Origin of the sequence: Bdellovibrio sp. BCCA (assembly GCF_037996825.1) — a bacterium.
Lineage (GTDB): Bacteria > Bdellovibrionota > Bdellovibrionia > Bdellovibrionales > Bdellovibrionaceae > Bdellovibrio.
The window spans coordinates 3,208,206-3,265,876 of sequence record NZ_JBBNAC010000001.1 but is presented as its reverse complement, the minus strand read 5'-3'; the positions used below and the strand labels follow the sequence as shown (position 1 = coordinate 3,265,876).

Sequence of the window (57,671 nt, the reverse complement as noted above, 5' to 3'; positions counted from 1 at the left end):
ACGGCAACGGGCGTCGCTTCGGTACGCTTGATCACGCAGTATGGAAATACGGGGCGGATTTTACTGGCGGCGCCGTTGCGCAATGATGACCTCGTCGATCTGGGTATTGTGAACTTCAACGGCACCGGTTTAACTCGTTTAAATCCTATTTCTGGTCAGTGGGCTTTGGATGTCGCAAGACCTATTATTAGTGTCGAAAAATATGCTCGCGCTTTGTATACACGCTCCTCTGTGGCGCGTGTACAGCTCAGAGAATTGCATTCCGTCAAAACTGATGGAACGGGCGATATTGTCTTGTTTGGACCAAGCCCGGAAAATCCCGTGGGCGGTGTAACTACTTACGCTTTGACTCCAAATCAGGATACTGTGATTGCGATTGGTGATATTGAAGCGAAAGACAATGAATTTAATCTTTATGCCATCAATGTTCAAACCGGTGTAAAAATAAAATTGAATGGCTCTATGGTGGACGGTGGTGACGTTCGTGATTTCATCATCAGTCCTGACGGAACACAGGTTGTTTTTCGCGCTGATAAAGAATCGGATGAGGCCATTTCCCTTTTTGCCGTGAAAGTTGACGGCACGGGATTGCGCCGTCTGGGACCAGCCATGTCCTCTGGAAAAACTGTGCTGCCCGGTTATACGGTTAGCAGCAACAGCAAGTGGGTGCTTTTCCGCGATAATCAAAGTTTTGTGTCTGGTTCCAATGCTGGAAGTTCGGTGGTCTCTTTGGAAACCGGCGAACATATTAGCTTCGCTCCCTCAACAACAGGATTCATTGAAGCCGGCCTTTTTAGTCCGAACGGTCGTTATGTCGCCTATCGCGTTGATCGCACGACCGTAGGTTGCTACGCGATGGAGATTTATGATCTGGAGACGCGCAGTGAACTAGAAGTTTCTCCCGCCTGCCCGAATGCAAATACAGATGTATTCAGCTATTCATGGGCGCCTGATTCATCCAAACTTGCCTTTGGCATGGCTACATCGGCTAGTATCGTAGATCTTTACGTCGTGAATACGAATGGTTCGAATCGCTTGAAATTGACGAATGCCGCAGTCGTACGCAACGGTTTGTATCAAACCTTTAGAGAAAACAGCCTCATCATAACTAACAATCAGAAAATTATTTTTCCGGCGGACTTTTCAGGTGTAAGCCCGGCTTCGGCCGCCGATATGAAATATGATTTGTACAGTGTTAAGATAGATGGATCTGAAGCTCCGATAAAATTGAATTCTATATCTCCGTCATCTATTGTTCGTGATTATCCTTTGATTTCCGTGAGCCCCTCAGGCGACCGGGTGGTGTTTGTTGCTGATTTGGAGATTGATGGAAAATATGACATGTATTTAGCGGCGACAGACGGTAGCTCTTCAAGAAGACTAAATCCTCCGATAGCGAGCCCTCAGAATGACGTGCTCTTTACTTCTCAGAGTTATGTCTTAGACTGGTCACGCAACACAGCCGCGATGTTAGCCGACGTGAATATTGACTTCGTTAACGAGCTTCACGTGGCTTCGTTAAGCTTGACACCAAGTGCTCCACAGTACTTATCCTTACCGACGGTCTTATCTGGGGACGTCGGAACTGTTCAGGCCTCTGAAAACAAATCGAAAATTTTATTCCGCTCTAACCCCGTTGTAGATTCTCAGATGCATTTGTACGTTGCGGAAGCCGATGGTTCAAATGTACGACGAGTGACAAAAGATTATCCTGCAGGTGGCGGAGTGATGCGCAGTTGGATAATTTCTGCTGACGGCAGCAAGGTTGTTTATATCTCTGATCAGGATGTAGCAGGACAAGAAGAGCTTTACGTCGTAAACACATCAGGTGGATCGCCAGTGAAGGTAAGTGGCACAATCAATGCCGTCGGCGGCAATGTCACAGCATTTAAATATATCGAAGCCACGAATCAAATCGTGTATTTGGGTGATCTTACTACGGACTCGGTGATAGACGTTTACGTTGTAAATGCCGATGGGACGGGCAATACCAAACTTTCTCCGGCTTATGCACATGCCGTGAATATTCAAAGTTGGGATGTGGCATTGGATGGAAGCTTTGTCGCTCTTCGCTGGGATTATCGTGTCGATGAAAAAGTTGAGATCGATAAAATTTCAACAGCGGGTGGTGCCCCGGTTGCGGTTAATGCTCCTATTGGCGGAAGCTTTGATCTTGCGGGCTTTAAAATTTCTTCCGATTCACAGTGGATTTGTTATTGGGGTACAATGGCGGCGACAGGCAGACTTGATGCGAGGGTCGCGAATGCCGTAACTCCCGCGACAAATTATCTTATTACAAACGGGGTGAACTCAACACAAGGAGCTTCGGGATGTGATTTCACGCCTGATTCAGCCTACGTTCTGCTCACTGGTGACTGGTATACTGACGGAAAAACAGCGATGAAGTCATTTAATATCGCGACGCAGACCTTGTACTCTTTGAACTCCTCACTGCCTGTGACTTCTCATACTTCAACTTATTTCAGTCTTGTTGAAGGCGCAAATAAACGAGTTATCACGTTAAGCGAATCGTCTCCGGAAGTTTATGAACTCTATAGTATGAATTACGATGGAACTGATTTGAGAAAAATCAGTGCGACTCCTTATGCCGGAGGCCAGGTTAATGCCAATAACGGAACGGCTGTTCAAATTATGGATGATGCGGATAGGACCATCGTTTATTCAGGTCTTATTGAGACTTTGGGAAAATGGGATTTGTTTGCGGTGAAATGGGATGGAACGCAAAAAAGAAAGCTAGTCACTTTGAATGCGAATGCCGACATTTACGATTTTACGGTTTTCCCTGGCCTTAACCGGATTTTTTATCGTGCTGACAATGAACGAGACGGTATTTTAACTCTTTATTCAGTTAACGCTGATGGGACGGGAATTAAAAATCATACCCCAGGGATTTCAGGGAATACAGGTGCGTGGGCGGGTCGGGCCGCCTCAAACACTCACGTATTCTTCACTAGCGATGCTTACGGCAGTCAGACTTTGGATCTTTTCATAGATCCTCTTTAAAGCAAAAAAGCCCGATATTTGATCGGGCTTTTTTCATTCTGCATTTTATCTTTTTTACGGAAGTGGAGCAGGAGCCGCTGTAGTGCGGAACTCTCCGTTCGTGTCCGTATAAAGGCGTAGATCGAAGGATCTGTTGTGGATGATGTTTTGGATGTACATCAATGAACGGTAGAGTTTTTCTTCACTGAATTGACCGTAGCTATAAACCACAGGCTCAATGCCTTTTGCCGAAAGAACCATTTCATAACGCAAAAGGTTCGGGCGTTGATCTTCAGAAATAAATGACATCAAGAAACCAATGCCTCTCTCTTTCCAGATTGGAATCTGTTGAAGATCCTCGAAAGCATCGAAGCGCTCTTGCACAGATTTTTTCGCATCAATGACCACCGTAAGATGGCTTGCCACACGACGGATATCGCCTGTGAATGCAGACACCCAATTAAAAATATAATCTTTTGGAGAATTGCCGCCTACAAATGGACGAGAGCGGGGGCGGCCTTTAAGCTCGATGTATTGCTTAAAGCGCGCAGCCAAAGCTTCTTCACCCATGTAAGGCAACGTTTTCAATGCTTCAGGATTGAAGAACACTTCTTGTTTGAAGTAGCCATTTACTTTTTTGCCAGGAGAAGACTCCCAAGAGTTCCAGTTGATATTGCTGTATTGTTTTTCGCCAATGGTTTCTCGAACCAGACGTTGAATTTCGTCTAAGTCACGGCCGGAAACATCTTTCATTTTCATTTCTGCACTGGAAGTCAAAGTCACGAAACGACCCGGGTTCCAGTTTTGATCTGCAGTGAAAAGAAGATTCGAAGTCATCAAAGTTTCTTCGCCGAAAAGACCGAACAAGATTTTCGTTTTTTTGTAACGAGAAAGAGTGTCTAGTAAGAAGTATTGTTCTTTATCTTGTTTGTCGTAGCTAAGAACTTTGTTTTCGCCATAAGCTTTTCCAGCTTCGAATTTCCAAAGATTCAAACCGAACTTAATGCGGGCGTCTTTATTGACACCTTCGGAAGATCCTTTAAATACGCGGTCGATACGGCGGTCTTGTGGAGGAAGAAGACCATCTTGAAGAGCGATTTTTTCAATATCCGTTAAGTCCGTCAAAAGTTCTTGAGTCAAATCTTTGCGAGACACGGTAGGGTTTGCCACTTTGATGTCTTTCAATTGAACTTTGTGAAGCATCAACGTGTCGTAAGCTTGTGCCGCTTCCGGATCATTCAAATTAAAGACGTAATCAAGCATGATGACATCGTTCTTACCTAAACCCGTGCCTGCATCGAGGGGAGTCAGGCTCAACCATCTTTCAATTTTATTGTCGAGAAGGCTGATGCCAAAAATTTCAAGATCTTCAGATAAATCGACACCGGCGTTGGCGCCGACACCTTTGCCGCGAACAGCGATCAGCTTCACGCGCATTTTATTGTCATCCATACGGAATAAATGCACCATGAATTCGCCCGACATATAAGCGTGAGTGGAAGCCCCTGCTGTGAAATCACCTTTCAAAAGATCATGGCTCAGCGAAAGAACAAAAGCCATGCGGCCTTGGAATGCGACGAAGTCACCAGGTTCAAGTCTTTCAATCGCTTTTTTTGCTGTGAACGGAAGATTTCTTGGTGTGTAAGGAAGAGCCACCAAGGAAGCTTTTTGGCTCTTGAATTGACGAGCGAAAATGATCTCTGAATTTTTCTCTAAGTTAATACCTACCGGAGTGTCGAGATCGTCAATGAAATCACCCGGATTTAAAGCGAATTTCAAAGTGTATTTATCAATACGCGTGTAATAGCCATCAACGTAAGAAGGTTCTGATTCAATACGATAACGTAAAGAAGTAGAAAGACCATCAAGAATATCTGCATTGACAAGGTTGATGCCCGCGCCGATTTCTTGTTTAGCGACCTCTTTTTGAATTCGCTCCCAGACATTAGCGGGTTTAAGAACCTCCCAACCAGCTTGTGCTGAAGAAGTGGCAAGGAACGAAAGACCTGAAGCCATGGCCAGGCCCAGAAGTTGTTTTTTGAGCATCATAAGCTCTCCCTCTTGGATTTAAGCGTCCCATGAAAGTGCAAGCTCAATACCGGATTTAATACCCTTCAAATCCGATACGTTCATAGTTCATAGGTGGCGCACATTAAGTCAGATATCGATCTCTTTTACAACCCTGTATTTATTATGGATGGAGAGTTACCGGTAATTGCCATTGAGCTCCAGAAAGTTATTGTCCCGACCGGGACAGGGTGCTGTGATATTTACATGAAAATCAAATTTATCATCGATGGAAAAGAGATCGAAGTTCCGGGAGAATCGGGCAGAACTTTGCTCGACATGGCTTTGATTGCTCAAATAAATCCACCGTACTCTTGTTTAGAGGGAAGTTGTGGGACTTGTGAAGCTGTGATCGAAGAAGGCAAAACAAGTGAAGACAAACCCGATACGCGAGTCGTTCGCACATGCCAGGCACTACCATGGTCCGAGTATGTTGTTGTGAACTACGACAAAGGCCCGACCAAATAATATGTGTTTGATTCGTGTTTACAAACAGGTCATTCTGTTTCCATGTCGCTGACGATTAAATTTTGGGGCGTCCGGGGATCGTTACCATCTGCTCCACCACCTACTGATTGGACTTATCACATCGAAGGAGTGTTAAGGAATTTTTTTGCTATGGGTTATCGTGATCCATCGCAAGTCTCTAGGTACATCCAAAATATTGAAACGCCACTTTTAGGTGGTTATGGTGCAGCGACAACGTGTGTGGAAGTCCAAAGTCAGAAATCTCAATTGATCATTGACGGCGGCAGCGGCATTCGCAATCTCAGTGAAAAAATTATGACGGGCACAACTGGCAGATCGAAAGGCCCGTTTCATATTTTCATGACTCATTTTCATTGGGACCATGTTATCGGTTTACCTTTTTTTACTCCGCATTTTATCCCCGGTTGTGAAGTTCATTACTACGCCGTGCAACCTGAATTGGAAAAACTGATTCGCGGTATTTTTTGTCGTCCGTATTTCCCGGTTCCGTTTGAGGCGTTGAAAGCGAAAATTGTTTTCCATGTCCTTGAGCCACGAAAGCCTTATCAGCTCGATGATTTTACAATCACGCCGTACAAATTAGATCATCCAGATCCTTGTTGGGGTCTTAAGGTGGAATCTGGTGGAAAAACATATTCACACTGCGTAGATACCGAAGGAACTCGCATCACTCGCGAAGAGCTGGGCGAGGACCTTCCCCTTTATCAAAACATTGATTTGATGTATTTCGATGCGCAATACACCTTGCCGGAGTTGGCTGAAAAGGCGAACTGGGGTCACAGTGCTGCCCAAGTCGGATTAGATATCGCCCTTCGTGAAGGTATTAAGAAAATTCTTTTTGCTCATCACGATCCAGGGGCGCGTATTGAACATGTGTTAGAGCTTAAACGGCAGACTCGCGAATACTATGAGTCTCGCGAGATACAGAACAGCGGCCAGCAGTCGGCCGTTGCGTGGGACTTTGCCCACGAAGGCCTTGAAATTAAACTTTAAAATCCACTGGGAACTTTGGCTTCGTCAAAGATCAGTTCAACCTGACTTGGATCGTTTTCTCTAAACGCGTTCAGTCCTTCCAAAGTTTTTTGATCGAGCAAAACTTTTTTCGTGTTTTCCGGCCATGCAAAATCATCGGCAGGGAAACGGATTCCAATTTTTTTCATGAACTGAGTCCATACAGGAACAGCGCCATTGGAACCGGTCAATTTATGCGGAAGATTGTTGTCATAACCAACCCACACCACGGTCGTAAGATAAGGTGTGAATCCAGAGAACCAAGCGTCTCTGTTATCACTGGTGGTTCCGGTTTTTCCGGCGGCGGGATTAAAAAATCCATTCAATGTGATGGAGCGAGCTGTTCCGGAAAGGACAGTTTGTTTCATCATGCTCACAAGGCTTGCCGTGGCCGCCGCATCAACGGCTTGTTCAGGAGAAGGTTGGTGAATGAAAACTTCCTGTCCATCGGAATTCAAGGCTCTGCGAATGAAAGACATGTTTTGTTTCTTCCCCATGTTTGCGAAAGTCATATAGCTTTGCAAAACTTCGCGCGGGTACATTTCAAAAGCTCCTAAGGTCATAGCGGGAAAGGATTTAAGTTCCGAAGTCACACCTGCCGCGTGAGTAATATCAATGACATTTCCTAAACCGACTTTAATTCCCAAAGATGCCGTCGCGGCATTGAGAGAATTTTTCAAAGCATAGAACATGGGAACTGTGCCGAAATATTTTTTTCCGTAGTTATCCGGTGACCACGCTTGGCCCTCGTATTTGTAAGTGAACTTTTCATCGTTCAAAAGTGTGATCGGCGTATAAGGCGCGCCTTCGTCGGTGTCATTGATAAGCGCCGTAAGATAAACGAACGGTTTCATGATTGAACCAATTTGGCGGTGTCCATCAATGGCGCGATTGAACTGTGTCATTCGGTAGTTGCGACCGCCGACCACAACACTCACGAGGCCTGTTTTGTTGTTGCCTACGAGAATACTGCCTTCAAGGCTATTGCCTTTTGCTTTGAGGCCGCTGATGTATTTATTATTTTTCTCAAGTTGATCCAAATGATTTCGTAAAGATTCTTGGGCGACTTCCTGGGCTTCCAAATCAAGAGCCGTATAAATTTTTAATCCATCTGGATTTAATCCCTGACTTTGCAACTGCTTGCGAACGGCATCGAGATAATAAGGCGCTGTTTCCGACGCCAAAGTGCGAGGTTCACTAGGGAGTGGTGTTTTGTCGGCTTCTTCCGCTTGAGCTTGCGTGATGTACTCAAACTCTTTCATTTTTTCCAAAACCAAGTGGCGGCGTCTTTCTGCATTCACTGGTTTTTTAAACGGGTTGAAAAGTCCGGGGCTGTTGACAATGGCTGCAAGCAAAGAGCATTCGCTCAAGTTCAGGTCCATCAACTCTTTTCCGAAATAGTAGCGGGCTGCTGAACCGTAACCGCGCACTTGAAAGGCGCCGTTTTGTCCCATGTAAATAACGTTCAGATAGGTTTCAAGGATTTCGTCTTTGCTGAAACGGGACTCCAAAAGAATCGACATAATGAATTCGTTGAACTTGCGTTTCAAAGTTCTTTCGCTCGTTAAGAAATAGTTTTTTACGAGCTGTTGAGTGATGGTGCTGCCACCTTGAGCTTTTCTACCCGTTGTGATGTTTTTTACCAGGGCCCGGAAGATCCCTTTGATGCTGACTCCACCGTGTTCTAAAAACTGAGCATCTTCGATGGACATGATGGCGTTTGAGCACATCGGAGGAACATCACTTAAAGTCACCGTTTTCTGCATCAAAGGTTCGTTGCCGATATATTGTGCAAGAAGAGGTGCTTCGGCGAGGGCTTCGGGAACTTCAACAAACGGTGCGCCTTTAAAAATTTGTGAAACAAGCTGATCTTTTTGAACAACGACAACCTGGATGGAGCTATCCACATCGCGGGTCGGAGTTTCCATCGTCACCCAACCGATACATCCGTCTTGATTTTCATTGAGTCCCACTTGCAAACGGGACGCGCACTGTTCGCGATTGGCTATAAAATAATCACCGGGTAAAAGTCGTTGGTCGTAGTCGCGGCGTCGATAGTTCTGACGCAGAAGTTGCTTTTCGATATCACTGATTTTGATCACGCTATGAGAATAAAAAGTTGGCGGAGCTGCGTAGAATTCCGTCGGAACGATGAACTTTTTAGATTCCAACTTGGCAGTGAGTTCTTTTTCAAGAGCGAAGTAAGAATATCCGGCAATCCCAAGCCCGCAGATGATTACAAGCGTCACAAGGATTGTAAAAGCAATTAAAATGGTCTTTAATCGTGGTCGCAACATACATAAAGAGTAGTACGAAACTCTCTCTGAAGCAAATAAGCTGCTTTTATTTTTCAAAGCTTGTTTGGATGAAAGGATTGGTTGTGGCTAAGAAGAAAGCTTCTGCTAAAAAAGCCAATGTGAAAAAGGTCGCTAAAAAGACCGTCTCAAAAAAAACTCCTAAAAAAGTAACAAAAAAATCCGCGGCACCTGCGAAAGCAAAAAAGGCCGTTGCTAAAAAAGCGTCTGCGAAGAAAACGGCAGTTAAAAAAACTGTGACTAAGAAGTCTGCCGTAAAAAAAGCAGTGTCGAAAAAAGCTCCAGCGAAAAAAATGACGGCGGCAAAACCTGCGGCATCTCATTTGATGAAAGCGGCGGTTCCTGCGAAAAAATTGGATCTCAGTGGTTTTGTAACTCCGTTGGATGATCGTATTTTGGTGCAAGTATCTGGTGCGGAAAAAATGACTCCAGGTGGTTTGTACATTCCTGATACGGTCGCGGACACTTCGGGAAATCTGGAAGGATATGTCGTGGCTGTCGGCCGCGGTCATATGGGCAAAAAAGGCCACGTTCGTCCTATGGACGTTCAAGTCGGCGACCGCGTTGTTTTCTCTGAATACGCGGGTTCAAAAATTAAAATTCAAAATGAAGACCTGATCATCCTTCGTGAAGGGGATGTGATGGGTGTCGTTGCAAAATAAAGGAATGAAAATGCTGAAAAAAAATCTTTTGAAAGCTTTAGGTCTTTCTGTGGCTCTTTTGTCCACAACTGCCAATGCCATGAGTTTGGATTGGAATGGTGGTTACCGCTTTGAATGGACCGAAGTGGATCGTCCTTCTTTGGCAACACCCACGCAAAGAAAAGCTTATGGTTTGAACTACCTTTACTTGAGTCCAAAAATCATCGCGGCTGATGGGGTGAATATCATCTCTCGCTTTGATGTGCTAAACAGCAGCGCTTATCCGAACTCTCAAGTCGGTGAAATCTGGGGCATGAATACAAATACCAATCCGGGCAACGCTGAAAACCAGGGTTCTACAGATATCAAAGTCAGCCAGTTGTACTTGAACGTAAATCAAGAGTACGGCGCTTTGATTGTAGGTCGCGCTCCCTTTGAATTCGGTTTGGGCATGACTTACAGCGCGGGTAAGGGCGCATTTGATCACTGGTATGACACTCGCGATATGGTGGCGTACAAAGTTGTGATCGGTGACTGGTTCATCATGCCGGTTCTTTCTCGCAAACAATCCAGTGGGTTCGGTCAAGGTGGCACAATCACAACTCAAGGTTTCCAACTTCAATATGAAAGTGAAGAAAATAAATCTTTGATCGGCGTTTACCAAGAAAACGTCAAAGGTGTGAAAGAAGTTTTGGGTTACGATGCAAATCAAATCGCTGCTTTTGGCGGTGATGGCGTGAACTCAAGTCTGAACATGCAAAGAACAAACTTTGTTTTGGGTCGTGGTTTTGATTCTTTCGGATTCAAACTTGAAGCCGGTTTCCAATCTGGTGAAACAGGTGTGACAAAGGGAACTCAAGATGTCAGCGTGAATGGCTACGGTATCGCAGCCGAGCTTTACATCCCTCGTGCAGAGTCAAAATGGGACTGGAAATTGAAACTGGGCATGGCAACAGGTGATGATCCATCTTCAACGGACTTCGGTGGTTATGCGTTCAACCGTAACTATGATGCGGGAATGCTTCTTTTCAATCATCGTTTGGGGCAAAGAGATTTCTTGAACACAGACGTTTACAAAAACACGACAACTTTGAATGTTGGAAATTCTGCGGATGATGAATCCATCAGCAATGCGATGTACATCGCTCCGTCAGTTGGTTATGCATGGAATGATCGTGTAGATGTTCGCAACACACTCGTTTACGGACAATTATTGAATACAGTAAAAAACTCTGTTGATTCTGCAAAAGATCTGGGCCTAGAATGGGATATCGAAGTGATTTACAAGCCGAGTGAAAGAATTCAGTGGGTGAATCAGGTCGGTCTTCTCTTCCCTGGCGAGGCTTGGAAAAATGGCAACGACGGGTTGGGGAACGGTTTCACATTTGGATTTGCATCTAAAGCCGCCATCAGCTTTTGATTACGACGTGATTGCAACTTGTACGACAGCTTGATGACTACTTGATTACATTTTGTTTGGTGGTGAGCAGGGCCCGGGGGGCGAAAGTCCCCCGGGATTTTTTTTATTTGCTGTCTGTCTTTTGCAAAAGGGCACACTTGCTACATCTCTATGGACAATAACTCCGGGCCTTATATCATTTGATTTGGGAGGAGTTATGAAAAAGATTTTTTTAATTCTCTCAACCGTTCTGATGACCGGCCTTTCAGCTCAAGCCGACGTACCTTGGAAAGAAGTGGCCTTTGCCACAGTGTCTGCCGAACAACCTACTTATCGAAATATCGGCGTAACTAACAATCGACAAGATTTTTCAGAAGTGCGGGTCTTGGTTCAGAGTACGGGCGTAAGAATACAAAGAGCTGAAGTCGTCACAGACGAAAGAATGTCTTTACCGGTTTGGCACCTTGAAGGTGATTACAGTTTGAATGCCGAAGTCACCGACACCTTTGAAAAATCAAAAATCATCGCCGTCAGAATGTACGTAACAACACTACAGCCCGGTGAGCCTGTGCAGATTCGCATTTTTATGCGCTAGGAGGGAAGATCGTGAATTGGGCGGCCATACTTATTCCAATCATCAGCGGAGTTATCGGTGGAAATGTCGCGGGCTCTTCATTTAAAAAATTCAGTCTAGGAGCAACAGGAAACTCTTTTGTGGGTCTTTTGGGAGGGGCTGCAGGTGCTATCGTTTTGGGAATGTTAGGCGGAGACGGAGCTGACTCGATTCCACTCACAAGTCAGGCGGGCACACTCAATATGAGTGCTCTTATTGCAGCCATCGCCAGCGGCGGCATCGGCGGTGGCGTTTTGATGTCGGTTGTTGGTGTTTTAAAACAAAAGGTTTTAAAAAAAAGGAAAACGGGCTCGTCGTGAACCCGTTGGAGGATTGAGGTCAGTCGTCTTATTATTGACGTGGGAAGCGATTTTGGATTTCGGTTCTCATTCTTAGAGACTCTGCAGATGCAGGTCCGATTGTCCCAAAACTCACTCCGTTATTTTGCGCTGGAATTCCGATTTGTGGCATTGTTGTTGTTCCTGCTGGAACTTGAACTGGTACCAAGATCGTTTGTCCTGTCGCATTTAAAGTTGCGCCTGTTCTTGAAGAAATACCACCTGGAGTTGTCGGAACGACTACTGTTCCTGCGTTGCGACCTGGATTTGCCAAGCGACCGCTGATGTCGAAAGCTGGAGTTGCCGTGATGCCATTGAGAAGATCGCCTTTACCTGTCACAGCTTCCATTAATCTCGCGTTGAAATCAGAAAGATATTTCGCGTACTGATTTCTAAGATCAATAGAGATATTGTCATTGCTGTAAGCATCGTAGATCGCATTCTGAGTTTTTGAATTCATCACGTCGTACATGTAGTTAAGCTCTTGTCCTACAGCTTGTCTTTCAGCAACCAGGTATGGATATTCACTTGGATCTTTTGAGTTCACTTCTCTTGTAAAGGCATTTCTGTATTGAGCTGCTTCGTATTTAAGAATGTCAGACTGTGCACTCAAAAGTGCTCTGCGCACAGATTCATATTTGCCAGGGACATCGCGAATCAAATCTGCAATGACATCACCGGCATTTTTAATCGTTGTTTCAGAGTCGTCGAAGGATTCATCTGATTCCAAGCGCCATAGCGAATCTTGACCTACGTAAGCTCTGCGAGTTCGAGATGCCGATTTACGAGCTTCAGAAATCTGTTTAAGAAGACGAGCTTGGATTTCAGTTTTATAGAAATCAAGAGCTTCGCCTGCTTCAACGTCTTTAGAAACTTTTTTGTCCGAAAGCACTTTGAGATATTTATCTTTAATACAAGTGAGTTCTGCATCTTTATCTGTACGGCGGCTGCAAGCTTTTACAATGCCATCAAGAGGACTCTTCTTAATTTTCTCTTCTCCCTCTTGTCCTTCTGTTGTTGATTCAGCAGTAGTCGCAACAGCAGGCTTCTCAGCTTTGAGTTGCTTTTCCATTGCTTTCATTAGTTCAACATTCAAAGCGTCGATATCTTCTTTGTTTTTAACACTAAGTGAAATCGAGTCGAAACCGCAAGTTTCGCATACTTTTCCTTCAGTCATTTTCTTTGGAACGATGGCAAGGACTTTGTCTTCACCGTTATCGATGTACTTCACAGGAACAACGCCTTTAGCAGTATAGATTTTGCCTTGAACAACGCCTTCAGCGACTGTTGAAGCAAACTCTGCTGATGCGATTCCATCTTGAGAGTGATTGTTAAAAGATACATTGAAACCAAGAACAGCGAGCAGTGCTCCTGTCATGACCCATTTCTTATGTGGGTGAGTGAAAGTTTTCATAAGTCCTCCTATTGTTTAGGGCACATCCAGACCCTTTTTCCTACCTTGATGTAAAGCGAGGGCCGGGCCAAAAAAGCCAACTCATGCCAGGGGAGTTAAGTCATCGAAATGCCTAAGAGTTCTCATGTTGAGAAGAGCTGCGAGAGAAGGTGTGCTTGTCAAACTTCTGGTGTCCCACTCTGAGAAGGTTGAAAAGACACCTGATCTCAATAACTTAGAGCTGTCGATCGGGACTTTTTAAAAACCCCGCAAAAGAGCCCCTTTGCGGCACTAAAAAGGCACCTTGCCTAAGCGGAATCTTTCATTCATAACCAGCTCGTGAAGTTTCATTTCCCTCGAAGCCCTAAGCCAGAACATATCGCAGAGTCTGATTGGAATAATTGGACTTGGCAGCTTCGCCATTCTCTTAAATCACAAACGGATTTCGAAAAACATTTTGAGTTGTCTCAAGATGAAAAGGCGGCGTTTGCGGAAGGGAAAGAACTTTTTAATATTCGTACGACACCGTACTACGCAAGTCTTGCAGGGGAGCCGGGCGATTCCATTCGTCAGATTCTGATGCCTCATCGTTTTGAAATCGAAGACGGTGCGCAACAAATGCTCGATCCTTTAGGAGAAAGAAAAAACAATCCCGCACCTCGCGTGATTCATCGCTATTCCGATCGCGTGTTGTTTTTGATTACGGATATTTGCAGTGTCTATTGCCGTTTCTGCACGCGCAAACATTTTACGGGACAAGAGCAAGCGTTCATTCGCAATGAAGAGTATGAACAAGCATTAGCTTACATTCGCTCTCATCCCGGTATTCGTGAAGTGATTTTGTCCGGCGGGGATCCACTCACTGTGAGTGACGCACAACTGGATCGCGTGCTCGGCGATCTTCGTCGCATTGAGCATGTTGAAATCATTCGTATCGGAACACGTATGCCCGTGGTGTGCCCTATGCGTGTGACGGATGATCTTGTGAAGATTCTGAAAAAGCACAAGCCTGTGTTTTTGATGTCGCACTTTAATCATCCTCGTGAGTTGACGGCGGAAGCTGTCGAGGCTCTTGAAAGATTTGTCGATAACGGTGTGCCTGTGATGAATCAAATGGTTCTTTTAAACGGAATCAACAATCATCCAGCGATCATTCAAGCTCTCAGTCGTCGTCTGTTGTTCTTGCGTGTGAAGCCTTATTACATGTTCCAGTGCGATCCTTCGCTTGGCACAGATCACTTGCGCACGTCCGTCGAGGACTCATTGGAGATTCAAAAAGAATTGTGGGGTCATCTCTCGGGCCTTGCGATGCCGAATTTGGCTGTAGATATTCCCGATGGCGGAGGAAAAACTTATCTTGTGCCAAATTTCCAAGTAGGACAAGAAGGTCTCACGCGTCGTTATGTTGGTTGGGATGGAGTGCATGCGGAATACGTCAGTCCAGCTCCTGAAAAAATCAGAAAACCCGATGCTTCGATGTATGAAGCAGAATGGGCTTCATTGAAAGATTCTAAGAATTTCTCTATTTAGTTCTCACGCTGAGACACAGAAATGAATCACTCTTACACAAGACTCGCCTTTTAAAACAAGCATCCATTTAATTTCACTCGAAAAATTTATTCGATAGTCTCGTGAAGTTCGATCCTCAATTCCCGAAAAGTTGGCCAGGTTATTACGGGGACAGTTATGGGAATGAGAGTTACGACAAATATCGCGGCACTCAATGCGCAACGAAATCTGGTAGGATCGCAACGCGCGATCAACGATTCGATGGCAAAGCTTGCTTCCGGAAGTCGTATTAATAAAGCGGCGGACGACGCTGCGGGTTTGGCGATTTCTGAAAGATTGAAAGCGCAGATTCGTTCTGCAAGCCAAGCGCAAAGAAATGCCAATGATGGTATCTCAATGATTCAAACTGCCGAAGGTGGATTGAATGAAATTGGAAATATCATTGTTCGATTGCGTGAGTTAGGGATTCAAGCCGCTTCAGACACTGTCGGTGAAAAAGAGCGCGGTATGCTCAATAAAGAAGTTTTGCAGCTTAAAGATGAAATGCAGAGGATTGCTAAATCCACTACGTGGGGTACGACAAAACTTTTAGATGGATCGGCGCCTGCATTTGATTTTCAAGTAGGCATTGGTAACGATCCGTTTGCAGATCGTATCACGTTTGATGCCGGAAAAAACGCGGCAACATTGGATGCCTTGGGACTTGAAGGCATTGATTTTTCTTCCAAAGAAGGTGCTCAAGAAGCTTTGACGAAACTCGACACAGCCCAAACAGCAGTGAGCGGGACAAGAGCTTACATGGGTGCCTTACAAAACCGTTTGACGTCCACCGCAGACAACTTAGGTGTGACTCAAGAAAACTTGTCAGCAGCAAACAGTCGTATTCGTGATACGGATGTGGCAGCGGCTTCAAGTGAAATGGTTCGAAACAATATTTTATTGCAGGCCGGGACTTCAGTTCTTGCGCAGGCAAACCAAGCCAATCAATTAGCTTTAAAACTGATTGGCTAGATTCTTCCGTTAGGGGATGGTCTTTGACCATCCTCTTTTTTATTTCGTGGGCTTTAGTTCCACAGTCAGATAAGCATAATCGTTTTCTACGCCTTGACTGAAAGACATCTTTTCAAGGTTCGACAAGTTTCTAAACTGAATCCAAGAGCTGGTTGACGAAAAAGCTTTGGACATATGTTGATCGCGATCAATCACCCAATACAAAACTTCAAAAGCAGAGCGGTCAGCCGCCTTGCTCTGATACTGACGAACTAAGAAGTGCACGCGGAACTGGCGAAGCATCTTTGTGCCTTTACCGCACCAGACATCCCAGTCGGACAACTCAGGCTGATCAAAAACATGTGTGCACTTAAGTTCAAAGGTTCCGTCATTGGATTGATAAGTGAAAGTGACGTCATCTTCTTTGATTTCTTTTGCGTTCACAAAAGAAAAACCCGCAGGAGCGGCGAAGCTAAAACTAGGAAGTAAAAACAAAGCAGCAAGGATGATTCTTTGAAGTGTAGTCATATAAAAACACTAACAAGTTCACCCGTAAGGCGGCAATCTTACGCGACTCTAACAAGACTAAGAGCACGTCCGGTTCTTTGGTGTTTTAAAATGAAAAAAGCCCGAACTATGTCGGGCTTTTTTCATCAGACAGTTCAACTTTAAAAAAATTAGAAGTTGAAAGTGTAAACAGCAGAAGTGAATGCTGCGCTTGCAGCAGATTTGCTGTCAAACCAGTTCCATACTTCTAGGCGCTCGATACCGATTGCACCACCAACGTTGCCCAATTTCATTTGAGCGCCGTATCTGAAGCTTGGTCCTACCGCAGTTACGTCATCTTGACCTTCCATTTTGATCATAGAGATGCCGATGCCTGGAGCGATGTATGCATTTACGTTAGATGCATCAACAAGCTTGATCAAAGAGTGACCACCGAAAGTCAAAACCTGTGGTACAGCGGCATCTTTTTTCTCAGTTTGAAGGAATACATAACCACCAAAAGCACCTTGTTCATTGCTGAATTCCATTCTGCCACCGATATTCAAAGCAGAGCTTGTCATACCAAGACTGATGCTTGCAGCTTTGTTGCCGTAAGAAGCTACGTATCTAGTAGCAGCTGGTCTTTGGGCAAATGAAACAGAAGAAGCCAATAAACATGCACATACGATAAACTTTTTCACAAAACCTCCTAAGGTAGCCGAACAAGGTTTGTCGTGAAGCAGTTTTTTTGCAACACAAAAATACATTTGGTGCTCAATATCAAAATATTAAATGCGTTCTAAGCGTGCGTATTTCACCACGAACTTCTTAACAGTGTTGTCGGTGAACATAACGCTGACTTTGAAGTTCTCGCCAGTTCCTTCAGTTGCGTAAACAGTGCCTGCGCCAAACGTGGGATGTCTTACGCGCATGCCTTTTGCGAATGGAGCGGCCTGGTTTGCGCCTTCATTTTCATAGTCAGGGAAATCCTGGCTGTCATCGAAGGCTTCTCTGCGCGCTTTATTGCGATCAGATCCCGTTGATCCCCAGCGAGGGCTTGAGAAAGCACTGTCTTCATCGTAAGAACTCGAACCATAGCGAGAAACAAAGCGCGGTCCCTCAGCGGCCGTTTTAAAGTCGATATACTCTTGCGGAATTTCTTTGATAAAACGCGATGGAGGATTGAACTGCTCTTGCCCCCATACGCGACGCATCTTGGCGTAGGTGAGCCACAGCTTCTGACGAGCGCGAGTCATACCGACATACGCCAAACGGCGTTCTTCTTCCACGTCTTCTTCGCCGTCGTTATCCAGGCTGCGAGCGCTTGGGAATAAGTTTTCTTCAAGACCCACAACGAAGACATACGGATACTCCAAACCTTTGGAGATATGCAGAGTCATCATCGTCACAGAATTTTGCTCTTGATCTAAAGAATCCACATCACTCACCAAGGCCATCTCTTCAAGGAAACTTGTGAGAGTCGCTTCGTCACCGCGCTCTTTTGCAAATTGAGCAATGGCGTTGTCGAGTTCTTCTAAGTTTTCGATACGAGCTTGTGATTCTGGAGACTCATCTTTTTTTAGAGCAGTTAGATATTCAGAACGATCTAAAACGATGTGATAGAAATCAACAAGCTTGAAAGTCGTGGCATTTGTTTGCAACTCGTCCATCAGTTCTAGGAAGCGACGGATTTTTCCCGTTGTGCCCGCGTTGAATAAGCGTTCGTCGCAAGCCTTTTGCGCGGCAATGTACATGCTCAGGCCATGGTGAGCCGCATACTCTTCGATTTTTTCAATCGTCGTTTTGCCGATCCCGCGTGCAGGAACGTTGATAATACGCTTAAGCGCAATATCGTCCGCCGGATTGATCGCAAGCTTCATGTACGAAAGCATGTCTTTGATTTCCATGCGCTCATAGAAGCGAACACCGCCGACCAAACGATACGGAATCGCCATTGTGCGAAGCTGTTCTTCGAGTACACGTGATTGCGCATTCGTGCGATAAAAAATGGCGTAGTCGTTGTAAGAGCCTTCGCCCTCGTTCATCATCGACTGAATGGTCTTAGCAACAAAGCGCGCTTCGTCGTATTCGTTTTTCTCTTCACGAACGTGAATCAAGTCACCGGCATCATTGGAAGTGAAAAGAGTTTTATCTTTTCTTTCTGTATTGTTTTTAATAACAGCCGTTGCAGCATTCACAATGTTTGCTGAAGAGCGATAGTTTTCTTCGAGCTTCACGACTTTCGCTTCACGGAAGTCTTTTTCAAAATCCAAAATGTTTTTGATATCTGCACCACGCCAGCTATAGATCGACTGATCTTCATCGCCGACAACACATAGGTTGCGATGAGCGTCTGCAAGCATTCTTACGATCAAGTATTGAATGTGGTTGGTGTCTTGATACTCATCCACCATGATGAACTTAAATTTCTCCTGATACATTTTAAGAACGTCAGGGTACATTCGGAAAAGTTCATAAGTCTTCATCAAGAGATCATCGAAATCCAAACTGTTGGCTTTCTTCATCTCTTTTTCGTAGGCCTTATAGACCTCCACCGTTTTTGCATCCATCAAACGGCGGGAATTTTTCTCTAAACCTTCCGGAGTCAGTCCCAACATTTTAGCTTGGCTGATACGGCTTTGGAAATTCTTAGGCGGGTACATCTTGTCGTTGATGTCCAAGGCCACCATGACTTTTTTAATTTGGCTTAAAGTGTCCGAAGAATCGTAGATTCCAAAGAAGGGTTTATAGTCCAAAAGCGTGATGTGCTGACGCAAAACACGCACGCAAAAACTATGGAAAGTGTTAATCCAAAGCTGAGAGTGAATGCGCGCACCCATGTCAGCCATGATCTTGTAAATACGGTGCTCCATCTCTTTGGCGGCCTTGTTCGTAAAGGTCACGCAAAGGATTTCATCCGGAGCGGCGACTCCTTGGCCGATGATGTTGGCCATGCGGTGAGTGAGCACTCGGGTCTTCCCAGAGCCCGCGCCCGCCAAAATCAACAGAGGACCCTCAAGAGTCTCCACCGCGTCTTTTTGCGAGGGGTTTAGATTTTTGGTAACAAAATCAAGTACATCCATGGGGGCTCGTCCGATCCTGGTTGGCTTTGTTCAGTGTCGAAACTTTAGTGAGACTGACAAAGTTTGTCTATCCTCAAGTTTTCATTGAGATTTTTGCCCTTTTTCACTATAACTATAACGCAATAAGTCAATGAGCGAGAGGGACCCTCCGTTTATAGTGCTTAGAGAGGATTTTGTGAAGCGCGTTTTTAGCCGGATCACAGCGGCAATTCTCATAACGACGACACTTGGAGCTTGCGCTCCTTCGCCTAATTCGGCGCAGGAAAGTGGCGACGTTCGTGTTTTGGCGCCAATGAACAATTCGCAAAGCAGTTACTCTTTGGGCGTCATTGAGCTTAAAGGCATCGAAGATCTGCAAACTGTGGCCGGTCGCTTTGTGAAGTTTTTCTTAAGTCCTCGTATCGTGAACAATCGCTTGGATGGTCATGCTCCGAATGCTCGTTTTATCAAAAACAAAAACGGCGAATATATTCCTGCTAACGAAATCACCCAGCAATTGGTGACAGTGTACGCGCACATGCAAAAACTGGCAGAGCTTGACGAAGAGTTAGGGGCCGGTGGTGTGAACAAATGGCCGCGTGATATTGGTGTGGCTGTGAAAGTTAAAGGCGGCGTTCGTAATAATGCATTTTATGATGGTGTGACGGATTCGATGTTGTTTGTGCCATACACACAAAACGGTCTTCCGATTGCGATCAACGGTGGAATTCTTGCGCACGAACATTTCCACTCTCTGTTTTACAAATTGGTTCTTCCTGAATCGCCTTACAAAGGCAGCGTTCACAATCGTGATGAGTTTTTAAAAATCACAGACGTGAACGAAGATCTGTCGACTCGTCAAAGATTAGATATCTTACCGATCGCTCGTCCTGGTCGTGAAATGGATGAAGACACTCTTCATTTTTACTACCACGTAGCAATGACACGCGGGTTGAACGAAGGATTAGCGGACTTCTGGGGCTGGATGTACACAGGCAATCCTGACTTCATCGCTCAATCTTTACCAAGTGAAAAATCAACGCGCTCTTTGAAGGTTGCGGACGAAACTTCTGTGAACTCGCTTCCAAGCCGTGAGTCTTTGTTGCGGTCTCTTAAACTGTTCTACTCATCTGGCGATAACAAAAAAATGAAAGATTACTCTGTGGGTTTTGCCTATTCTTTGGCGACACAGTTTTCTCGTTTCATGAAGCGTCTTACAGACATCTATGCCAAAGATCGCAAAATAGAACCTTTGCAAGCACGTAAAGACCTAGCGAAGATCCTTGTTAAAACTCTTCCTAAGATCAAAGAAGATTTTAAAGTCTTAAGTGATGAGTATTATACTTCTGAAAAATTTGTGAACGCCTTGGTCGAGAATTTTGGAACACTCACTGAAAACGAATGTTCATTCTTGGCCCAGGTTCTTACGAATTCTCAAGAGCTGACGACTGAAACTTTCTCTTGTAAAAACGGCAAAATCGAAAAACAAGCCGTAGAGAAAACTCCGGCGCAAGGTGAGGAGCAATGAGGGCTTGGCTGTTCATTGTTGTCTTTACATTTGCGGGTTTTGCAAATGCCCAAGTTTCTCGCGCGAAGATGCCCTCTTTGAATGAAGATCCCAATATTTTAAAAGTTTTTTTATTAAATCCTGAAATGCGTTTCGAGCGCGGTGATTCTCAGGAACTCGTGGATCGCAAGCCCTTAAACTTCGCTCTGGCTTTGCAGATGCGTAAGTTCAGTGTTCTCACAGAATATGCGCGCTTTGAAGAAAATACGGGAAATACAACTTCTTCCATCGGCCGAACTCACACGGACTTAGTAGTGTGGGGCCGCTATCATTTCTTTAACGGCACAAATCCAAACCGCAGCGTGGATTCCACTCTTTATGCTGGCGGTGGTGTAGGTCTTTACGAAGAAGAAATCGTCACAACATTGATGGGAAGTTCTCGCACAGATAAAAGCAATCCGAAATTTATGTCGGGTGTTTCTGTTGGCGGAGAACTCGCATTGAATGTTAACAAAGATTTTGGATTCGTCGGTGGTCTTGAGGGTCGCGCTTTGTTTGCTTCGGATTTTGATCCGAATCCTGTGTGGAGCGCCGTTCTGCGTTTAGGATTTCAATTGGCACTTTAGTAGACTCTTGTCTTGTGTCATCAAAGTACATATTTAATCTCACAGTGGTTCCGATAAAATTGGGGCCATGAAAACATTTAAATACATCCTTCTTTTCATCAGTTTTTCCATTTCACTCGCAGAAGCCCGAACCTGGCAGAAAATCACAATACCCGGCGCGGTCTGCGGTAATGGACAGAGTTACAGCGTCTTTTTAGATCGAAAAGACGCTGACAAACTACTCGTGGAATTCATGGGAGGAGGTGCTTGTTGGTCGGAAGGAACTTGTTACGGGAAAAGTCCGCTTACAAGTCTTGAGCCTCTCGAAGAAGCGCCTACTTCCGTTTTAGCGAATGACGGCATCGCCAACAATCCGTGGAATCAGCACACGGCATTGTTTTTACCTTATTGCACCGGAGACGTGCATGCCGGCCAACACGTGGCTTCCTATCAAGCTTCGGTTTTACTTTATCACGACGGTTATAACAATGTGGTTCTGACATTTCAATATTTGCAGCAGCAGAATATTCTCAACTTTAAAAACGCCAAGGACGTGACCGTATGGGGTTATTCTGCCGGAGCGTTAGGAGCGTTTCTTCACGGTGTCACCTTAGAGCCTTATTTATCTTCTTCGGCACATAAGACTTTGATTGCGGATTCGCCGGGTCTGCACTTTGGGAAAAATTTTTGGCTTAAGTTCACACCTGCTTTGAATCACGATTATAAAGCCAATTTTCGCAAGATTGATTTTCCTTTTGAAGAAGACGATGGATTCTTGGCGCCACACATGGGGCCTGTTTTCTTAAGATACAGCACCTGGAGCGTCGGCATTTTACAGTCGACCAAGGATCTTGTGATGTCCATTGTCTTTGGCAATATCTCTCCTGATGCCCATCGTGAGTTGGTATTAGGACCTCAAGGAATTGCTGCGATTGCGGCTCCATTTACAAACGTCAAGACGTGGATAGCTGATACAACAATGCATACGTTTTTATTGAGAGATTCTTCAGTAGGTTATCGAGATATGCAGGGCGAAACGGCGTGGGACTTTGCGGTGCGCGTACATGGAATGAATCGTCAGGGAAAATAAAAAAACCCACGTTTAAGGCGTGGGGTTTTTAGGAATTTAAAATCGAGGATTCAATTACTCTGTGATTTTCTGAACAATCGCAGAGCCGACTTTTGCTTTATTCAAAAGTTCGCCACGGTAAGTTTGCGCTTCTTTTTGAGTTGCAAACTGACCTACGCTGACGCGGTACCAAGTTTTACCTTTGATATTCGCAGGAACGTAAAAAGCGCTATAACCTTTGTTCTTAAGGTCAGAAGCCATTTTTTGTGCTTCGCCTTCGTCAGCATAAGAAGCCACTTGCACTGTGAACTTACCGACAGCGTACTGAGCAACGTCTTTTGGCAAAGAAGAAGGGAAACGTTCCTCTTTTGTCGTTTCTTTCTTTTCTACTTCATGAGTTGTTGGTGTTTTGCCAGTAGCGATGTTTTTCGCCGCAGAAAGAGGCTCTTCATTTTTAGTCAAAGGAGCTGACTTGTTGCCTGCTGGATTTGGTTTTGGAACGTCTTTGATATCTTTTTTAGGTTCTGTCGTTGTCGCTTTTGTTTCAGCCACGTCGCCATGGTGAGTGCCTTCTTCGGTTTTAGCTTCTTCACCGTGTTGAGCTGTTTCGCCAGCTGGGGCAGCGTCGTCAGCAACGAACTCTTCAGCAAGCTTTGCGATTTCTTCATCCGTCATCGCGCCCACTTTGTTTTCAGGAGTTACAGAAGCGACTTCGCGCTCTGCTGAATGAGAAGTTTTTTGTGGTTCCAAAGCAGATAGCTGGTGTTGATTGTCACTGTACTTCTTGCCGACAAAAGTTCCGATAGAAAATGAAAGCAAAGAGATAAAGAAAACTATCGCTAGTTTTACAACAGAATCGGTTTTAGAACTCATTTTTTCAATCCTCATAGTTTTAAACTCGCTTGATCGCTTAAGTTTAAGGTCCTTCCTTTGACCCTTCAATCATGTTAGCTTTAAGTCTCGGAACTGGTCAATCATCAGAGAGTCCGGCCAAAAGGGAAAAGCATGGAAAACGGCGTAAAATCAATGGATTGGAAGCAGGTCTTAAGTCAAGCTATCAAGGCTGTGAGCTTAGGGCGCGAGGTCCTTCTCAATTATTTCGGTAACTTAGAGCACATCGAAGAAAAGTTTCAAGCAGGTCTTGTGAGTGAAGCCGATAAAGAATCAGAACGAGTCATTGCGGAGCATCTTAAGAAAAATTTTCCTACGATTGGCTTCTTAGGCGAAGAAACTTTCGCCGCGCAAAACGCGCCCGGGGCGAAGGTCCAGATCGCTCCCGCAGGCCCCGAAGGGCGTTGGATCTTGGATCCTCTGGATGGAACAACAAACTACATTCATCGTTTTCCAATTTTTTGCATCAGCCTTGGATTGGAGATCAACGGACAAATTCAGTTGGCAGTGATTGATGTGCCGATTCTCAAAGAAACTTACACGGCGATTCGCGGGCAAGGTGCTTTCGTGAATGGCCGTCGTTTGCAAATCAGCAAAACCAATGAGTTGAAAAAAGCTTTGCTCGCAACAGGATTTGTTTCTGAACACGAAAACGTGATTGCTGAACAATTAAAAATTTTCGACGAGATGGTGCGTAAGTGCCGAGGCGTTCGTCGTCCCGGAGCTGCCGCGTATGATCTTACTCAAGTGGCGCGCGGTGTGTTTGATGGTTACTGGGAACGCAACATTCAGCCGTGGGATGCCGCTGCGGGAATTTTGTTGGTCGAAGAAGCCGGCGGCATTATTGAAACGTACCGCGGGGAAAAATACCATCCGTACAAAAATTCCATCGTCGCCGGAAATCCGGAGATCGTTCATCAGATCCAAGGGATTCTTCAGAACCACCTCCGTCCGGAGACTCAATAAAGTCTTATAAACTTGCCAGAGTGGACGTGATTAAATCAGCCACTTTGGTTGAGCCGTTCACCTGATAACTTTGGGAGACCTCTTGGGTTCTTTCTTTGATATTTTGATTTGTTAGCAGTGTCAGAATATGCGAGCGAAGATCTTCCACGCTTATCTCTTTTAAATTTATTTTTTTGCCGACTCCGCTTTTTTCAACAAAGTAAGCTTGATGTTCTTGATCGTTGCAAAGTGGATTGATCAGCATAGGAACTCCAGCTCTTAATGACTCCATCACGGAATTTGCTCCACCGTGCGTGATAAAGAGCGAGGCTTTCTTTAAAATTTCTAATTGGGGAGCATAGGGATAAAGGCTCACAGCTTCTTGGTCCTGCCAACCTTCTTCGTGTGCCAGTTCACCAATGGACATCACAAGATGCACAGGCAAAGTTTCACAAGCGCTTTGAATCTTTTTAAAAAGCTCAGGATAGTAATATACCTGACTGCCAAACGAAGCGTAAATAATAGGTCGGTCTGAGGGCAAAGATTTTAGTGAAACTTCATCGCCACGCTCGTGTAAAGCGACCGACGGACCCACCAAGGTAACGTCGTCGTGTGTGTCGCCGATAAATTCTTCTGTCGCAAAAGTGATATTTAAGAGGGGAGAAAGGCAATCGATGGCGCGGAATTTCGGTGAAAAGGAAAACTCTTGAAAGATTTTTTCGCGAACAGGTGCCACGAGCCTTAGCAATTCCAAGACGTCACTGTTTAAGCTGTCTGGAATCACAGACGTGAGAGAACTTGAAATGGAAATCCAAGGAATAACTAAAAGGTGTGCCGCGATCACGGCAGGATAATTCATGGGATCGACGATCACTGCCGTGGGCTTTTCTTTTTTAATAAATTCTTTGAAATGTCCGACTTGTGCGCTGATTCCTTTTAGAAAAAAATCTTCGATCATGGCGCGATGTTGCTTTTTATCTTCCACCATGGCGACAAGATCTTTTCCTTTCGGGGCCATGCCTTCAGGCGCTAAAAGATCTTTAGAAAATGGAATGCCCGATTTTTTCATTCTCTCGGAAAGATCCGCGGGTGAAGTGACTAAAACGTCGTGACCTTGAGCGATCAGTGCTTGTGCGGGACCGATGTAAGGATTGATGTGACCTGTTTCTCCTAAAAGGCAAAATAGAATTTTCATTTTTAAATCCCCAATTGAAGGTGAAGAGTTTCAAATCCGGAAAACGCAAGGCTTTGATGTTTGCGCTGGGACGGTTTTGTTGAATCCAAAGTAAGTTGTGGATACCTTTCGAGCATCTGTCCGAAAAGTTCTTTCATTTGAATACGCCCGAGCCTTGCGCCTAAGCAGTAATGAATACCTGAGCCATAAGAAAGGTGCGGGTTTCTTTCGCGTTCTAAGTTAAAAGAATTTGCGTCAGGAAAGACCTCCGCAGCGCGATTCGTGGCGTGAGTGGATACGAAGATCAACTGACCTGCGTCGATTTGTTTCCCGCCAAGAGTCATATCTTCTTTGACAATACGGAAAATAAAGTTCACGGCAGGATCTAAGCGAGTGGCTTCTTCAATGGCGTTCTCAAGCAAAGAGCGATCTTTGACTAACAAAGGCCAAACATTTGACTGGATAAGACTGTAAAGATTGTTGCAGATCTGATCCGTCGTTGTGACCGTTCCGGCAACTAGCATAATTGCGGCCTGAGAAATCACTTCGCTGTCATCCAGGTTTCCCTGATTTCGCAAAAGATGGCTGATGAAATCGTTTGCGGAGTTGTGCCTGCGACTGTGAATAAGTTCCGTAAAATAGTCACGAAGTTCGTGGGCTCCTCGGTCTGCGTTTTCAGCATCCATCATAAGGTTTTCAGAGCCACCGCCAAAAAACTGAGTCATGTGATTGGCCCAACGATAGAAATCAGGACGCTTCTCTGCGGGAATCGAAAAAAGATCTGCAAGAATAATGTTTGGCAGCGGCAAAGCCACGTCCGAAACAAATTCGACGGACGTGCCCGAAGTTTGTTTCTCAAGAAGACCTGCCACCACTTTTTTTACTTGAGGTGCAAAGTGTTCAATCACGTGGTCACTGATACCGGCACTTGCGAGTTTGCGACGGCGAGTGTGCTCGGGAGCATCACTGTTCACCATCATTTTAGAAACAACTCCAAAAAAGTTGGCAACCTTTGAGAAAGGACAGCCCGACATCTTAGACATAAAATAGGGGCCGCGATCCGCGCTGAGTTGGGAGCTTTTTAGCGCTTCTTGAGCCAAAGCGTGATCCGTGATGACCCAAAACTGTTCCGGTTCCGACCAAAAAATCGGACCTTTGCCGTTTAGATAATTTGCAAACTCTGTGGGAGTAGACTGGATTTTTTGACTGTAAAGATCCATGGTTATTCCTTAATAAGTTGAATGCGTCTTAAGTGTCTGGGGCAATTTTTTTCAAATGCGGTTCTGCCATGAACCAAGGAGTGGTTGTCCGCTAAAAGCAAATCACCTTCCTGCCATTCATGGCGATAACAGAATTCAGCGGCGTAAATTCTTTCCGTTAAATCTTTCACAAGATCATCGGCATTAAGCTCCGCTTTTGCGATCACATCCAGAGTGACGGGGTTTAATTTTGTATTCACGGGTTCTGCAAAACGAAGAATGTTTTTGCCATTTCGGGGATGAGTTTGCAGAAGAGGTCCACAAATGCTCCCGCCATAATGAGCCAGCTTTGCTGTTTCATATTTAAGATCCACTTGCGCCCACAGTGTCTTTCTTTCCTCTGGAGCAGATTGGAAAATCAATTCAGTGTTCGCGAAAAGGGTTTCGCCGCCTGCGCCGTTTGTCGGGGCTTGAACACAAGAGAAGACCAAGTAATCTGGTACAAAGTGAAAGGCTCCGTCCCAGTGAAAAGGAACGGCTTCTCGGGAAAATAAATAATTTTGCGGGTCTTCGCTTTCTTTCATCTCCATAACGGGTCCAAAGCTCCAGTTCAGAGTTTTGGATTTTGGAAAGCTTTCGCAAAATGAAAGCAGATCGTCGCGTTCGGGTTTAGCAACACCTCTTATAAGAATCAGCTTATGCTCTTGTAAAAGAGCTTCGATTTCCGTTTTTTTTATTTGTTCCAGTGTGCGGGTGTTATCAAAGTGCAGGCACACTCCGAAAGGTTTTAGTTTTTCTATTCTCATAAAGCCTCCGGCAGTTGGTAAAACGGATATTTGTCTTCGGCATACTTAAGAACGCCGCCCAAAGCTTCCGCTTCAGAGCGAGGAGCTAAATAATATTGTTTCCCGTCAAACACCGTGACGGAATGCCAAGGGGTTCTCCAAAGATCGTTGGAGTCCAAGAGTCTCACGCCGATTTTCGATGAACGAAGGCTTTGCGGATGAATTGAAAGACGTAATGAGTTTGGAAAGTATTTTTCGACCACGCGGCTCCAGGCGTTGCTGCGACGAATGACTTCATAAGCAAGGCCTTTGGCTTTTTCGCGAGATTGATTTTTACTTCTCTCAGGAAAAAGTGCCAGTTGATCTTCAAACATAAAGCGGTGAATGCCGTTAAAAAGAGCCAAAGCGTCACTTTCCGTTCTTGTGCGGGCGCGCAAAAGTTCTAGATCTTCCGCGAACTCTTTGGTGAGCAGCTGGCGCATTTCATCGTAGGACTTTCCGTCAAAAACATCTTCAAGACTAAAGGTGGAAAGATTTTTGAAGCCATGCTTTACGATGATCTCGCTGATCTCATAACCGTAGCGATCCACATCCGTGTCACTGACAAGAACTACGTCGCTAAAAACTCTTCCGTCAGAACAGATGGTGATGGCGGCTCCGGGAGAATATATTGTAGCGATCTGTTCGCAAAGAGTGTTGAGTTTTTGCAGCGCCAACACTTCACCGAGATCCGGTTCGCTGCCTAAAGTTTTAAGAGGGTTGGGGGATTTTGCCGGAAAGGCCGGAAGCACCATGTGAATGGGCGCTTGGACCTGCATGTAAGCTTCAATTTTTGCTAATTGAAACTCGCGATGAAGCGCCTCCTGGTTTTGATCTGCAGCGGTGAGCGGATGGCTAAGATTTCTAATCTCAAAGAGTAGATTTAATATTTGATTGGAAACTTGTCTCACGGAGAACCTCCCACAAGGAAGGTTCTAGTCGGATTGATTTATTAAGTATAATAATCAATTCATATATTCATTATAGTTATTGTTAATGAATGCCTTTCAAAGGCTTAATGTTGAGTCTCAAACTCAATGTTAAGGTCTTTACCGATTTTCAGAATCGTATTTTTATAGTCTTGGGCTTGCGTACACGTCTTGTTGAGCTTTGCGAGCAGCTCACGGTCCTGAGTCAACAGCGAGTTTCTCACATCGTCGCAAGAGCTTAACATCACATTGAGGTAATCCAAAGCTTTGGAACCCGTGCTGCGAATGTAACGAGTGCTGCGATCAAAGCTGCTCTGATCAAAACCGAAGGGCTTATGATGAATGTAAATTAGGCGCAAAAACTTTTCGATGGCCATTTCTTCCATTTCAAAGCTCAAGAGAATTTGTTGTTGAAGATCGGCAAAGGCCACAAAATTCGCAACGGTTGCTTGCTTGTGTTCTTCGTTTGCGTAACCACCAAACATTTTGTAGCGGTCCCAAGTTCCGAAGAAATCTTCTTTAGCATCCGTCATGTTGTTCACAATGCGAGACTCTGAAGTGGGGTCTTCCAAAAGGCGCGCGCGATCAAAAAGGTAATGCATGAATTCATGGGTGATTGTCCAGGCGTCTGCACTTTCAATCAAAAGAATGGTCGGGTGTTCAACGCGATTGTAGGTCGCTCTTTCAGTCAAAAAGATGCCGAGTGTGCCTTCATCAAAATGTTTTTTATAGCGGCTCATAAGATCCGCAGAAGGGGTGGCAAGAAACGCAATGGTCGCGGGTTCTTCTTGCGTTGGCATTCTAAAAAGATCCACACCCAAGTGAGCGATGTATTCCAATTTGCCTTTTGAACCCAAGGGAAGAAGCGGACTTAGAAGAGGAACTTGAACCTTTTTTCCGAACTCCAAAGTTGTGCAGTCCGTGCATTTTGCAAAGCTTGTTTGAGCTGCCAAAATCAGAGGAAGTGCAAGGACGGCAATATTAGAAAAAAGTTTCATGTTAACTCTCCCTATCCAAAGTTTTAAGAGCAAAAGAAAGACCCGTTTAAAGCCTGTCAGGTCCAATTAAATGAAGGTCAATGCCTTGAAGCTGTCGAAATCTCGTCAGAGGGACAAAAGAGGGCGGTGTTTCCAAGATATTCTTGGGGTGAATAATAACTTTGATTATATGCAATCGCTTCGAAAGGTGGAGTTCGATATACAGCTTTTGTTTTAAACATACCGAGGTGATTTATGAAAAAAGAAATTTTGGCTGTGGCAGGTCTTTCTTTGTTTGCGTCTTTAGCGTCTGCAAATGTTTGTGAAACCAAGGCGATTCACGCGGCGGTGGAGCAAGCACAAACCGACCGCGAAGAATCTGTGATTGAATCTCCGGCGGCCCATATCGTGTCTAGAGAACTTAAGTACGGTCGCATGGTCACGGTTTACGATGTTTCTGTATTGCATTGTTCACCGGAAGACTTGGATGAGTGTGGTTCCTTGAGTTACGGTGTGGTCGTAGTTGGGAATGAACCTACTTGCAAAGTCGTGCGAATTGAAATGACGGGTGAAGAATAAAGAAGAGGGCCCGTTAAGGACCCTCTTTTAAGCTTAGTGGGTGAGCTTGTTTTTAAATTCAGCGTATTTGCTCTCTACTTTATCAGCGAATTTAGCCATGAAACCTTTGGCTTGTTCATCGCTGATGTGAAGTGTATCGAGGGCCTGATGTACTTTTTGGCGGGCTTCTTCTGGAGGAAGACCGGTTTTTTGTGAAACTAAGTTCACAAGCTCATCGGGACTCGACATGGCTTTTTTTAGTTCTTCATCGCTCAAATTTAAATTGCTGAATTTTTGTTTTAAGGCTCCTGAGACTTCGTTGAATTTTCCTTCTAAGAATTGTTTGTCCATAAATTCTCCCTTTTTCTCTCGAAGCTCGGCCAATTAATGAGACAATTTATTTTTCATTTTATCGATACCAGCGTTAAGTTTGTCTGCGGCTTCTTCTTTGCCGGCTTCAAACTTTCTTTCCCAGCTCGACATCAAGTCGTTTACTTGCCGTGAAGCTTCTTCTTTTGAGAGACCTACTTTTTGTTGAACTAGACCACTTAAGGCCTCTGCGTTGCCTTTAGTTCTTTGAATATCGTCATCTGTGAGAGCGCCCCATTTTTTTCTTAGTTCTCCAGAAATTTCTTTGATCTTTCCTTGGAAGATATCTTTGTTCATAAGGAACCTCCTTTTTTAAATTCATTATACGTCAAATCTTCACGCCAAAACTTTGACTCCTGTCATAGAATTACTACCCGGCAAACAAGTTCCGGGGAGGCAAAAATTGCCTGAAATCAAATATGTTGGACTGCAATGAATGACGCTCGACCAGAGTCCTGTTGGCATCCGTGTTGCTTTCAATCTTGATAGGACCACTCTGTGGTCATTCATCATGGAGGATGAAGTGGCTGAAGAAAAAGCGGCAGCAGCGGAAGCGTCGTCAGCTCCGAGCGGGGGATCTGGACAAAAGCCTATACTACTCATTGCCTTGGCGGTCATTAATATGCTCGTCGTCGCTGGCGTAGGTTTTATGCTTTATCAAGGACGCAAAAAGGAAGCAGCGGAACCGAAGATTGAACACGTCATCAAAGGTGAAGCGGAAGCACAACATAAGGAAGCCACTGAAGAAAAAGAAGTGGTGGGTAAAGTCGTGCCTCTTGAAACCTTCATTGTGAATTTGGCGGGGTCTAAAGGCCGCAAAGTTGCGAAAGTAAATATGGAACTGGAAGTTAAAGGCGACCATGTTCTGGAAGAAATCGAGAAGCGTAAAGCGCAAATTCGCGACATCATTATTATTATTCTTTCTTCGAAAACATATGAAGACGTTTCTACTCGTGAGGGTAAAGACGATTTGAGAAATACGATCAAAGACACGATCAACTCTTTCCTGGTTCAAGGAAAGATTTCAAACGTGTTCTTCACTGAGTTTATCTATAACTAAGGCAGGACTATGAATCAGGTTCTTTCGCAAAGTGAAGTGGATGCTCTGTTAGCCGCAGTCTCTGATGGAGATGTTGCGACGTCCGAGTCATCCAAGCCCGAAGCCCAAAATACGGGAAAAGTAGATGAACGCAAAATTGTTTCTTACGATCTGACAAGTCAGGATCGTATTATTCGTGGTCGCCTTCCACAACTGGAAGTTATCTACGAAAAATTCATGCGTTCTTTCCGCGTTTCTTTGTCATCGGCTCTTCGTAAAATCGCCTCAATCACTTTGACTTCGACGGAATTTTTGAAATTCGGAGAGTTCATCAACACTCTTCCAATGCCAACGTGCATGAGCGTTCTGCGTTTTGGAAACTTGCGCGGTTCCGCTTTGTTCGTGATCGAAAGTAAATTAGCTTACGCTTTGGTGGACAGCTTCTTTGGTGGAGCGGATCGTCCTTATACAAAAATCGATGGAAAAGATTTTACGCCGATTGAACTTTCTATCGTTCAAAAGGTCGTAGGTCTTGCGATCAACGATCTGGAAATGGCATGGGCTTCGATTGAAAAAATCGGTTGCTCGTTTGTTCGTACGGAAGTGAATCCACAGTTCGTGGGTATCGTTCCTCCGACAGACGTGGTGATCGCGTCAACTTTTGATGTCGAGCTTGAAAATGCGACAGGCACGATCTCGATCGTGATTCCTTACGCGACAATCGAGCCGATCAAACAAAAACTTTCCACTGGTTTCCAAGTGGAGTCTGACCAGACAGATAAAAAACTTTGGACTTCCATCATTCAAGAACAGCTTCTTGAAACGGACATGGAGATCAAAGTGAATCTTGGTGAAACCGAGATCAAGCTTAAAGACATGATGAATCTTAAAGTAGGCGACGTGATTCCTTTGGATCAAGACGCTTCCGGTGAATTCGATGTCAATGTTGAAGGCGTGAGAAAGTTTAAAGGTTATTACGGAATACATCATGGAACTGTGGCGGTCCAAGTAACACGCCCGGTGCAAAAGTAGGGGGATAAATGGGTGACGATACTTTGGACAACTTGGCGGATCAGCTCGTAGCGGAAGCGGCGGGTATGGCGGCTGCGGATGGCGGCAAAAAGGCAGCGGCGGCGGCAGCTCCATCGCAGAATGATCGCAACTTGAATTTGATTTTGGATATCCCGCTTAAAGTTTCAGTTGAGTTGGGGCGCACAAAAATGCCGGTGAGTGAGCTTTTGAATCTGACTCAAGGAAGCGTTATTGAGCTGAATAAATTGGCCGGTGAGCCGATGGAAGTTTACGTCAATGACAAATTGATTGCACGTGGTGAAGCCGTGGTGGTCAACGAGAAATTCGGTGTGCGTTTGACAGATATTATTTCTCCAGCTGAGCGTGTAGAACAGCTCAGATAATAAGAGGTTTCAGATGCGTTTGTTGCTTTCGTTAATCTTTGTGTTTTCAGTTTCTGCCCACGCGGCGGAAGAAGCTACAACTTCAGCGGCCCCCGCTGAAATTGCGGCAACGGAATCCGCTCCCTCACAAGAGGCGACTGTCGCTTCAGCAGAGAAAAAAGTGGATAATCGCAAAGAGTCCGAAATTCCTTTAAATCTTGAGAAAGATAAAAAGGCTTCGTCTGAAGGCAGTGGCGTTTTCCGTATTCTCTTCACTCTTTCGATCTTGGGACTTGTGGGAACGGGTGCTTACTTTTTTCTCCGTAAGTACAAAGTTCCTCGTGCGATGAAACACCAAACGCAAATCAAAGTTTTGCAACAGCACTACTTGGGGCCTAAAAAAAGTTTGGCGATTGTGCGTGTGGCTGGCGAATCGATCTTGATCGGTATTACGGATCACAACATTTCTATGATCAAACCGTTGTCATTGCTTGATGACGAAGTGCCAGAAGAGTCTCCACAAAATTTTGGAAAGGTTTTAGGCGGCATAGGTTCGACAAAAGCGGACTTTGAAAATAACGAAGACGAAGCCGAACCTGCTCCAGCACCAAAAAAACGTTCAGCAAAAGACTTGGATGCTGACGAAGAATTCGCGATTAGCGGAATCAAAGATATCGTTTCTAAACGCCTTAAAGGAATGAGGTCTCTTCAGTGAGAAAGACTAACTGGACTCTGTGGAGTCTGATTCTTTTGCCTCTGGTTCTTTTGATCAGTTCCAGCGCGTTTGCTCAAGTGACTCTTCCGACGGTGAATCTGGGTTTTAAAACTACAGACAATCCTAATGAAGTGGTGAACGCTGTTAAATTGATTTTGATCATGACGGTGCTAACTCTGGCGCCGGCGATTTTGATTATGATGACGGGCTTTACTCGCATCATCATCGTCTTTTCTTTTTTAAGACAGGCAATGGGCGTGCAACAAATGCCACCCAATCAATTGTTGGTGGGTTTGTCTTTGTTTTTAACTTTCTTCGTGATGCAACCTGCATTCAACGAAATGAACACAAAAGGTATTCAGCCTTATCTTGCAGGAAAGATCTCTCAAGATGCGGCGATTGAAAATACTTTGGCTCCGCTTCGTAAGTTCATGTTCAATCAAACTCGCGATTCGGATTTGGCGCTATTCGTGAAACTTTCTAAGGTGGAAAAACCGAAAACTCGCGCGGACGTTCCAACAATGGTTTTGGTTCCGGCGTTCGTGGTTTCTGAGCTTAAAACGGCTTTCCAAATTGGTTTTATCATCTTCCTTCCATTCCTTGTGATCGACATCGTCGCGGCCAGCGTCTTGATGGCGATGGGTATGATGATGCTTCCTCCGGTTGTGATTTCGTTACCCTTTAAGATCATGCTCTTTGTCTTAGTGGACGGATGGGGTCTTCTCATCGGTTCGATGGTTAAGAGTTTCGGGTAGAGGTGAAAGATGACAGAAGAACTTGTAATTCGACTTGGACAAGATGCTCTTCGTACAACAGCTATGCTGGCGGCGCCGTTGCTTATCAGCACGCTGGTTGTGGGTTTGGCCGTGAGTATTTTTCAAGCGCTCACACAGATTAACGAAGCGACTCTGACGTTCATTCCAAAAATGATCGTAGTGGCGTTGGTGTTCGTGCTTGCAGGTCCGTGGATGATGGACGTGATGAGTTCCTATACAGTGAACCTTTTTGAAAATATTGCCGTGATGGTGAGGGAATAGCCGAGTGATTAACTGGAGTTCAATGACAGAGGCTCAGATCCTGCTTTTTGCGCTGATTTTTCTGCGCATGATTGCCTTTGTTATTTCTTCAGCGGTTTTTGGCTCTCCGACGATCACTGTGCCTATCAAGGTTCTCCTGTCGATCGTATTTAGCGTTTTATTATTCCCGGTGGTGAAGGTTGGGAATGTCGATTACGCTTTAATTTCTAATGATATCATCGGTTTAGCGGTGCGCGAATTGATTGTCGGATTGGCGCTGGGATTTTTAACCCGCTTGTTCTTCTTTGTAGTCACAATGACAGGGGACTTGGTGTCGATGTCCGTGGGTTTGAGTGCATCTCAGATGTACAATCCCATGCTGGGATCGCATGGAAACACGATCGATCAATTCTATTCGACAATTGGGACTCTGGTTTTTTTAGCAATCAATGGGCATCACATGTTGATCAGTGCAATTGCGCAAAGTTACGAGCTTGTGCCTGTAAGCTCGCTCGCGCTCAATGTGGGACCATTTGCGGAGATGGCCGTTTACGGTCAGACCGTGATGTTAATGGCGATTAAGATGTGTGCTCCGGTGTTGGTGACCATTCTGCTTGCGAATCTTGCGATGGGGATTTTGGGAAGAGCAGTTCCCCAGATCAACGTCCTGGTTACAAGTATGCCTGTGACGATCATGCTTGGAATGACAGTGGTGTTTCTCTGTCTTCCACTGATGGCCATAGAAATGAATGGTCTAGTTGAAATCACAGCTAGCAAACTATTTGCTGTGATGAAACACTTATAACAATAGCTTTTTAGTTCTAGGAAGGAACGAGATGGCTGAAGAGAACGGTGAAAAGACCGAACAGGCAACGGATGCGAGACGGGAAGAGTTTCGCAAAAAAGGGAACGTTGCTCATACAAAGGAACTCGCGTCGGCAGTTATTTTACTGGCGGCGGCTGGGTGCGTGTATGCGTTGGGTCGCTTCTTCTTCAAAAATCTCTACGAAGTTTTTCAATACTCCTTTGGAAATGACATGGTTGTGCTAGTGCGTGAAGGTAAATTCACGGAAGCCTTCCGTTTCTGTGGAGAGAAAGCTTTGATCCTGATGGCTCCTGTGATGGGCATGGCTGGCGTCATTGGCGCCGCTTCTTCCATTCTTCAAGTGGGCTTCCTGCAAGTGGAAGACGCTCTATCTCCTAACTTTGAAAAATTAAGTCCCGTGGAAGGTTTCAAACGCGTGTTCAGTTTGCGCGCGGTTGTTGAAGCTTTGAAGTCATTGTTAAAAATGGCGGCTGTGGGAATCGTTTTGTATTTCTTGTTGCGCGGTGAAGTTCGTCAAGTGCCTTACATGCTCACGTTCTCAATTGAGCAAATCTTAATGTATCTGGGTGCTGTCGTTGTGAAGCTTTTAGGCGGTGTGGGCGCAGTGATGCTCATTATCGCTTTGGCGGATTACTTCTATCAGCGTTGGGATCTTGAAAAGAAAATGATGATGACCAAACAAGAGGTCAAAGAAGAACACAAGCAACGTGAGGGTGATCCGATGATCAAATCTCGCATTCGTCGCATCCAAAGGGAGATGGCGAGTAAGAGAATGATGGCGGATGTTCCTAAAGCAGACGTGATCATCACAAATCCCACACACATTGCTGTTGTTTTGAAATACACGGACAATTTACCGGCACCACAGTTGATTGCTATGGGTGCTGACCACGTCGCGGAAAAGATCAAAGAGATCGGCCGCGAACACAATATTCCTATCGTGGAAAACAAGCCGCTGGCTCGGACGATCTTTAAGACAATGAAAATTGGACAAGTTATTCCTAGGGAGCTTTTCGTCGCAGTGGCGGAAGTGCTTTCGTATGTTTATCGTTTGCGTAGGAAGAAAAGATAATGGAACAAGTGTTTCAGTTCTTAAAAAGATTCGATAAGATCACGAAGAACACGGATCTTTTTATTGCGTTTGGATTGCTTGCAATTCTGGCGGTGATGATCATCCCATTGCCTCCGTTTATGCTCGACATCACCTTGACCTTCTCTTTGGCGATCAGTGTTTTGATCCTCTTGGTGAGTATCTACACCGACAGAGCTTTGGATTTCACATCTTTCCCGTCACTACTTTTGATGACGACACTGTTCCGCTTGTCACTGAACGTGGCAACGACTCGTTTGATTTTGACTCACGGACATGAAGGTGAAAAAGCGGCCGGAGACGTAATCGCTTCGTTTGCAAACTTCGTTGTCGGTGGAAACTACGTTATCGGTTTTGTGATGTTCATCATCTTGATGGTCATCAACTTCATGGTCATCACAAAAGGTTCGGGCCGCGTGGCGGAAGTTGCAGCTCGTTTCACTTTGGATGCGATGCCTGGTAAGCAGATGTCGATCGACGCAGAATTAAACTCTGGTCACATCACAGAAGCGGAAGCTCGCAAGCGCCGTAAGCAAATCGAAGGCGAAGCGGACTTTTACGGAGCGATGGACGGTGCCTCGAAGTTCGTACGTGGTGACGCTATTGCCGGTATTATTATCACAATGATCAATATCTTGGGTGGTTTGGCGATTGGCGTGATTCAAAAAGGCCTTGATGTCAGTACTGCCGCAAAATACTACACAATGCTCACGATCGGTGACGGTCTTCTGGCTCAGATCCCAGCTCTTGTGATCTCAACAGCAGCCGGTATCATCGTGACTCGTACTTCAAACTCTGACAAAGACGTCGGTGAAGAGGTTACAGGTCAATTGTTCGTTAAACCACGTGCGGTGATGATTGCCGGCGGTGTGTTGATCTTGCTGGGTCTTGTACCGGGTCTTCCAACAATTCCATTCTTGTTAATGGGCGGATTGTTGTGTGGAACTGCGTGGATTATTAAGAAAGCTCGTTTCGAAAAAGCGGAAGCGGAAAAGAAACAATCCGACGCGGCTTTGGCAGCTCCCAAAAAAGAAAATATCGAAACGATGTTGCCGCTGGATATGGTGGAGTTGGAAGTTGGTTACGGTCTGATCAATATCGTCGAATCGGATCAAAGTGGCGACTTGCTTGAGCGCATCGTCAGTATCAGAAAACAATTTGCTTTGGATTTGGGAATCGTGGTTCCAAGTATTCACATCCGTGACAACTTGCAGTTGGCTCCGGGTGAGTACCGCGTTCTGATCAAAGGAAATCGCGTGGGCGGTGGAACTCTTCGTCCGGAATCCTTGCTTGCGATGGATCCAGGAAACGTGGCAGAGCGTATCGAAGGTATTCCAACAAAAGAACCTGCGTTTGGTTTGGATGCACTGTGGATTTCTCCAGCACGCAAAGAAGACGCCGAGATCGCTGGTTACACAGTCGTGGATTTGCCGACTGTTATGGCAACACATCTTACGGAAATCGTGCGTTCACATGCGCATGAGTTGCTGGGCCGTCAAGAAGCGTCGACTCTTATTGAGAACTTTAAGAAGTCTCATCCCAAAGTGGTCGAAGAACTTATCCCGGATCTATTGTCATTGGGATCCGTGGTTCGCGTTCTCCAAAGTTTGTTGAAAGAGCAAGTATCCATCCGTGATCTATTGACGATCTTTGAAACGTTGGCGGATGAAGCTCCTCGCAATAAGGACATTGAAGTTCTCACTGAACAAGTTCGTCGTGCTCTCGCTCGCGGTATCACTGCGAAGTACACGACGGATCAAGGCAATATTCCAGTGATGACACTGCATCCGAATATTGAAGAGTTGATTGCAAATTCATTATTGCAGACAGAGCAAGGTGTTCAATTGGTGATGGATCCGACTTCGGCTCATCGTTTGATCAACGAGATTGCTCGTACGGTGGAAAACCACCCTGAAGTGGCAAGTCAGCCTATTCTTCTGACAAGCCCAACTTCGCGTCGTCATTTATATAAATTAACGTCCCGTTTTATCCCTCAGCTAGTTGTGCTTTCGCACAATGAATTGACTTCAGATGCGGATGTCCAATCGGTTGCACTCGTGGAGATGAGCCATGCAGGTTAAGAAATTTGAAGCCAGAACAATGAAAGAAGCCCTTGAGATGGTGAAGACCCAACTGGGTCCCGATGCCATCATTCTTTCTGCACGCGACAACAACAAGAGTTTCGGTCTTGTTGGTGAGGGAAGTGTGGAAATCACGGCGGCTGTTTCAGAAGAAACTTTGCAAAAGAAAAAGTTTGCAGAGTCCCGACTTCGCGAACAAGATCGTGAAAAATTCTTGAAGAGCCCAGCTCGTCAACAAAAAGAGTTGATCCACAAGATGGTAGAAAAGCATGTGCAAAAAACACAAGCTCCGGCTCCTATTACGCAACGTCGCTATATCGATATCGAAGATGAAGCGGAACTTTCTCGGCAAAAGCAAGTGGCGGAAGAAAGAGTTCGCTCTGCAGCGCAAAGAGCTTTGAATGCGTTCCAAGAGCAAGAAGATATTCTTAAAGGCACTGTGAGAAGAAATGCACAGCCACAGCAGTCAGCGCCTGTGGTACCTGCTAAAAAAGCTTCTGCTACAGCAGCAGAAGCGGCTGAAATCGCAGCATTGAAAAATGAAATCGCAAGTTTGAAACAGGTCATCACTCAATTTCAACACATGCCTCAAACATTTGTGGGATCTCATCCAGGTGCAGACTATGGAATCAACTACGATTTAAGTTTCGTTTTTGAAAAGCTCACAAGTGCAGGAATGGCTCCTGAAATCGCAGCGGAGATTTTGACAAGTGCTCAAGAAACTCTGCCGGCGTTGAAACTTAAAAATCGCGCCTTGGTAGAGGCTTTCGTAGCCCGCCACGTTTTGGATTCAACAAAGATCTCTCACAACCCAACAGGTGGAAAGATTCACTGTTTTGTGGGACCAGCAGGAAGCGGTAAGACATCAGCGTTGATTAAGATGGCCAGCCAAATGGTTGTTCGTGAAGGCAAGAAGATTGCTCTTTTCACGACGGACACTTTCAAAGTAGGTGCGGCCGATCAAATGAAGATTTATGCGCAAATCTTAAACGTTCCATTTTCTGTGATCCGTACGCAGAATGATTGGACGAACTTGATGCGCTATCTTGCCAATGTAGATTGTGTGCTTGTGGACTACACAGGGTTAAGCCTTAAGAGCAATGATGAGATTCAAATGCTGAAGAGCTTGTTACCTCCTTCAGCATTGAATCCGAATATTCACCTCACTCTTTCAACAAATGCGAAAGACAGTGATGCTACTGAATTGGGCCGTCGTTATTCTGTTTTGGGTTACAAAGACGTGATCTTCACTTCTTTGGATGAATCCACTCAACATGGAACGATCTACAACTTTATGAAACGCTTTGATGTACCACTTCATTCTTTCGGAATCGGTTCACGTGTTCCTGAAGATTTTGAATTTGCGACGAAAGAGCGTCTTTTGGATTTAATTTTCAAAATTACAAAACTTAAACAACAGGAATCAGAAGCGGTATGAGAAATATGAATTCCTTTGATATGCATCGTACAAGAACGATCAGCATCACTTCGGGAAAAGGTGGTGTGGGAAAAACCACTCTAGTGGCCAACGTCGCTCTGACTTTGGCACAAAGAGGGAAAAAAGTTCTGATTCTGGATGGTGACCTGGGCATGGCCAACGTGGATATTCTTTTTGGCGTAAAAACCCAAGGAAACATTCATGATATTTTAGCGGGCCGCAAAGAAATGAAAGACATCTTGGTTGAAGTTGCTAAAGATGTGTTTTTAATTCCCGGGGGAAGTGGCGTTGTGGAATTCAACCACATGAATCACTTTGAAAGAAGAGCGATGGTGGAAGCGGTGAGTGCATTGCCTTTGGGCTTTGATTACCTGCTCATTGATACGGCACCGGGTATTGCCGAAAACGTTTTGTTTTTAAATTCAGCGGCGCAAACGGTGTCTGTGGTGATCACTCCAGATCCTGCAAGTTTTGCGGATGCTTATGCATTGATCAAAGTTCTGAATAAGAACTACAAAGTGAATCACTTCTCCATCGTGTGCAATCAAGTGCGTGATGAGCAGGAAGGATTGGGGCTTTATCAACGCTTCAATGATGTCGTAAACAAGTTTCTCTACATAGGTCTGGACTACTGGGGTTCGATTCCGAACGATGTGGTTTTACGTAAGGCAATTCAAATGCAACGTCTCATTGTGAGACAAGATGTGGGCGCAGAATCGTCGAAAGCCATTCGTCAAATTTCTAACCAGATAGAGAAATCTTCCAAACAAATCGAGACGACAGGCGGAATGCAGATGTTCTGGGACCAGGTCGTTGGATTTGCGTAGTAGATTTGGACTTTCAGCACTCGGACCTGTTTGTTAACATAGTTCTTAAGAGGGAAAAATATGGGGAAAAATGCGGCATTGTTGAAGAAGTACAAAGAAGAGCCACGTAAGCTTGCTGCTAATCAAAAAGATGATCTCATTAAAGAATATGCGCCATTGATTAAGTTCATTGCGCAAAAGATCGCCGTAAGACTTCCCTCAAATATCGAGTTGGATGACTTGATTTCTGCCGGCGTGATCGGCTTGATGGATGCGATTGAGAAATACGATTCTACTCGCGACAATAAATTTAAAACTTATGCGGAATTCCGTATTCGTGGTGCGATTCTCGATGAACTTCGCGCGCAAGACTGGGTTCCTCGCTCTATCCGCGACAAAGCCAAACTTCTTGATAAAACCATGGTGCAATTGGAAGCCGATCTCGGTCGCTCTCCAACTGATGAAGAGGTGGCAAAGGCTCTCAATGTCAGCATTGACGAATTCCATGATCTTGTAAACCAAGTGCGTCCTGTCAGTCTTCTTCCGATTGATCAGGCAACAACGTTTAGCAATACCGACAAAAAATCCATCATGGATATTTTGGAAGGTTCCCGTACAAACAGTCCATTCAATCAATTGAATGTTAAAAACATCAAAGAAGTTGTCGCTCAAGCTATCGAAGAGCTTCCAGAAAGACAACGTTTGGTGCTTTCCCTTTATTACTATGAAGATCTCAACCTGAAAGAGATCGGCCAAGTTCTAAGAGTGACAGAGTCCCGCGTTTCCCAATTGCATGCGCAAGCCGTCGCACGTCTTCGTGCAAAACTAGCAGCAACAATTGGCGCTGGCGAACTCGAAGTCGCTTAAATTTCCGTGTCCGGTGCGGGTAGTGGTGGAGGTTGAGGCGTTGAAGTTAGTTCGCCTCGACTGTAGCCGGCACCGCGAGTGGCACGCGCCATTGAATTTAAAGAAAATTTCGGCGTGCGATCGGCGCGGAAGAGGCCGTTGGCTTCTTGGAAGGTGTCTGTGAACTGCGTGTAGCAGAAGCCGCAGAAAATTTCGATGCGATGGATGGCTTCCATGAGTTTTTCATAGCGGTTGCGAAACTCACGAGAACTTTGTACTGCCGAATAGCCCCAAGTGCTGTCTCCTTTTTTATCGACATAAGCAATTCCACCAAATTCAGTAATCATGATTGGTTGACCTCCGTGAGGATATCCTTCTACGGTTAGAACGCGTCCACCGGGACGATAGCGGGTAAGAATATCGGCAATATTGTGATTGCTTCCATACTTTTTAATCAGACGCTCAGGTTGATCATCGTAATCGTGAATGCCCAACAAATCCGTGGCGGTACTTTCCCAACCGTCGTTGCCAATGCAAGGACGAGTTGGATCGAAAGTTTTTGTTAAATGATAGAGCGCTTGAACGCAATGCTGATGGCTTTCTTTTTCTGCCAGATCGGGAACGCCCCAAGATTCATTGAAAGGCACCCACAAAATGATGCTCGGATGTCCCAAGTCGCGGTCTATCACCTCAGCCCATTCTTTCACAATTCGCTCAACGGAATCATGGGTAAAGCGATAAGCGCTGGGCATTTCTTCCCACACGACCAGTCCTAAATGATCAGCCCAATAAAAAAAATCAGGGTCTTCAATTTTCTGGTGCTTACGAACGCCGTTAAAACCTGCGGCTTTCACCAACTCAATATCATGGCGCAAGGCTTCGGAGTTCGGAGGAGTTAGAAATGTTTCGGGCCAATATCCTTGATCTAAAACCATGCGCAAATAATAAGGTCTTCCATTGAGTAAAAAACGATCGCCACTAAAGGCAACACTGCGAAGAGCGGTGTAAGAATAGACAGAGTCTAAAAGAGTGTCCCCTTGCCAAAGCTCTAGATGCACCTGAATCAAGGTTGGCTTTTCCGGACTCCATAAAAGCTCGTTACGATAGTCATCGATACCTGGGTCTGAAAGAGCAATACGACGATGAACTTCTTTATGAACGACTTCATAAGTGTCATTAGCCAGAGTTTTACCTTCGCAGGAAAGTTTGATTTTTAGTTGCAGTCCATTAAAGCAAGGTCCATCAACAAAAATTTCGCAACCGACTTCCCAGCGTTCTAGTTGCGGGGCAAGGCGAATTTTTGCGATATGGATATCGGAAACTTCTTCAAACCAAACTGTTTGCCAAATTCCGGTGGTGCGAGGATACCAGATGCTATGGGGATCTTTTTGCCAATCTTGTTTGCCCCGTGGTTTGGTTAAGTCCAAAGGATCGTCATCTGCGCAGACGGAAAGAATTTGTTCGCCGGATTCTGATAAAATATCCGTAATATCAAAACAGAAAGGCGTGTGACCGCCTTCATGTGATCCTAAGAAATGAGAATTAAGCCACACTTTGGCTTGGTAGTCGACGGCGCCGAAATGCAAAAGGACGCGTTTTGAATTTTTTGAATACTGAAAAGTCCTTTGATACCAACAGCGATTGTGAAATCCGGTGTCGCCAACGCCTGAAGCGGGACACTCGGGAGCGAAGGGTACTTCGATTTCCAAAGGCCATTGCGAAATTTGCGAAGGATGAGTATAGACCTCGTCGTCGTCGAACAAAAATCTCCAGCGGCCGTTTAAATTCGACCAATTATTTCGCACAAAGTTTTTGCGAGGATATTGCAAAAATTTAAACTCGTGTTGGGTGTTCACAATTTTCTCCGCTGTATATGTTTATTTTCTAATCTCAAATCATGGACGGAATTTTGGCAGCATGTTTTTGTGCAACCGAAAATTCCTTTCGTTTGCAATTGCCTCTGTCCAACGGTTTCATGAATTTTCTTTTTAAGAAATATTAAGAAAAATGAGGAATAAAATCATGAAAGCAATTTGCACTGATTCAGATCTTGTCGTTTTTTCGCACCTACGTTGGGATTTTGTTTTTCAACGTCCCCAACACTTGATGACACGATATGCTCTCTATCGCCGAGTGTATTTTGTGGAGGAACCGATTTTTGAAAAGATGGAAAGTCCTTACTTGGATGTTCGTCTAACTCAAGATCGTCTGCATGTCGTTGTTCCACATATGCCGAATCATCTTTCCCCGAGAGAAAAAGACGAAGTGATGCGTGGATTGCTCGACAGCCTTTTCGAAGGCGAGAATATTCAAAATTACAGTTTTTGGTATTACACGCCCATGGCTATTAATTTCTCAGATCATTTACAGCCCGCTGTCACCATTTATGACTGTATGGATGAACTCTCAAAGTTTAAGGGCGCAGATCCCGCATTGATTGAAAAAGAGCGTCTTCTTCTGATGAGAACAGACTTGGTTTTCACTGGCGGTTATTCACTCTATGAAGCTAAAAAAGATCGTCACATGAACGTGCATCCGTTCCCAAGTGCCATTGACGCCGCTCATTTTAAAACAGCCAGAGAAACGCATGACGACCCCGCCGACCAAAAACATATCAAGCGTCCCCGCTTGGGTTTTGTCGGTGTCATTGATGAACGCATGGATCTAGAGCTTTTGCAGGACATGGCTCTTTTAAGGCCCCAGTGGGAATTTGTTCTGATTGGACCTGTTGTAAAAATCAATCCGGCGACTTTGCCTCGAGAAAAGAATATTCATTATTTAGGGATGAAGAATTATCAGGATCTTCCTCGTTATCTGAGCAACTGGGATTGCGCTTTGATGCCCTTTGCAAAGAACGAAGCGACACAATTTATAAGTCCTACGAAAACTCCCGAGTACCTCGCGGCAGGGTTGCCAGTGGTCTCGACGTCCATTCGTGACGTTGTTGAACCTTATGGAACCAATAAGCTTGTTGAAATCGCCGACTGCGCCAAAGATTTTGTGGCGCGGGTGGAGCGAGTGCTAGCGACTAAGAAAAATGCCGCTCGCATCGAAAAGATTGATCAATTTTTAAAAGATATTTCTTGGGACAGAACATGGCGAAAAATGGCAGAGATGGAAACTCATGTTTTAGAAAATAAAAACTCTTTCAACAGATCGTACGACAATCTGAACTGATGGATTTTTTAAGCGTGGAACCTCTCAAGCTATGGATAGGTGTGGAGTGCACTTTAAATCGTGTGCAAGACACCTATTACAGCCAAATAGAGAAGAGTGGTCATTCGCGAAGAATGACCGACTTGCATCTTTTTTCCAGTCTCGGTGCTGAAAGAATTCGTTATCCGTTCCTTTGGGAGCAGTTATGTCCTGCCGAAAGACCCTCGTGGGAGTGGTCGGATGCTCGCATGGATGAACTGAAAAAATTAAATCTCATACCGATTGCAGGCTTTCTTCATCATGGAAGTGGTCCGTCGCACACACAGTTGACGCATGTCGATTTTCCGCAAAAGTTTGCAGAATACGCTGCGGCGTTCGCGAAACGTTATCCGTCGGTTCAAGACTATACTCCCATTAACGAAATTCTGACGACGGCTCGTTTTAGTTGTCTCTATGGTCATTGGTATCCGCATAAAAAGAATGACGCCGATTTTATTAGAGCTGTCTTTAACCAGTGCAAAGCCACTGTGCTTGCAATGAATGAAATTAAATCGGTCAATTCTCAAGCAAGGCTTATTCAAACCGAAGATTTGGGAAAAGCGCAAAGTACGGCTCCGCTGAAGTATCAAAGTGATTTTGAAAATGAAAGACGCTGGCTTTCGTTTGATTTTCTCACTGGTAAAGTAGACCGCGGCCATTCTCTTTACGACTATCTTTTGCTAGAACTTAAAGAGGAAGAAATTTCGTGGATGCAAGATCACCACTGTGGCATTGATGTGCTGGGTCTTAACCATTACCATCTCAGCAATCGTTTCTTGGATCACCGCTTGAATTTATATCCTCCTTTGTTTCATGGTGGTAACGGCAGAGATCTCTATGCCGATGTCGGCGCTATTGATACTGGCCAGGTCGCACCTCCGTCTGTAGAGTCCATCCTTTTAGAAGCGTGGAACCGATATGAACGGCCCATGGCAGTCACAGAAGTTCATTGCCGCGGATTTCGCGAAAGTCAGTTGCGTTGGTTTAATGAAGTTTGGCAAAGCGCCAAAAATTTGCGAGCACAGCAAATACCGATTCAAGCTGTAACGGCCTGGAGCCTTTTGGGCAGTTTCGATTGGAACGAGCTTTGTACGAAGGATAATTATTTTTACGAACCTGGCGTCTTCGATCTGCGTTCAGCGGACGGAAATCCTCGTAAAACCTTACTGACGGACATGTTAGAGAGTTGCGCTCAGGAAAAATCTTTTGGCCATCCTCTTTTAGAACAAAAGGGAGTTTGGAATACACCGGCGCGAATTCTCTATGCGCCCAACGAGATTTTCACTCCGTTAGATCCTGTGAAGGGCCGTCCCATTTTAATTACTGGTGGCGGAGGCACGCTATCGCGGGCTTTCGCCAGAATTTGTGCCAGAAGAAATATACCATTCCGTCTGTTATCGCGGGCTCAGTTAGATATTACGCGAAGAGACCATGTTTTAAAAATTCTTACGGAGTTCAATCCTTGGGCTGTTATTAATACGGCGGGATACGTGAAGGTGGACGAGGCGGAAAGCGACGTCGAAAGATGTTTTCGGGAAAATGTTCATGGTCCAGAAATTCTCGCGTTGGAATGTTTGGAAAAAAATATTCAACTCATGACGTTTTCTTCGGATCTTGTTTTTGATGGCGAGTCGGAGAATCCTTATTTAGAAAGCCATGAGGCGCGTCCGTTAAACATCTATGGTTATTCGAAAGCTGTGGCGGAACAAAAAGTTCTGTCACTGAATCAGGAAGCTTTGGTTATTCGCACCAGCGCTTTTTTTGGTCCTTGGGATGAATACAATTTCATTACTTCGTGCTTGCGAGCTCTTCAGCAAAAACAATATTTCCTAGCGGCGCAAGACGTTCGGATTTCCCCTACTTATATTCCGGATCTAGCCAATGTCAGCTTGGACCTTTTGATGGACAAAGAAAAAGGGCTGGTTCATCTGGTCAATGATGGCGACGTTTCATGGAGCGAGTTTGCACTTCTCGCTGTGCAAAGAACGGAACCGTTTAAAAAGCATTTGGTGGTCCCATGTCCTCTTGCAGACCTGAATAAGCCGGCGCGAAGACCGTACAACAGTGTTTTAAAAAGTGAAAGGTATCATCGTCTTCTTCCGAGTATCGAGGAAGGATTGGAGAAATATTTTCGAGAACTTGAAGTCAGTATTTAAAGGAGATGTGCATGAAACACAAAATCGCAATTGCTGGAGCCGGATTTGCGGGCGCGGTTTTAGCCCGTGAACTCGTTGAAACAGGAGATTTCCAAGTGACTGTTTTCGATGAGCGGGATCATATCGCCGGAAACTGTTTTACTAAAAGAGATGATGAAACGGGAATACTTCTTCATCAATACGGTCCTCACATTTTTAATACGAGCCGAAAAGACGTCTGGGACTACGTCAATCGTTGGTCCGAATTTGTTCCTTTCGTCAATCGGGTGAAGGCCGTGACTCGAGAGGGTGTGTTCTCCATGCCGATCAATCTTTTGACCATCAATCAATATTTTAAAAAGAGAATGAACCCGCAAGAGGCCGAAGATTTTTTAAAAAATCTCTCTGAAAAAAGTATCTCCGAGCCGCAAAACTTCGAAGAGCAGGCTCTTACGTTTTTAGGCTCTGCTCTCTACAAAAGTTTTTTCTACGGTTATACCAAAAAGCAGTGGGGCGTTGAGCCGCAAAAACTTCCCGCCTCAATTCTTAAGCGCCTGCCAGTCAGGTTTAACTATGATGATAATTACTATAATCAAAAATATCAGGGGTTGCCTGTCGAAGGTTACACTCCCATTGTTCAAAAAATCCTGAAGCACGACGATATTGAAGTGCGACTAAAACAAAAATTCAAGCCTCAGGAAAAACATCTCTACCAACACGTATTCTGGAGCGGCCCGATTGACAGCTACTTTGAATTCAAATTAGGTCGTTTACGTTACCGAACTTTGAAGTTTGAAAAGTTCGTCGCTCAAGGAGATTTTCAGGGAAATCCTGTTATTAACTATTGCGAAGCCGAAGTGCCGTACACGCGTATCACAGAGCATAAGCATTTTTCTCCGTGGGAAACTCACGAAAAAACCGTATGCTTTAAAGAGTACAGTGACTTTGCAAAACCTGAAGACACTCCTTATTACCCATTGCGCTTGCCCGAAGATCTCACGCTCTTAAAAAAATACGTGGAACTCGCCGAGCAAGAAAAGAACGTCACTTTTATCGGACGTCTGGGCACTTATCGCTATTTGGATATGCACGTTGTGATAGGGGAGTCTTTGGATTTGGCCAAGGTCTGCTTAAGTAAAAATATTTCTGATTGGCCCAGCTTCAGCCAGTCACCATTGTAGGAGAATTTATGCGTGTGATGGTAACGGGAGGCGCGGGTTATATTGGCAGTCATGCCGTGCGGGAACTTTTAGACCGTGGGCACCGCGTGGTGGTCTATGACAATCTTTCTACGGGATTTCGTACAGCTGTTGACGACAGAGCGGAATTCATTTTTGGAAACACAAATAGTTTTGAGACACTGAATAGCGCTTTTCGCGCGCATGGAATTGAAGCGGTTCTGCATTTCGCCGCGAATATCGAAGTCGGAGAAAGTGTTTTAAATCCTCACAAATATTATCAGAATAATTTAGGCAATACGCTCAACCTTTTAATGGCGATGCGTGATGCGCAAGTGAATAAGATTATTTTTTCATCCACGGCCGCCGTATATGGCAATCCTGAAAAATGCCCGATCGTGGAATCGCATCCAAAGCTTGCTATAAATCCCTATGGTCGCAGCAAACTCATGACGGAAATGGTGCTTGAGGATTTTGCTGCAGCTTACGGGTTAAAATATGCCGTCTTAAGATATTTCAATGTGGCAGGAGCTCACCCTGAGGGCGACATAGGCGAAGCCCATGATCCTGAAACACATTTAATTCCACGAGTTCTGAAAGCGACCCTAGATCCTTGGGCGGAAGTCAAAATTTTCGGAACCGATTATCCAACATCAGACGGAACCTGCATTCGTGATTATATTCATGTGATGGATCTTATTGATGCGCACATTCTGGCGCTGGAATCTTTGGGCAGTGAAAAGTGCGAAGTTTATAATTTAGGAAACGAGCGCGGATTTTCCGTCAAAGAAATTATCAAAACTTGCGAAACGGTCACCGGTAGAAAATTATCGGTAAAAGAAGAGGCGCGCAGAGCGGGTGACCCGGCCACACTGATTGCTTCAAGTGAAAAAATCCGAAAACACTTGGGTTGGAAGCCGCAGTATACTCATCTAGAAGATATTGTGAAGCATGCTTGGCAATGGCATAGAACGCATCCACAGGGATATAAAACGGTGGAGCCTCTTTTGCAAAATGACGTGATTTATCTTTAGTGAAAAAAATTATTCAGAGGCTTCTTCATCCATTTTGGCTTTGATTTTTTTCATCAGACGCGCTTCCATCTGACGAACGGCTTCACGGGTGATGCCATACTTTTCGCCGATCTCTTGTAAAGTCAACGGATCGTCGTTCAAGATACGCTCATCCAAAATGATTTTTTCGCGATCAGAAAGTTCAGGACGGATCTCCTCGATTTTTTTCTTTAAGATTTCAAGCTGTTCTTCTTTGGCAAGGACTTCATCCAAGGGCTGATCGTTAACGTCTTTTTGAAGATCTCCGAAGCTTGTACCGGAGTCTTCGTCAACAGGACGATCCAAACTCATGTCTCGACCGGACATACGCATCGCCATATCGCGAACTTCATCTTCAGGAATTCCCAAACGACTGCTGATCAAAGCGGTGTTCGGTTCAATGCCCATAGCATCCAAGGCTTCTTTTTCTTTTTGCAGTTGGTAAAAAAGTTTGCGTTGGTTCTGAGTTGTTCCGATCCTCACCATGGAATACTGGCGCATGAGGAACTCTTGAATGTATCCGCGAATCCACCACACAGCATACGTGATTAAGCGAGCGCCTTTGTAAGGATTGAACTCGCGAACCGCATGCATAAGTCCCACGTTGCCTTCTTGAATAAGGTCGATCATTTTCGAACCGAACTTGGAGTATTCAGCAGCGACCTTGACGACGAAACGCAAGTTGGCTTTCACGAGAGCTTCAGCGGCAGCAGGATCTTTGGATTCAAAATATTTTTTGGCAAGCGCGGTTTCTTCTTCCCTAGTCAAAACTTTGTAGCGACGAATTTCATTTAAATACATCACCAAAGGGTCTGAGGAGGTGATCGCTTTGGAGTTGTCAGCGACCGCAAGGGATTTCGAATCCTCAGCGGATTCGTGAGTATCGAAATCCTCTTCATGCGAAGAAACGGCATAAGCTTTTTCCGCCTCAGCGGCAGGATGAATGTCGTCGTGATGTTGGTCCTCAACGATCTCTGCAACGACGCTCTTCGGCTCGACCTTTTTTTCCGATTTGGTCGCAGACGCAGCCGTTTTAGAAGCTGCTTTTTTTGCAGTCTTAGATGCGGTCTTGGATTTTTCGGAAGAAGGGGACTTAGCCTTGGTTTTTGCCATAGAGTTTTTAGCCTAGATACTTAGCCAGTTTCCTTTGCAAAGTTTCTTGGACTTTACCTTTGAACGGAGTGAGCATCAACGGCAGATCGACAGTCACAGAGACTTTACTGCCTGCGCCAGCGGAAGCCACCGTCATATCCGCTTTAAATTGCGCTCCCTTCAAAGCCGCTTTCTTGCCGCCATCGTCAAAAGAGCATTGAAGCTTTGGGTCAAAGCGTCGAATGTCCTGATCATTTGAAAGGAATTCTTTAATTTTTTTGTAAGCCTCTTCGGCGTTCTGACTGCTTTCGTGGTCTATTGTGAATTTTGGCATCTACCTTACCTTCATTTAATGGGACAGATGTTGAACTAAAATTATAAAGGACAGTCCTGAGAAAAAGGAAGCAGAATGCCAAGTGGCTTCGACTTATGGGAGGTATAAAAATATGGCTTTTGACTGGAATGGCACAATATGTAAATCTGTCCCTCACGAGCAAGGTAGATTTATGAAGTTTGTTAAAGATCTAAAGAGAACGCATTATTGTGGAAGTCTGGACCTCCCTCAAGTAGGCCAAAAAGTAGTCCTCATGGGCTGGGTCGATGTGCGTCGCGACCACGGAAGTCTTGTGTTTATCGACCTCCGCGACCGTGAAGGTATCGTGCAAGTCGTTTTGGATCCGAATAAACCAGAAACTTCGGCTGCAAAAAATCTTCGCGGAGAATTCGTTCTTGCGCTGGAAGGTGTTGTACGCGCTCGTCCAGATGGTATGAAAAATAACAAAATCGCGACAGGGGCTATTGAAGTCGAAGCCACTCGTTGCGAAATTTTGAATGAGTCTGCTGTTCCTCCATTCCAAGTGGATGATGAAAATGTGAACGAGACTTTGCGTTTGAAGCACCGTTATTTGGATCTTCGTTCGCCTCGTTTGACTCATCATCTTTTGACTCGCCATAAAGTGGCGCAGTTGGTTCGTCGTTTTCTTTCAGACAATGGTTTTGTCGAAGTCGAAACGCCGATTTTGTTTAAGTCCACTCCAGAGGGGGCGCGTGACTATCTTGTGCCTTCACGCGTGAACCAAGGTACATTCTATGCTTTGCCTCAATCACCACAAATCTTGAAACAGCTTTTGATGGTGTCTGGTTACGATCGCTATTTCCAAATCGCTCGTTGCTTCCGTGACGAAGATTTGCGTGCCGACCGTCAACCGGAGTTCTCACAGATCGACATGGAGATGTCTTTCATCGATCAAGAAGACATCATGCAAATCAATGAAAAACTTTTGCGCACGATTTGGAAAGAAATCAAAGGCGTTGATGTCGGCGATATTCCCCGCATGTCTTTCCAAGAGGCGATGGATCGTTACGGCAGCGACAAACCAGACACACGTTTCGGCATGGAGATCAAAGATCTTCAAAGCATCGTGACAGGTTCAGGCTTTAAAGTTTTCGACGACGTTCTTGCGCGTGGTGGAATCGTGCGTGGTATTGCCGTTCCTAAAGGTGGCACCTACTCTCGCGGTCAGTTTGATAAATTGACGGACATGGCAAAACGCGCAGGTGCGAAAGGCCTTGTGTGGATCAAAGCCGAAGCGGACGGCTCATTGTCGTCTCCAGTTTCTAAATTCTTCACGCCAGAAAAATTGGCGGAAATGTTTAAAGCTGTGGGTGCAAATCCAGGAGACTGCGCTTTGATTGTGGGCGATGATTTTGAAACGGCATGCGCCGCTCTTTCAACATTGCGTTTGCACTTGGGTAAAGAATTGAATTTGATCGATACCTCGAAAGATCATTTCTTGTGGGTGATCGACTTCCCGGCGTTTGAATACTCTCCAGAGGAAAAACGTTGGGTTTCAAGACATCATCCGTTCACATCTCCAAAAGACGAGTTCATGCAAGATTTGATCGACGGTAACGAAGCGACTTACGGCAAGATGCTTGCAAAAGCTTACGACCTTGTTTGTAACGGTTACGAAATGGGTGGCGGAAGTATCCGTATCTATCGTACAGAGTTGCAACAAGCGATGTTCCGTCTTTTGGGAATGAACAAAGAACAACAAGAAGCGAAGTTTGGATTCTTGCTTGATGCTTTGAAATACGGTGCGCCCCCTCACGGTGGTATCGCTTGGGGTATGGACCGTCTTGTGATGCTTCTTTGCGGAACAGATGCGATTCGTGAAGTGATCGCCTTCCCGAAAACAGCGAAGGCTTCCGACTTGATGGCAGACTGCCCAAGTGAAGTCAGCCGCGATCAGTTGGCGGAAGTCGGGGTTCGTTTAAGCCCGCTGGCTGAAAAGAATCTTGAAGAAATGAAAAAAGTCTAAAAACAAAAACCCGGATGGCCTCCGGGTTTTTTATTCTTGAGGTGTGACAGTAATAGCGCCTTCTGCCGTCTGTATTTTGATATGTCCTACGTTCTGCGGAAGAACTTCTCCTGTCGGATTTGAAGTCACGCTGTTTTGAATTTTTCCGGAAATAGACTGCAGATCCAATTCATACAAAAGCTCTTTCGGAATCTGAAGAGACACATTTCCGTCTCGCGTTTCAATTGAAACATGGTTTTTAAAAGACTCTGGCAAATAAATATCGGCTTGCAGTTTAGCGTCCGACTCTTGAGTTGTTTCTTTGCCATTCACATTCATCTGAATCCAACTGCTCGCAATCGGTTCGTGAAACTCCACATGCACGGCATCTTTTTCTGCTGTTTGCGTGATAAAAGGCCCTTGCTCAAAACGCGGAATCTTTCCGTGCAGTTGCACCTTCAAAGTATTTCCTGAATAAATTTTCACGGAAAGGTCCACGCGGCGAGAAGACAAGGTGAGGTTGTTCATCCCTTGAAGAAAAAATTCTTCATTCTCCTCATATTTTTGACCTTGCATAATTTTGTTAGTCACAGAATTAAAAGCCGTGAAGACGGAGTCGGGATTGTTAAACACATATCCCATGATAAGGATCAGCGATCCCATCAAAATAAAAAATAAAGCTCCTAGACCTAGGAGAAACTTCTTAAGCATCTGATTAAACTATCATCTTGAAATGGAAAGTTAAACGTAATTGAATAGGGGAAGGAGTCCCTATGCAGCGTATTTTGCCGGAAACAGACTTAGAGAAAAAAATGATGAGCCTTGGTGCTGTTTTTGTCGAAGAAAATCAAGTTCTTGATGAGCTGTTTCAGGTTATTGGGTCCGATCTAGAAGAGGGAAAAGAACTTTCGCAAGAAACGAAAGAACAGGTTCTCAATGAAATCGGTGAGTACTTTTTCCGTCTGGATATGAACTACGGACCCGATATTAAATCGGACTGCGTCGAAATCCTGCAAGAGTTCTGGGCCGTGCACGATAAAAAATCCGCTCTGCAAAATTTAGAAAACATTCGCACTCAAGGTCACCGTACCAAATTCAATGTTTTAAAATCCACTCTTCCTTCCGATGGAAAAATTGATATCGCGTCGATGACGAAGTTTAAGCAGATCTTCAGTTTTGATTTTGCCGAGGGCCAAGAACTCAAAATGAGTGACGAAGATTATCAGAAACTCGCTTCGTGGATTCAGAACACCAATAAATATCTTAATGAAGCCGGAATTCTTGCGTGGGATGCCGCTCGCTATGTTCATCTCATTCGTCTCAGCTTTATCGCGGGTTACTTAACGGATGACGAAGCATGGGCGGAGATTTTAAAACTTGCTCCGATCACGGAAGGCCATTTCAATTCATGGATGGAATTTTCACAAAGTTTTCTGATCGGTCGCACCTTCTGGTCGGGCGGGGCAGATCCGCAGGTGAAATCCATTTGCGAAAGACTTCTTGGGCATCCTGCAAGTCCTTGGCAGTTCTTAGACTGGACCTAGTTCCAGTTTTCCGCATTATGTCTCAAGTTTGAACGTTCCATTCCGATACGTGACTTAAGAGAGTCATGGATGACTTTCTTTCAAGCACACACGGAGGTGTGGAATGGATAAAATCAGTGGAATTCTTCCTGCCAGCGCTCGCACTCGAGTGGCCGATATTTCGGTGGCTCAGCCCGCGCGTCCAGGAGCTCCTGCTCTCGGTCGACCGATGGGAAAAAATTCTTTGGGCGACAGAATCACTTTAAGCAAACAGCTGGAAGAGATGAGACAGTCAGGACAGCTTCCTGAACCAGAGGCCTCTCCCGTTTACAAAAACCCTGGTGAAGTGAAGAAGCTCAAAGTGATTGAAGACCTCAATCAAAAATTCTTTGCAAATCCAAAAGACATCGCTCGTGAAGACGACCTTGCGAAGTCCGAGGAAACTTTAAAGAAGACAGACAGCAATGACGGCTTATTCTATGTAGAAAAAGAATTGCGCCCTCAGGAGCCCGCTTTAAATCCTCTAAAAGACAATAATTAATCTGTCACCTTGACATCTCCCGCTGAGGCCTCAAATTCAACCTCACGGGAGGCTTCATGGAGCCAGCAAAGCGGTCTTGGACAGTTGTTCGTGCCACGTGGTTGACAAGAAAACCCAATGGTCGCGCATGGTTCGCCGCCGCTTGGTCGCTTTTGGCTTTAATTCTGGGAAGCGTTTCTTATTGGCAAAATCTTTTTCAATCTTCAAAGTGGATGTCCGCTTCGGGATACTCTGTCTTTTCACAACATCAATACTGGCGCCTTTGGACAACTCTTTTTGCCCACGCAGACGTAGGGCATCTTGTTTCTAATTCTCTTTTGTTTTCGATCTTTGGTTATTTCTTAGCAGGATATTTCGGACTTTTTACTTTTCCCTTTTTAGCATTTGCGCTCGGTGGAGTTACAAACGCCATCGTACTGTCGAGTTACAATCCCGAAGTCTACCTCATCGGTGTCTCCGGTGTCGTGTATTGGATGGGAGGAATGTGGTTGGTTCTTTATCTCCTCATAGATCAGCAACGAACAGTGATGCAAAGAATTCTTCGCTCTGTGGGAGTTGCACTTGCTGTTTTTATGCCTTCGGCCGCCTTTGATCCGCAAGTGAGTTATCGTGCGCACTTAGTTGGTTTTATTGTCGGAGTTATCTCTGGCGCTGTTTATTATTATTTTAATCAAGGAAAGTTTAAAGCGGCGATTGTTTCTGAAGTCTTCTTTGAAGAGCAACCGTCACCTCCTTATCAAGAGGGCAGTGACAAGGAGGACAATTTAATTCTCCCTTATTAAAACTCTGCAGGCTCAAGCAAAATTCCATTTTCTTCTAGTGAGCAAAGACGATAAGCCCCTTTAAAACATCGTTTTCCCGCTTTATCTTTTCCGGTCACGATCACATAATCCAAAGACATCTGAATCAATCGACGAATCGCCGAAAGACTCCACTGCGGAGCGCCCATTTGAATCAACATTTCTAAACGAATCAAGGCCTGACCCGCATCTTGCGCATGAAGAGTTCCAAAACTTCCCGCGTGCCCAGTAGCTAAAGCCATCAAAAAGTCTTTCGCTTCAGAACCACGGACTTCGCCCATCACAATGCGGTCAGGTCGTAAACGCAAAGATCTTTTTACCAATTGCGTTTGATCCACGTTCGGGAGAACTCCTTGAGGATCTTCACGGGTTAAAAGTTTCATGCTGGCTTTATTGGGAAGCGCGATTTCAGATGTATCTTCAATCACAACAACACGTTCGTTTTCCGGCAAAAGATTTAAAAAAGAATTTAGCACCGAGGTCTTTCCCGAACCTGTACCTCCGATAACGAGAAAGTTCTTTCTTTGCTCCATGAGATTTTGAAAAAGCTCAAGATCTTGTTGAGAACACCAGTCTTTCTCGGCCAACTTTAAAAACGTCCAAGGATTTTTCGGATGGCGACGCAGGGAAAAATGCGCTGAGGTGTTCGTTAAATCAGAACCGATAAGACTTAAACGAAAATCCTTAAAGCTTCCATCGACGCAAGGATGTTCTTTTGTGATATGAGCTTTCGCTTCATGGCAGATGCGATCCAGGCAATTGCGATAGCTTAATTCAGAAAAGAAAGAGTCGGGATAACGTTGCAGACGTCCTTCCTTTTCAATCCAAATCGAAGTCGGCCCATTCACAATGATTTCCGTGATGGTCTCATCCATCATAGGCTCACAAAGAGGCCCCCAAGAATCCATTTCCCAACGCACGCGTTTTTGCACACTTTCTTCCACATTTTGTACATGACGAGAAACAATCTGCTCTACTTTCTGCGAACGCAAATTATTTTCCTCATCAGGAGAAAGCATAAACTCATTCAAAGGCATTTTATGAATGTCATCTTGAATCTGATCATAAATCTTTTTAGCGGCGGTCATCATAAACGCGGTCTCCCTTGAAGATGCTCCAGGCCCTCTCCATTGTCACCCTCTTTTAAAATTGTGGGGCGTACAAAAATCACAAGTTCAGAACGATTTTCCCGGAAATCTTTGCTTGAGAAAAGCGCACCAATAACAGGAAGCCTTGATAAGAAAGGAAGTCCCTGTGAGCTATTTCCGTCTTCACTTTTTAATAAGCCCGAAAGAGCAATTGTCTGAGGGCGAGTCAAATCAAAATGACTTGAAACACGGTTCGTAAGAATACCCGGAATACCATCCACTTTGCGTGAATCATCCAAGGTTGAAACTTCCGTTTCAATCGAAAGACTGATACGACCAGCAGCATCGGCTTTTGGTTTTACTCGTAATAAAATTCCATAACGTTTCCAAACAACGTCTTGAGCTTTGTAATTCATAATCTTAATCGGGAATTCTCCACCGGCTAAGAACTCAGCTTCTTTACCACTGCGACAAAGAATATTGGGGCTTGCAAGAATTTTTCCGTAACCTTGTCCTTCCAATGCTTTCAGACTGAAAGGAAGGTCCTCGTCCATTACACGCTTCCCGGTGCTGAGAATCTTTGCGGAATAACTTGAAGGCCACTGCAGTCCATATTGGATCGAGAGGTCGCGCTTAATTTCTGCTACCGTGATTTGAACTTTCACTGTGGGCGCCATTTCCAAACTGTTTTCATCACGCAAAACCGAAATACCAAAGGGCGAAAGAATCTGTTGGTATTTTTTTAAAGTCAGATCCGGTGCGCTGACGCGAACTTCAGGCGAGGGTTCAAAGATTAAAGTTTGCGACGGAAGCTTGGCTCGCTCGAATAATTCCTGGAAATATTTTTGCGCGTCACTTTGCAGTTCCGAAGAAAGCTCCGCCCGCATCGAATAAGAAAATGCTTTCGCACGAGCAAAGTCAGCAAGCTTCACCCAATCCTGCAGTCGATAAAGATGACCTTTAATCAAAAGGTCTCCTTCACCTACTTGTGCAGACAAACCCACAATGCCTTGAAGATCTTTTTTTAGTTCCGCCAATGAATCCGTCTTATTGGGATGAAGAACTTGGACATGATAGGTTTCTGAGCCTAATTTTAAAACCGTCCTTCCTTCGCGAGCACCTTTAATCACGAGCCTTGAGCCTTGGCCCTCCG

54 protein-coding genes (2 of these 54 cut by a window edge) are annotated in these 57,671 nt (G+C 44.9%); 34 read left to right on the top strand and 20 right to left on the bottom strand.

Annotated features, from left to right (window positions below):
• A protein-coding gene (locus tag AAAA78_RS15740; protein WP_340593027.1) for a TolB protein crosses the window boundary here: on the top strand, positions 1-3,024 show its 3' portion. Its footprint begins 693 nt before the window's first position; only the last 3,024 of its 3,717 coding nucleotides appear in the window; its start codon lies beyond the left edge, outside the window; the stop codon is at positions 3,022-3,024.
• A 54-nt stretch (positions 3,025-3,078) separates the two neighbouring features.
• Here AAAA78_RS15740 and AAAA78_RS15735 read toward each other — a convergent pair whose 3' ends face one another.
• A complete protein-coding gene (locus AAAA78_RS15735; protein ID WP_340593026.1) occupies positions 3,079-5,052 on the bottom strand; it encodes a hypothetical protein in 1,974 nt (657 codons plus the stop codon).
• Positions 5,053-5,277: 225 nt separating this feature from the next.
• On the opposite strand from AAAA78_RS15735, the gene AAAA78_RS15730 reads away from it, so the two are divergent.
• The gene (locus AAAA78_RS15730; RefSeq protein ID WP_340593025.1) at positions 5,278-5,538 is read left to right on the top strand and encodes a 2Fe-2S iron-sulfur cluster-binding protein; all 261 of its coding nucleotides are present in this window, start codon (positions 5,278-5,280) and stop codon (positions 5,536-5,538) included.
• Positions 5,539-5,580: 42 nt separating this feature from the next.
• The gene (locus AAAA78_RS15725) at positions 5,581-6,552 is read left to right on the top strand and encodes an MBL fold metallo-hydrolase (RefSeq protein WP_340593023.1); all 972 of its coding nucleotides are present in this window, start codon (positions 5,581-5,583) and stop codon (positions 6,550-6,552) included.
• On the opposite strand, the gene AAAA78_RS15720 is transcribed toward AAAA78_RS15725, so the two are convergent.
• On the bottom strand, positions 6,549-8,819 hold the full coding sequence (locus tag AAAA78_RS15720; protein ID WP_340593022.1) for a transglycosylase domain-containing protein: 2,271 nt from the start codon (positions 8,817-8,819) through the stop codon (positions 6,549-6,551). The two genes, AAAA78_RS15725 and AAAA78_RS15720, sit on opposite strands and share 4 nt — an antisense overlap.
• A gap of 131 nt (positions 8,820-8,950) precedes the next feature.
• Between AAAA78_RS15720 and AAAA78_RS15715 the strand changes: the two genes are divergently transcribed.
• The 4 genes from AAAA78_RS15715 (at position 8,951) to AAAA78_RS15700 (ending at position 11,858) form a co-directional block, all read left to right on the top strand.
• A complete protein-coding gene (locus AAAA78_RS15715; RefSeq protein WP_340593020.1) occupies positions 8,951-9,547 on the top strand; it encodes a co-chaperone GroES in 597 nt (198 codons plus the stop codon).
• A gap of 4 nt (positions 9,548-9,551) precedes the next feature.
• Entirely contained in the window at positions 9,552-10,946 is a 1,395-nt protein-coding gene (locus AAAA78_RS15710) for an alginate export family protein (RefSeq protein ID WP_340593019.1), read from the top strand.
• A gap of 196 nt (positions 10,947-11,142) precedes the next feature.
• A complete protein-coding gene (locus AAAA78_RS15705) occupies positions 11,143-11,520 on the top strand; it encodes a hypothetical protein (RefSeq protein ID WP_340593017.1) in 378 nt (125 codons plus the stop codon).
• 11 nt (positions 11,521-11,531) lie between these two features.
• Positions 11,532-11,858: a hypothetical protein gene (locus AAAA78_RS15700; RefSeq protein WP_340593016.1), complete on the top strand. Its 327-nt coding sequence runs from the start codon at positions 11,532-11,534 to the stop codon at positions 11,856-11,858.
• A gap of 31 nt (positions 11,859-11,889) precedes the next feature.
• On the opposite strand, the gene AAAA78_RS15695 is transcribed toward AAAA78_RS15700, so the two are convergent.
• Positions 11,890-13,290, bottom strand: coding sequence for a hypothetical protein (locus AAAA78_RS15695; RefSeq protein WP_340593014.1), 1,401 nt, complete (start codon positions 13,288-13,290; stop codon positions 11,890-11,892).
• Between the two features lie 318 nt (positions 13,291-13,608).
• On the opposite strand from AAAA78_RS15695, the gene AAAA78_RS15690 reads away from it, so the two are divergent.
• Positions 13,609-14,799 carry a KamA family radical SAM protein gene (locus AAAA78_RS15690; RefSeq protein WP_295899377.1) on the top strand — a complete coding sequence of 397 codons (1,191 nt, stop codon included), beginning with the start codon at positions 13,609-13,611 and terminating at the stop codon, positions 14,797-14,799.
• 156 nt (positions 14,800-14,955) lie between these two features.
• The gene (locus tag AAAA78_RS15685) at positions 14,956-15,789 is read left to right on the top strand and encodes a flagellin N-terminal helical domain-containing protein (protein ID WP_340593013.1); all 834 of its coding nucleotides are present in this window, start codon (positions 14,956-14,958) and stop codon (positions 15,787-15,789) included.
• 39 nt (positions 15,790-15,828) lie between these two features.
• Here AAAA78_RS15685 and AAAA78_RS15680 read toward each other — a convergent pair whose 3' ends face one another.
• The 3 genes from AAAA78_RS15680 to AAAA78_RS15670 form a co-directional block, all read right to left on the bottom strand.
• Positions 15,829-16,296: a hypothetical protein gene (locus AAAA78_RS15680; protein ID WP_340593012.1), complete on the bottom strand. Its 468-nt coding sequence runs from the start codon at positions 16,294-16,296 to the stop codon at positions 15,829-15,831.
• A 149-nt stretch (positions 16,297-16,445) separates the two neighbouring features.
• Positions 16,446-16,955, bottom strand: a complete 510-nt coding sequence (locus AAAA78_RS15675) for a hypothetical protein (protein ID WP_340593011.1) — start codon at positions 16,953-16,955, stop codon at positions 16,446-16,448.
• An 87-nt stretch (positions 16,956-17,042) separates the two neighbouring features.
• Entirely contained in the window at positions 17,043-19,337 is a 2,295-nt protein-coding gene (locus AAAA78_RS15670) for an ATP-dependent helicase (RefSeq protein ID WP_340593009.1), read from the bottom strand.
• Between the two features lie 175 nt (positions 19,338-19,512).
• Between AAAA78_RS15670 and AAAA78_RS15665 the strand changes: the two genes are divergently transcribed.
• From AAAA78_RS15665 to AAAA78_RS15655, 3 genes are all read left to right on the top strand, one after another.
• Positions 19,513-20,844 carry a hypothetical protein gene (locus AAAA78_RS15665; protein ID WP_340593008.1) on the top strand — a complete coding sequence of 444 codons (1,332 nt, stop codon included), beginning with the start codon at positions 19,513-19,515 and terminating at the stop codon, positions 20,842-20,844.
• Complete coding sequence (locus AAAA78_RS15660; RefSeq protein WP_340593007.1) at positions 20,841-21,449, top strand: hypothetical protein; 609 nt, start codon at positions 20,841-20,843, stop codon at positions 21,447-21,449. The genes AAAA78_RS15665 and AAAA78_RS15660 overlap by 4 nt, the downstream gene beginning before the upstream one ends.
• Before the next feature lie 67 nt (positions 21,450-21,516).
• Complete coding sequence (locus AAAA78_RS15655; protein WP_340593006.1) at positions 21,517-22,518, top strand: pectin acetylesterase-family hydrolase; 1,002 nt, start codon at positions 21,517-21,519, stop codon at positions 22,516-22,518.
• A gap of 54 nt (positions 22,519-22,572) precedes the next feature.
• Here AAAA78_RS15655 and AAAA78_RS15650 read toward each other — a convergent pair whose 3' ends face one another.
• The gene (locus tag AAAA78_RS15650; protein ID WP_340593004.1) at positions 22,573-23,370 is read right to left on the bottom strand and encodes an SPOR domain-containing protein; all 798 of its coding nucleotides are present in this window, start codon (positions 23,368-23,370) and stop codon (positions 22,573-22,575) included.
• 132 nt (positions 23,371-23,502) lie between these two features.
• On the opposite strand from AAAA78_RS15650, the gene AAAA78_RS15645 reads away from it, so the two are divergent.
• On the top strand, positions 23,503-24,354 hold the full coding sequence (locus AAAA78_RS15645) for an inositol monophosphatase family protein (RefSeq protein ID WP_340593003.1): 852 nt from the start codon (positions 23,503-23,505) through the stop codon (positions 24,352-24,354).
• Between the two features lie 4 nt (positions 24,355-24,358).
• On the opposite strand, the gene AAAA78_RS15640 is transcribed toward AAAA78_RS15645, so the two are convergent.
• The 5 genes from AAAA78_RS15640 to AAAA78_RS15620 form a co-directional block, all read right to left on the bottom strand.
• The gene (locus AAAA78_RS15640) at positions 24,359-25,528 is read right to left on the bottom strand and encodes a glycosyltransferase (RefSeq protein ID WP_340593002.1); all 1,170 of its coding nucleotides are present in this window, start codon (positions 25,526-25,528) and stop codon (positions 24,359-24,361) included.
• A gap of 2 nt (positions 25,529-25,530) precedes the next feature.
• Positions 25,531-26,727: a cytochrome P450 gene (locus AAAA78_RS15635; RefSeq protein WP_340593001.1), complete on the bottom strand. Its 1,197-nt coding sequence runs from the start codon at positions 26,725-26,727 to the stop codon at positions 25,531-25,533.
• Between the two features lie 2 nt (positions 26,728-26,729).
• On the bottom strand, positions 26,730-27,512 hold the full coding sequence (locus AAAA78_RS15630; protein ID WP_340592999.1) for a TauD/TfdA dioxygenase family protein: 783 nt from the start codon (positions 27,510-27,512) through the stop codon (positions 26,730-26,732).
• Positions 27,509-28,441, bottom strand: coding sequence for an isocyanide synthase family protein (locus tag AAAA78_RS15625; RefSeq protein ID WP_340592997.1), 933 nt, complete (start codon positions 28,439-28,441; stop codon positions 27,509-27,511). Before AAAA78_RS15625 ends, AAAA78_RS15630 begins: the two co-directional genes overlap by 4 nt.
• A gap of 104 nt (positions 28,442-28,545) precedes the next feature.
• The gene (locus AAAA78_RS15620) at positions 28,546-29,457 is read right to left on the bottom strand and encodes a hypothetical protein (RefSeq protein ID WP_340592996.1); all 912 of its coding nucleotides are present in this window, start codon (positions 29,455-29,457) and stop codon (positions 28,546-28,548) included.
• A gap of 234 nt (positions 29,458-29,691) precedes the next feature.
• On the opposite strand from AAAA78_RS15620, the gene AAAA78_RS15615 reads away from it, so the two are divergent.
• A complete protein-coding gene (locus AAAA78_RS15615) occupies positions 29,692-30,015 on the top strand; it encodes a hypothetical protein (RefSeq protein ID WP_340592994.1) in 324 nt (107 codons plus the stop codon).
• 33 nt (positions 30,016-30,048) lie between these two features.
• On the opposite strand, the gene AAAA78_RS15610 is transcribed toward AAAA78_RS15615, so the two are convergent.
• Positions 30,049-30,345: a hypothetical protein gene (locus AAAA78_RS15610; protein ID WP_340592993.1), complete on the bottom strand. Its 297-nt coding sequence runs from the start codon at positions 30,343-30,345 to the stop codon at positions 30,049-30,051.
• 33 nt (positions 30,346-30,378) lie between these two features.
• Positions 30,379-30,660 (bottom strand): CsbD family protein, encoded by a 282-nt coding sequence (locus AAAA78_RS15605; RefSeq protein WP_340592991.1) that lies wholly within the window; start codon positions 30,658-30,660, stop codon positions 30,379-30,381.
• 139 nt (positions 30,661-30,799) lie between these two features.
• On the opposite strand from AAAA78_RS15605, the gene AAAA78_RS15600 reads away from it, so the two are divergent.
• The 12 genes from AAAA78_RS15600 to AAAA78_RS15545 are packed head-to-tail and all read left to right on the top strand — an operon-like array spanning position 30,800 to position 41,635.
• A complete protein-coding gene (locus AAAA78_RS15600; RefSeq protein ID WP_295905963.1) occupies positions 30,800-31,423 on the top strand; it encodes a flagellar basal body-associated FliL family protein in 624 nt (207 codons plus the stop codon).
• 9 nt (positions 31,424-31,432) lie between these two features.
• On the top strand, positions 31,433-32,434 hold the full coding sequence (gene fliM, locus AAAA78_RS15595) for a flagellar motor switch protein FliM (protein WP_340592988.1): 1,002 nt from the start codon (positions 31,433-31,435) through the stop codon (positions 32,432-32,434).
• Positions 32,435-32,442: 8 nt separating this feature from the next.
• Positions 32,443-32,817, top strand: a complete 375-nt coding sequence (fliN, locus tag AAAA78_RS15590) for a flagellar motor switch protein FliN (protein ID WP_340592986.1) — start codon at positions 32,443-32,445, stop codon at positions 32,815-32,817.
• A gap of 13 nt (positions 32,818-32,830) precedes the next feature.
• On the top strand, positions 32,831-33,511 hold the full coding sequence (locus AAAA78_RS15585) for a FliO/MopB family protein (RefSeq protein WP_340592984.1): 681 nt from the start codon (positions 32,831-32,833) through the stop codon (positions 33,509-33,511).
• Positions 33,508-34,266, top strand: coding sequence for a flagellar type III secretion system pore protein FliP (gene fliP / locus AAAA78_RS15580; protein ID WP_340592982.1), 759 nt, complete (start codon positions 33,508-33,510; stop codon positions 34,264-34,266). The genes AAAA78_RS15585 and fliP overlap by 4 nt, the downstream gene beginning before the upstream one ends.
• A 9-nt stretch (positions 34,267-34,275) precedes the next feature.
• Entirely contained in the window at positions 34,276-34,548 is a 273-nt protein-coding gene (gene fliQ, locus AAAA78_RS15575; protein WP_295905968.1) for a flagellar biosynthesis protein FliQ, read from the top strand.
• Between the two features lie 4 nt (positions 34,549-34,552).
• Positions 34,553-35,332: a flagellar biosynthetic protein FliR gene (locus AAAA78_RS15570; RefSeq protein ID WP_340592979.1), complete on the top strand. Its 780-nt coding sequence runs from the start codon at positions 34,553-34,555 to the stop codon at positions 35,330-35,332.
• A 31-nt stretch (positions 35,333-35,363) separates the two neighbouring features.
• Positions 35,364-36,425 (top strand): flagellar biosynthesis protein FlhB, encoded by a 1,062-nt coding sequence (flhB, locus tag AAAA78_RS15565; protein ID WP_340592977.1) that lies wholly within the window; start codon positions 35,364-35,366, stop codon positions 36,423-36,425.
• Positions 36,425-38,524 carry a flagellar biosynthesis protein FlhA gene (gene flhA / locus AAAA78_RS15560; RefSeq protein ID WP_340592976.1) on the top strand — a complete coding sequence of 700 codons (2,100 nt, stop codon included), beginning with the start codon at positions 36,425-36,427 and terminating at the stop codon, positions 38,522-38,524. The genes flhB and flhA overlap by 1 nt, the downstream gene beginning before the upstream one ends.
• On the top strand, positions 38,514-39,962 hold the full coding sequence (flhF, locus tag AAAA78_RS15555; RefSeq protein ID WP_340592974.1) for a flagellar biosynthesis protein FlhF: 1,449 nt from the start codon (positions 38,514-38,516) through the stop codon (positions 39,960-39,962). The genes flhA and flhF overlap by 11 nt, the downstream gene beginning before the upstream one ends.
• A complete protein-coding gene (locus AAAA78_RS15550; RefSeq protein ID WP_295900207.1) occupies positions 39,959-40,789 on the top strand; it encodes a MinD/ParA family protein in 831 nt (276 codons plus the stop codon). The genes flhF and AAAA78_RS15550 overlap by 4 nt, the downstream gene beginning before the upstream one ends.
• Positions 40,790-40,849: 60 nt before the next feature.
• A complete protein-coding gene (locus AAAA78_RS15545) occupies positions 40,850-41,635 on the top strand; it encodes a FliA/WhiG family RNA polymerase sigma factor (protein WP_284607911.1) in 786 nt (261 codons plus the stop codon).
• Here the strand turns inward: AAAA78_RS15545 and AAAA78_RS15540 are convergent.
• A complete protein-coding gene (locus AAAA78_RS15540; protein WP_340592971.1) occupies positions 41,632-43,470 on the bottom strand; it encodes a glycoside hydrolase family 2 protein in 1,839 nt (612 codons plus the stop codon). The genes AAAA78_RS15545 and AAAA78_RS15540 overlap by 4 nt on opposite strands.
• 166 nt (positions 43,471-43,636) lie before the next feature.
• Here AAAA78_RS15540 and AAAA78_RS15535 point away from each other — a divergent pair, with 166 nt between their 5' ends.
• Genes AAAA78_RS15535 through galE form a run of 4 tightly spaced genes read left to right on the top strand, consistent with a single transcriptional unit; the run spans position 43,637 to position 49,156 of the window.
• Positions 43,637-44,791, top strand: a complete 1,155-nt coding sequence (locus tag AAAA78_RS15535) for a glycosyltransferase family 1 protein (RefSeq protein WP_340592970.1) — start codon at positions 43,637-43,639, stop codon at positions 44,789-44,791.
• A complete protein-coding gene (locus tag AAAA78_RS15530) occupies positions 44,791-46,965 on the top strand; it encodes a family 1 glycosylhydrolase (RefSeq protein ID WP_340592969.1) in 2,175 nt (724 codons plus the stop codon). Before AAAA78_RS15535 ends, AAAA78_RS15530 begins: the two co-directional genes overlap by 1 nt.
• A gap of 11 nt (positions 46,966-46,976) precedes the next feature.
• Complete coding sequence (glf, locus tag AAAA78_RS15525; protein WP_340592968.1) at positions 46,977-48,125, top strand: UDP-galactopyranose mutase; 1,149 nt, start codon at positions 46,977-46,979, stop codon at positions 48,123-48,125.
• Between the two features lie 8 nt (positions 48,126-48,133).
• Positions 48,134-49,156, top strand: a complete 1,023-nt coding sequence (galE, locus tag AAAA78_RS15520; RefSeq protein ID WP_340592967.1) for a UDP-glucose 4-epimerase GalE — start codon at positions 48,134-48,136, stop codon at positions 49,154-49,156.
• A 9-nt stretch (positions 49,157-49,165) separates the two neighbouring features.
• On the opposite strand, the gene AAAA78_RS15515 is transcribed toward galE, so the two are convergent.
• Both AAAA78_RS15515 and AAAA78_RS15510 read right to left on the bottom strand, forming a co-directional pair.
• Positions 49,166-50,287, bottom strand: coding sequence for a sigma-70 family RNA polymerase sigma factor (locus tag AAAA78_RS15515; protein ID WP_340592966.1), 1,122 nt, complete (start codon positions 50,285-50,287; stop codon positions 49,166-49,168).
• A gap of 7 nt (positions 50,288-50,294) precedes the next feature.
• Positions 50,295-50,600 (bottom strand): polyhydroxyalkanoic acid system family protein, encoded by a 306-nt coding sequence (locus AAAA78_RS15510; protein WP_295900199.1) that lies wholly within the window; start codon positions 50,598-50,600, stop codon positions 50,295-50,297.
• Positions 50,601-50,772: 172 nt separating this feature from the next.
• On the opposite strand from AAAA78_RS15510, the gene aspS reads away from it, so the two are divergent.
• The gene (gene aspS, locus AAAA78_RS15505; RefSeq protein ID WP_340592965.1) at positions 50,773-52,587 is read left to right on the top strand and encodes an aspartate--tRNA ligase; all 1,815 of its coding nucleotides are present in this window, start codon (positions 50,773-50,775) and stop codon (positions 52,585-52,587) included.
• A gap of 30 nt (positions 52,588-52,617) precedes the next feature.
• Here aspS and AAAA78_RS15500 read toward each other — a convergent pair whose 3' ends face one another.
• Entirely contained in the window at positions 52,618-53,277 is a 660-nt protein-coding gene (locus AAAA78_RS15500) for a hypothetical protein (RefSeq protein ID WP_340592963.1), read from the bottom strand.
• Between the two features lie 62 nt (positions 53,278-53,339).
• Between AAAA78_RS15500 and AAAA78_RS15495 the strand changes: the two genes are divergently transcribed.
• From AAAA78_RS15495 to AAAA78_RS15485, 3 genes are all read left to right on the top strand, one after another.
• Positions 53,340-54,110, top strand: coding sequence for a DUF1266 domain-containing protein (locus tag AAAA78_RS15495; RefSeq protein ID WP_340592962.1), 771 nt, complete (start codon positions 53,340-53,342; stop codon positions 54,108-54,110).
• Positions 54,111-54,213: 103 nt separating this feature from the next.
• Positions 54,214-54,630, top strand: a complete 417-nt coding sequence (locus AAAA78_RS15490) for a hypothetical protein (RefSeq protein WP_340592961.1) — start codon at positions 54,214-54,216, stop codon at positions 54,628-54,630.
• 56 nt (positions 54,631-54,686) lie between these two features.
• Positions 54,687-55,412: a rhomboid family intramembrane serine protease gene (locus AAAA78_RS15485; RefSeq protein WP_340592960.1), complete on the top strand. Its 726-nt coding sequence runs from the start codon at positions 54,687-54,689 to the stop codon at positions 55,410-55,412.
• On the opposite strand, the gene AAAA78_RS15480 is transcribed toward AAAA78_RS15485, so the two are convergent.
• The gene (locus AAAA78_RS15480; RefSeq protein WP_340592959.1) at positions 55,409-56,521 is read right to left on the bottom strand and encodes a CpaF family protein; all 1,113 of its coding nucleotides are present in this window, start codon (positions 56,519-56,521) and stop codon (positions 55,409-55,411) included. The genes AAAA78_RS15485 and AAAA78_RS15480 overlap by 4 nt on opposite strands.
• Positions 56,518-57,671, bottom strand: the 3' portion of a protein-coding gene (locus AAAA78_RS15475; protein WP_340592958.1) for a pilus assembly protein. Its footprint extends 145 nt past the window's final position; only the last 1,154 of its 1,299 coding nucleotides appear in the window; its start codon lies off the right edge, out of view — the gene reads right to left on this strand; it ends in the stop codon at positions 56,518-56,520. Before AAAA78_RS15475 ends, AAAA78_RS15480 begins: the two co-directional genes overlap by 4 nt.

What these genes read in the sequence shown, in the direction of transcription:
- AAAA78_RS15495 (WP_340592962.1), top strand. Translation starts at nt 53,340, where the DNA reads ATGCAGCGTATTTTGCCGGAAACAGACTTAGAGAAAAAAATGATGAGC.
- AAAA78_RS15490 (WP_340592961.1), top strand. Translation starts at nt 54,214, where the DNA reads ATGGATAAAATCAGTGGAATTCTTCCTGCCAGCGCTCGCACTCGAGTG.
- AAAA78_RS15600 (WP_295905963.1), top strand. Translation starts at nt 30,800, where the DNA reads ATGACGCTCGACCAGAGTCCTGTTGGCATCCGTGTTGCTTTCAATCTT.
- AAAA78_RS15500 (WP_340592963.1), bottom strand. Translation starts at nt 53,277, where the DNA reads ATGCTTAAGAAGTTTCTCCTAGGTCTAGGAGCTTTATTTTTTATTTTG.
- AAAA78_RS15650 (WP_340593004.1), bottom strand. Translation starts at nt 23,370, where the DNA reads ATGAGTTCTAAAACCGATTCTGTTGTAAAACTAGCGATAGTTTTCTTT.
- fliN (WP_340592986.1), top strand. Translation starts at nt 32,443, where the DNA reads ATGGGTGACGATACTTTGGACAACTTGGCGGATCAGCTCGTAGCGGAA.
- AAAA78_RS15510 (WP_295900199.1), bottom strand. Translation starts at nt 50,600, where the DNA reads ATGCCAAAATTCACAATAGACCACGAAAGCAGTCAGAACGCCGAAGAG.
- AAAA78_RS15485 (WP_340592960.1), top strand. Translation starts at nt 54,687, where the DNA reads ATGGAGCCAGCAAAGCGGTCTTGGACAGTTGTTCGTGCCACGTGGTTG.
- AAAA78_RS15635 (WP_340593001.1), bottom strand. Translation starts at nt 26,727, where the DNA reads ATGGATCTTTACAGTCAAAAAATCCAGTCTACTCCCACAGAGTTTGCA.
- AAAA78_RS15660 (WP_340593007.1), top strand. Translation starts at nt 20,841, where the DNA reads ATGAGGGCTTGGCTGTTCATTGTTGTCTTTACATTTGCGGGTTTTGCA.
- flhF (WP_340592974.1), top strand. Translation starts at nt 38,514, where the DNA reads ATGCAGGTTAAGAAATTTGAAGCCAGAACAATGAAAGAAGCCCTTGAG.
- AAAA78_RS15550 (WP_295900207.1), top strand. Translation starts at nt 39,959, where the DNA reads ATGAGAAATATGAATTCCTTTGATATGCATCGTACAAGAACGATCAGC.
- AAAA78_RS15695 (WP_340593014.1), bottom strand. Translation starts at nt 13,290, where the DNA reads ATGAAAACTTTCACTCACCCACATAAGAAATGGGTCATGACAGGAGCA.
- fliM (WP_340592988.1), top strand. Translation starts at nt 31,433, where the DNA reads ATGAATCAGGTTCTTTCGCAAAGTGAAGTGGATGCTCTGTTAGCCGCA.
- AAAA78_RS15735 (WP_340593026.1), bottom strand. Translation starts at nt 5,052, where the DNA reads ATGATGCTCAAAAAACAACTTCTGGGCCTGGCCATGGCTTCAGGTCTT.
- AAAA78_RS15615 (WP_340592994.1), top strand. Translation starts at nt 29,692, where the DNA reads ATGAAAAAAGAAATTTTGGCTGTGGCAGGTCTTTCTTTGTTTGCGTCT.
- AAAA78_RS15655 (WP_340593006.1), top strand. Translation starts at nt 21,517, where the DNA reads ATGAAAACATTTAAATACATCCTTCTTTTCATCAGTTTTTCCATTTCA.
- flhB (WP_340592977.1), top strand. Translation starts at nt 35,364, where the DNA reads ATGGCTGAAGAGAACGGTGAAAAGACCGAACAGGCAACGGATGCGAGA.
- flhA (WP_340592976.1), top strand. Translation starts at nt 36,425, where the DNA reads ATGGAACAAGTGTTTCAGTTCTTAAAAAGATTCGATAAGATCACGAAG.
- AAAA78_RS15685 (WP_340593013.1), top strand. Translation starts at nt 14,956, where the DNA reads ATGGGAATGAGAGTTACGACAAATATCGCGGCACTCAATGCGCAACGA.
- aspS (WP_340592965.1), top strand. Translation starts at nt 50,773, where the DNA reads ATGAAGTTTGTTAAAGATCTAAAGAGAACGCATTATTGTGGAAGTCTG.
- AAAA78_RS15730 (WP_340593025.1), top strand. Translation starts at nt 5,278, where the DNA reads ATGAAAATCAAATTTATCATCGATGGAAAAGAGATCGAAGTTCCGGGA.
- AAAA78_RS15680 (WP_340593012.1), bottom strand. Translation starts at nt 16,296, where the DNA reads ATGACTACACTTCAAAGAATCATCCTTGCTGCTTTGTTTTTACTTCCT.
- AAAA78_RS15605 (WP_340592991.1), bottom strand. Translation starts at nt 30,660, where the DNA reads ATGAACAAAGATATCTTCCAAGGAAAGATCAAAGAAATTTCTGGAGAA.
- galE (WP_340592967.1), top strand. Translation starts at nt 48,134, where the DNA reads ATGCGTGTGATGGTAACGGGAGGCGCGGGTTATATTGGCAGTCATGCC.
- AAAA78_RS15640 (WP_340593002.1), bottom strand. Translation starts at nt 25,528, where the DNA reads ATGAAAATTCTATTTTGCCTTTTAGGAGAAACAGGTCACATCAATCCT.
- AAAA78_RS15710 (WP_340593019.1), top strand. Translation starts at nt 9,552, where the DNA reads ATGAAAATGCTGAAAAAAAATCTTTTGAAAGCTTTAGGTCTTTCTGTG.
- fliQ (WP_295905968.1), top strand. Translation starts at nt 34,276, where the DNA reads ATGACAGAAGAACTTGTAATTCGACTTGGACAAGATGCTCTTCGTACA.
- AAAA78_RS15480 (WP_340592959.1), bottom strand. Translation starts at nt 56,521, where the DNA reads ATGATGACCGCCGCTAAAAAGATTTATGATCAGATTCAAGATGACATT.
- AAAA78_RS15670 (WP_340593009.1), bottom strand. Translation starts at nt 19,337, where the DNA reads ATGGATGTACTTGATTTTGTTACCAAAAATCTAAACCCCTCGCAAAAA.
- AAAA78_RS15530 (WP_340592969.1), top strand. Translation starts at nt 44,791, where the DNA reads ATGGATTTTTTAAGCGTGGAACCTCTCAAGCTATGGATAGGTGTGGAG.
- AAAA78_RS15585 (WP_340592984.1), top strand. Translation starts at nt 32,831, where the DNA reads ATGCGTTTGTTGCTTTCGTTAATCTTTGTGTTTTCAGTTTCTGCCCAC.
- AAAA78_RS15515 (WP_340592966.1), bottom strand. Translation starts at nt 50,287, where the DNA reads ATGGCAAAAACCAAGGCTAAGTCCCCTTCTTCCGAAAAATCCAAGACC.
- AAAA78_RS15725 (WP_340593023.1), top strand. Translation starts at nt 5,581, where the DNA reads ATGTCGCTGACGATTAAATTTTGGGGCGTCCGGGGATCGTTACCATCT.
- AAAA78_RS15645 (WP_340593003.1), top strand. Translation starts at nt 23,503, where the DNA reads ATGGAAAACGGCGTAAAATCAATGGATTGGAAGCAGGTCTTAAGTCAA.
- AAAA78_RS15630 (WP_340592999.1), bottom strand. Translation starts at nt 27,512, where the DNA reads ATGAGAATAGAAAAACTAAAACCTTTCGGAGTGTGCCTGCACTTTGAT.
- AAAA78_RS15620 (WP_340592996.1), bottom strand. Translation starts at nt 29,457, where the DNA reads ATGAAACTTTTTTCTAATATTGCCGTCCTTGCACTTCCTCTGATTTTG.
- AAAA78_RS15705 (WP_340593017.1), top strand. Translation starts at nt 11,143, where the DNA reads ATGAAAAAGATTTTTTTAATTCTCTCAACCGTTCTGATGACCGGCCTT.
- AAAA78_RS15535 (WP_340592970.1), top strand. Translation starts at nt 43,637, where the DNA reads ATGAAAGCAATTTGCACTGATTCAGATCTTGTCGTTTTTTCGCACCTA.
- glf (WP_340592968.1), top strand. Translation starts at nt 46,977, where the DNA reads ATGAAACACAAAATCGCAATTGCTGGAGCCGGATTTGCGGGCGCGGTT.
- AAAA78_RS15545 (WP_284607911.1), top strand. Translation starts at nt 40,850, where the DNA reads ATGGGGAAAAATGCGGCATTGTTGAAGAAGTACAAAGAAGAGCCACGT.
- AAAA78_RS15610 (WP_340592993.1), bottom strand. Translation starts at nt 30,345, where the DNA reads ATGGACAAACAATTCTTAGAAGGAAAATTCAACGAAGTCTCAGGAGCC.